This window comes from Flavobacterium sp. J27 (genome assembly GCF_004303025.1).
In the GTDB taxonomy this organism is placed as follows: Bacteria; Bacteroidota; Bacteroidia; order Flavobacteriales; family Flavobacteriaceae; genus Flavobacterium.
Genome location: NZ_PJQW01000014.1, coordinates 68,560 through 125,771, shown reverse-complemented (window position 1 = coordinate 125,771; position 57,212 = coordinate 68,560). Strand labels below are relative to the sequence as shown.

General features: G+C 32.1%; 51 protein-coding genes and 1 tRNA gene (1 of these 52 running past the window's edge). 26 read left to right on the top strand and 26 right to left on the bottom strand.

Translation table 11 applies throughout. The features are described from left to right. Positions 1-116 precede the first annotated feature (116 nt). Positions 117-191 (bottom strand) — tRNA-Pro (locus CX675_RS17155). A 230-nt stretch (positions 192-421) separates the two neighbouring features. Here CX675_RS17155 and udk point away from each other — a divergent pair. From udk to CX675_RS17120, 7 genes are all read left to right on the top strand, one after another. Continuing rightward, positions 422-1,030, top strand: coding sequence for a uridine kinase (gene udk, locus CX675_RS17150; protein ID WP_130736473.1), 609 nt, complete (start codon positions 422-424; stop codon positions 1,028-1,030). After that, a complete protein-coding gene (locus tag CX675_RS17145; protein WP_240723680.1) occupies positions 1,031-1,372 on the top strand; it encodes a septum formation initiator family protein in 342 nt (113 codons plus the stop codon). It abuts the gene before it with no gap. A 129-nt stretch (positions 1,373-1,501) separates the two neighbouring features. Continuing rightward, positions 1,502-2,875, top strand: a complete 1,374-nt coding sequence (locus CX675_RS17140; RefSeq protein ID WP_130736472.1) for a methylmalonyl-CoA mutase subunit beta — start codon at positions 1,502-1,504, stop codon at positions 2,873-2,875. 29 nt (positions 2,876-2,904) lie between these two features. Continuing rightward, positions 2,905-3,138 (top strand): hypothetical protein, encoded by a 234-nt coding sequence (locus tag CX675_RS17135; RefSeq protein ID WP_130736471.1) that lies wholly within the window; start codon positions 2,905-2,907, stop codon positions 3,136-3,138. Beyond that, positions 3,128-3,421, top strand: coding sequence for a type II toxin-antitoxin system RelE/ParE family toxin (locus CX675_RS17130; protein ID WP_130736470.1), 294 nt, complete (start codon positions 3,128-3,130; stop codon positions 3,419-3,421). Before CX675_RS17135 ends, CX675_RS17130 begins: the two co-directional genes overlap by 11 nt. Before the next feature lie 11 nt (positions 3,422-3,432). Then, positions 3,433-5,565 carry a methylmalonyl-CoA mutase gene (scpA, locus tag CX675_RS17125; protein WP_130736469.1) on the top strand — a complete coding sequence of 711 codons (2,133 nt, stop codon included), beginning with the start codon at positions 3,433-3,435 and terminating at the stop codon, positions 5,563-5,565. 223 nt (positions 5,566-5,788) lie between these two features. Continuing rightward, positions 5,789-8,194, top strand: coding sequence for a T9SS type B sorting domain-containing protein (locus tag CX675_RS17120; RefSeq protein WP_165396075.1), 2,406 nt, complete (start codon positions 5,789-5,791; stop codon positions 8,192-8,194). A gap of 63 nt (positions 8,195-8,257) precedes the next feature. Here CX675_RS17120 and CX675_RS17115 read toward each other — a convergent pair whose 3' ends face one another. The 4 genes from CX675_RS17115 to CX675_RS17100 all read right to left on the bottom strand — a co-directional run bounded on the left by CX675_RS17115 (position 8,258) and on the right by CX675_RS17100 (position 14,814). Further along, positions 8,258-10,441, bottom strand: coding sequence for an alkaline phosphatase D family protein (locus CX675_RS17115; RefSeq protein ID WP_240723679.1), 2,184 nt, complete (start codon positions 10,439-10,441; stop codon positions 8,258-8,260). A gap of 129 nt (positions 10,442-10,570) precedes the next feature. Then, positions 10,571-10,915 (bottom strand): hypothetical protein, encoded by a 345-nt coding sequence (locus tag CX675_RS17110; RefSeq protein ID WP_130736466.1) that lies wholly within the window; start codon positions 10,913-10,915, stop codon positions 10,571-10,573. Positions 10,916-10,934: 19 nt separating this feature from the next. Next, positions 10,935-11,477 carry a glycerophosphodiester phosphodiesterase family protein gene (locus CX675_RS17105; protein ID WP_165396074.1) on the bottom strand — a complete coding sequence of 181 codons (543 nt, stop codon included), beginning with the start codon at positions 11,475-11,477 and terminating at the stop codon, positions 10,935-10,937. A 106-nt stretch (positions 11,478-11,583) separates the two neighbouring features. Beyond that, positions 11,584-14,814 carry a VIT domain-containing protein gene (locus CX675_RS17100; RefSeq protein WP_130736464.1) on the bottom strand — a complete coding sequence of 1,077 codons (3,231 nt, stop codon included), beginning with the start codon at positions 14,812-14,814 and terminating at the stop codon, positions 11,584-11,586. A 157-nt stretch (positions 14,815-14,971) separates the two neighbouring features. Here CX675_RS17100 and CX675_RS17095 point away from each other — a divergent pair, with 157 nt between their 5' ends. Then, positions 14,972-16,099, top strand: a complete 1,128-nt coding sequence (locus CX675_RS17095) for a methionine aminotransferase (protein WP_130736479.1) — start codon at positions 14,972-14,974, stop codon at positions 16,097-16,099. Positions 16,100-16,153: 54 nt separating this feature from the next. On the opposite strand, the gene CX675_RS17090 is transcribed toward CX675_RS17095, so the two are convergent. Together CX675_RS17090 and CX675_RS17085 are read right to left on the bottom strand one after the other, a co-directional pair. After that, complete coding sequence (locus CX675_RS17090; RefSeq protein WP_130736463.1) at positions 16,154-16,444, bottom strand: hypothetical protein; 291 nt, start codon at positions 16,442-16,444, stop codon at positions 16,154-16,156. A gap of 50 nt (positions 16,445-16,494) precedes the next feature. Next, positions 16,495-18,123 carry an amidohydrolase gene (locus CX675_RS17085; protein ID WP_130736462.1) on the bottom strand — a complete coding sequence of 543 codons (1,629 nt, stop codon included), beginning with the start codon at positions 18,121-18,123 and terminating at the stop codon, positions 16,495-16,497. 420 nt (positions 18,124-18,543) lie between these two features. Between CX675_RS17085 and CX675_RS17080 the strand changes: the two genes are divergently transcribed. The 6 genes from CX675_RS17080 (at position 18,544) to CX675_RS17055 (ending at position 24,015) form a co-directional block, all read left to right on the top strand. Further along, a complete protein-coding gene (locus tag CX675_RS17080; protein ID WP_130736461.1) occupies positions 18,544-19,308 on the top strand; it encodes a ParA family protein in 765 nt (254 codons plus the stop codon). A 7-nt stretch (positions 19,309-19,315) separates the two neighbouring features. Then, positions 19,316-20,212, top strand: a complete 897-nt coding sequence (locus tag CX675_RS17075; RefSeq protein ID WP_130736460.1) for a ParB/RepB/Spo0J family partition protein — start codon at positions 19,316-19,318, stop codon at positions 20,210-20,212. Positions 20,213-20,244: 32 nt separating this feature from the next. Continuing rightward, positions 20,245-20,781: a DUF5683 domain-containing protein gene (locus tag CX675_RS17070; protein ID WP_240723678.1), complete on the top strand. Its 537-nt coding sequence runs from the start codon at positions 20,245-20,247 to the stop codon at positions 20,779-20,781. A 44-nt stretch (positions 20,782-20,825) separates the two neighbouring features. Then, a complete protein-coding gene (gene dapB / locus CX675_RS17065; RefSeq protein ID WP_130736459.1) occupies positions 20,826-21,527 on the top strand; it encodes a 4-hydroxy-tetrahydrodipicolinate reductase in 702 nt (233 codons plus the stop codon). 85 nt (positions 21,528-21,612) lie between these two features. Continuing rightward, positions 21,613-23,325, top strand: coding sequence for a signal peptidase I (lepB, locus tag CX675_RS17060; protein ID WP_130736458.1), 1,713 nt, complete (start codon positions 21,613-21,615; stop codon positions 23,323-23,325). A 78-nt stretch (positions 23,326-23,403) separates the two neighbouring features. Continuing rightward, a complete protein-coding gene (locus tag CX675_RS17055; RefSeq protein WP_130736457.1) occupies positions 23,404-24,015 on the top strand; it encodes a WbqC family protein in 612 nt (203 codons plus the stop codon). A gap of 1 nt (position 24,016) precedes the next feature. Here the strand turns inward: CX675_RS17055 and CX675_RS17050 are convergent, their stop codons facing one another. The 7 genes from CX675_RS17050 to CX675_RS17020 all read right to left on the bottom strand — a co-directional run bounded on the left by CX675_RS17050 (position 24,017) and on the right by CX675_RS17020 (position 30,255). Beyond that, positions 24,017-25,066: an endonuclease/exonuclease/phosphatase family protein gene (locus CX675_RS17050; protein ID WP_130736456.1), complete on the bottom strand. Its 1,050-nt coding sequence runs from the start codon at positions 25,064-25,066 to the stop codon at positions 24,017-24,019. Next, entirely contained in the window at positions 25,067-25,930 is an 864-nt protein-coding gene (locus tag CX675_RS17045; protein ID WP_130736455.1) for a rhomboid family intramembrane serine protease, read from the bottom strand. It abuts the gene before it with no gap. An 11-nt stretch (positions 25,931-25,941) separates the two neighbouring features. Then, positions 25,942-26,697 (bottom strand): rhomboid family intramembrane serine protease, encoded by a 756-nt coding sequence (locus CX675_RS17040; RefSeq protein ID WP_130736454.1) that lies wholly within the window; start codon positions 26,695-26,697, stop codon positions 25,942-25,944. Continuing rightward, entirely contained in the window at positions 26,694-28,571 is a 1,878-nt protein-coding gene (gene mutL / locus CX675_RS17035) for a DNA mismatch repair endonuclease MutL (protein ID WP_130736453.1), read from the bottom strand. The genes CX675_RS17040 and mutL overlap by 4 nt, the downstream gene beginning before the upstream one ends. Beyond that, on the bottom strand, positions 28,572-28,871 hold the full coding sequence (locus tag CX675_RS17030; protein ID WP_130736452.1) for a hypothetical protein: 300 nt from the start codon (positions 28,869-28,871) through the stop codon (positions 28,572-28,574). Between the two features lie 108 nt (positions 28,872-28,979). Further along, positions 28,980-29,468 (bottom strand): 6,7-dimethyl-8-ribityllumazine synthase, encoded by a 489-nt coding sequence (ribH, locus tag CX675_RS17025; RefSeq protein WP_130736451.1) that lies wholly within the window; start codon positions 29,466-29,468, stop codon positions 28,980-28,982. 4 nt (positions 29,469-29,472) lie between these two features. After that, positions 29,473-30,255, bottom strand: coding sequence for a hypothetical protein (locus CX675_RS17020; protein WP_130736450.1), 783 nt, complete (start codon positions 30,253-30,255; stop codon positions 29,473-29,475). Positions 30,256-30,525: 270 nt separating this feature from the next. Here CX675_RS17020 and CX675_RS17015 point away from each other — a divergent pair, with 270 nt between their 5' ends. The 9 genes from CX675_RS17015 (at position 30,526) to CX675_RS16975 (ending at position 40,304) form a co-directional block, all read left to right on the top strand. Next, entirely contained in the window at positions 30,526-31,605 is a 1,080-nt protein-coding gene (locus tag CX675_RS17015; protein ID WP_130736449.1) for a DNA replication/repair protein RecF, read from the top strand. 51 nt (positions 31,606-31,656) lie between these two features. Next, entirely contained in the window at positions 31,657-32,664 is a 1,008-nt protein-coding gene (gene murB / locus CX675_RS17010) for a UDP-N-acetylmuramate dehydrogenase (protein ID WP_130736448.1), read from the top strand. Between the two features lie 77 nt (positions 32,665-32,741). Next, positions 32,742-32,945: a membrane or secreted protein gene (locus CX675_RS17005; protein ID WP_130736447.1), complete on the top strand. Its 204-nt coding sequence runs from the start codon at positions 32,742-32,744 to the stop codon at positions 32,943-32,945. A gap of 16 nt (positions 32,946-32,961) precedes the next feature. Continuing rightward, positions 32,962-34,071, top strand: coding sequence for a glycosyltransferase (locus CX675_RS17000; RefSeq protein WP_130736446.1), 1,110 nt, complete (start codon positions 32,962-32,964; stop codon positions 34,069-34,071). Beyond that, positions 34,062-34,643, top strand: a complete 582-nt coding sequence (locus CX675_RS16995; RefSeq protein ID WP_165396073.1) for an RNA polymerase sigma factor — start codon at positions 34,062-34,064, stop codon at positions 34,641-34,643. The genes CX675_RS17000 and CX675_RS16995 overlap by 10 nt, the downstream gene beginning before the upstream one ends. Positions 34,644-34,680: 37 nt before the next feature. After that, on the top strand, positions 34,681-35,925 hold the full coding sequence (locus CX675_RS16990) for an MFS transporter (RefSeq protein WP_130736445.1): 1,245 nt from the start codon (positions 34,681-34,683) through the stop codon (positions 35,923-35,925). Between the two features lie 119 nt (positions 35,926-36,044). Further along, entirely contained in the window at positions 36,045-36,920 is an 876-nt protein-coding gene (gene lipA / locus CX675_RS16985; protein WP_130736444.1) for a lipoyl synthase, read from the top strand. Between the two features lie 75 nt (positions 36,921-36,995). Further along, positions 36,996-37,994, top strand: a complete 999-nt coding sequence (gene gap, locus CX675_RS16980; protein WP_130736443.1) for a type I glyceraldehyde-3-phosphate dehydrogenase — start codon at positions 36,996-36,998, stop codon at positions 37,992-37,994. 102 nt (positions 37,995-38,096) lie between these two features. After that, positions 38,097-40,304 carry an ATP-binding protein gene (locus CX675_RS16975; protein ID WP_130736442.1) on the top strand — a complete coding sequence of 736 codons (2,208 nt, stop codon included), beginning with the start codon at positions 38,097-38,099 and terminating at the stop codon, positions 40,302-40,304. Here the strand turns inward: CX675_RS16975 and CX675_RS16970 are convergent. Together CX675_RS16970 and lpxK are read right to left on the bottom strand one after the other, a co-directional pair. After that, a complete protein-coding gene (locus CX675_RS16970) occupies positions 40,288-41,100 on the bottom strand; it encodes a purine-nucleoside phosphorylase (RefSeq protein ID WP_130736441.1) in 813 nt (270 codons plus the stop codon). The genes CX675_RS16975 and CX675_RS16970 overlap by 17 nt on opposite strands. Further along, the gene (lpxK, locus tag CX675_RS16965) at positions 41,072-42,082 is read right to left on the bottom strand and encodes a tetraacyldisaccharide 4'-kinase (protein WP_130736440.1); all 1,011 of its coding nucleotides are present in this window, start codon (positions 42,080-42,082) and stop codon (positions 41,072-41,074) included. The genes CX675_RS16970 and lpxK overlap by 29 nt, the downstream gene beginning before the upstream one ends. 45 nt (positions 42,083-42,127) lie before the next feature. Between lpxK and CX675_RS16960 the strand changes: the two genes are divergently transcribed. From CX675_RS16960 to rluF, 3 genes are all read left to right on the top strand, one after another. Beyond that, a complete protein-coding gene (locus CX675_RS16960) occupies positions 42,128-43,222 on the top strand; it encodes a Nif3-like dinuclear metal center hexameric protein (protein WP_130736439.1) in 1,095 nt (364 codons plus the stop codon). Between the two features lies 1 nt (position 43,223). Then, the gene (locus tag CX675_RS16955) at positions 43,224-44,003 is read left to right on the top strand and encodes a zinc ribbon domain-containing protein (protein WP_130736438.1); all 780 of its coding nucleotides are present in this window, start codon (positions 43,224-43,226) and stop codon (positions 44,001-44,003) included. Between the two features lie 287 nt (positions 44,004-44,290). Beyond that, complete coding sequence (gene rluF / locus CX675_RS16950; protein ID WP_130736437.1) at positions 44,291-45,082, top strand: 23S rRNA pseudouridine(2604) synthase RluF; 792 nt, start codon at positions 44,291-44,293, stop codon at positions 45,080-45,082. Between the two features lie 3 nt (positions 45,083-45,085). Here the strand turns inward: rluF and CX675_RS16945 are convergent, their stop codons facing one another. The 10 genes from CX675_RS16945 to secE all read right to left on the bottom strand — a co-directional run. Beyond that, positions 45,086-45,580, bottom strand: a complete 495-nt coding sequence (locus tag CX675_RS16945) for a GNAT family N-acetyltransferase (RefSeq protein WP_130736436.1) — start codon at positions 45,578-45,580, stop codon at positions 45,086-45,088. An 89-nt stretch (positions 45,581-45,669) separates the two neighbouring features. After that, positions 45,670-45,981, bottom strand: coding sequence for a DUF3467 domain-containing protein (locus CX675_RS16940; RefSeq protein WP_130736435.1), 312 nt, complete (start codon positions 45,979-45,981; stop codon positions 45,670-45,672). A 79-nt stretch (positions 45,982-46,060) separates the two neighbouring features. Next, complete coding sequence (gene rpoC, locus CX675_RS16935; protein WP_130736434.1) at positions 46,061-50,359, bottom strand: DNA-directed RNA polymerase subunit beta'; 4,299 nt, start codon at positions 50,357-50,359, stop codon at positions 46,061-46,063. A 133-nt stretch (positions 50,360-50,492) separates the two neighbouring features. After that, the gene (gene rpoB / locus CX675_RS16930) at positions 50,493-54,305 is read right to left on the bottom strand and encodes a DNA-directed RNA polymerase subunit beta (protein ID WP_130736433.1); all 3,813 of its coding nucleotides are present in this window, start codon (positions 54,303-54,305) and stop codon (positions 50,493-50,495) included. A gap of 122 nt (positions 54,306-54,427) precedes the next feature. Further along, complete coding sequence (gene rplL, locus CX675_RS16925; protein ID WP_130736432.1) at positions 54,428-54,799, bottom strand: 50S ribosomal protein L7/L12; 372 nt, start codon at positions 54,797-54,799, stop codon at positions 54,428-54,430. A gap of 57 nt (positions 54,800-54,856) precedes the next feature. Then, a complete protein-coding gene (rplJ, locus tag CX675_RS16920; RefSeq protein ID WP_130736431.1) occupies positions 54,857-55,354 on the bottom strand; it encodes a 50S ribosomal protein L10 in 498 nt (165 codons plus the stop codon). Between the two features lie 23 nt (positions 55,355-55,377). Continuing rightward, positions 55,378-56,067 carry a 50S ribosomal protein L1 gene (gene rplA, locus CX675_RS16915; RefSeq protein WP_130736430.1) on the bottom strand — a complete coding sequence of 230 codons (690 nt, stop codon included), beginning with the start codon at positions 56,065-56,067 and terminating at the stop codon, positions 55,378-55,380. Between the two features lie 19 nt (positions 56,068-56,086). After that, the gene (rplK, locus tag CX675_RS16910; RefSeq protein ID WP_130736429.1) at positions 56,087-56,524 is read right to left on the bottom strand and encodes a 50S ribosomal protein L11; all 438 of its coding nucleotides are present in this window, start codon (positions 56,522-56,524) and stop codon (positions 56,087-56,089) included. A 64-nt stretch (positions 56,525-56,588) separates the two neighbouring features. After that, positions 56,589-57,140 (bottom strand): transcription termination/antitermination protein NusG, encoded by a 552-nt coding sequence (gene nusG / locus CX675_RS16905; RefSeq protein ID WP_130736428.1) that lies wholly within the window; start codon positions 57,138-57,140, stop codon positions 56,589-56,591. A 4-nt stretch (positions 57,141-57,144) separates the two neighbouring features. Then, on the bottom strand, positions 57,145-57,212 hold the end of the coding sequence (gene secE / locus CX675_RS16900) for a preprotein translocase subunit SecE (protein ID WP_130736427.1). Its footprint extends 127 nt past the window's final position; the window shows 68 of its 195 coding nt (coding positions 128-195); its start codon lies off the right edge, out of view — the gene reads right to left on this strand; its stop codon occupies positions 57,145-57,147.

Below are 57,212 nucleotides of genomic sequence, written 5' to 3'. Positions count from 1 at the left end.
GTGCGCTTTTCTTCTTTGTTTGCTAGTCTATTCATAATAAGTCGATTTTGTGTCAACTTATTTCAGGACGGGACAGTTTAAATAAAAAAGCCTTTCTGAATCAGAAAGGCTTTTTGTCGGGGTGGCAGGATTCGAACCTGCGACCTCCTGCTCCCAAAGCAGGCGCGATAACCGGGCTACGCTACACCCCGTGAACGAGGATGCAAATATAAAACTAAATTTAAGACCTGCAAATAAAAAATATATTTTTTTTCTATTTAAAATTTCCTTAAAAAAATGGTCTTATTTTCAATTTTTACACTAAAAACAGTATATTTTGAAGCATTTTATAGTTCTCATAGTTTTTCTAATGTATAATTAAAGGGAAAGACATAAAATTAAAATCAAATACTTAAATTTGCCCAATAAAATAAATCAAAAAATGTTAATAATAGGAATAGCTGGTGGAACGGGAAGCGGTAAAACAACTGTAGTTCACCAAATTATGAATGAATTACCTGCTACCGAAGTAGGCATCATATCACAAGATTCATACTATAAAGAAACGCATCATCTAAGTTATGACGAACGTACAAAAATAAATTTTGACCACCCAAGAGCCATCGATTTTGATTTATTAGTTGCTCACTTAAAAGATTTAAAAGCTGGAAAAACGATAGAACAACCCGTATATTCTTTTGTAACACACGATAGAACAGACGATTCCATCATTACACATCCAAGAAAAGTAATGATTGTAGAAGGAATTTTAATCTTAACCAATCCAGAATTAAGAGAAATGTTTGACATTAAAGTCTTTGTTCATGCTGATTCAGATGAAAGATTAATCCGACGATTAAAACGTGACATCGCAGAAAGAGGTAGAGATATGGAAGAGGTTTTAAACCGTTATCAAAACACCTTAAAACCTATGCACCAACAGTTTATTGAACCTACAAAAGCCTATGCAGATATTATTATTCCAAATGATAAATACAATACTGTAGCTATTGATGTTGTAAGAGCAGTAATCAAACAACGTATTCACTAATTGAATAAAATAAAAGACATATTATCTCGATTCAAATTCCTAAAAATAATAGGAAACAGATATGTAATAGTATCTGTCGTCTTTGTCGTTTGGATGCTTTTTCTAGACAATTATTCGTATCTTGAACATCGTCTTTTAAACAAAGAAATTAATGAATTGGAAGATAATATCAACTATTATAAAACCGAAATTAAAAAAGACAGTATTCGCATCAAAAAATTAAAAAACTCGGACCAAATTGAAAAATATGCCCGTGAAAAATATTATATGAAACGCGAAAACGAAGATATTTATATTATTGAATTTGAAGGAGAAGAAGAAAAAGAACAAAGTGACTTTTAATCTATTTTAGAAGTCCTTCTTTCTCGCCTTTTTTAATCCATTTTCCTGCTGTACGCACTACAAGGTAGTTTGCTTCCATCAGGACTAAAACAAACGACAGGAACATAAAAACCATTAAAAAAACAACTAATGGAAAGTCAAAAATTATTTCAAGAATTTGAATCTATTTCCTCTAAAGAATGGAAACAAAAAATACAATTTGAGCTCAAAGGTGCCGATTATAACGACACTTTAATTTGGGAAAGTTTAGAAGGAATAAAAGTAAAGCCTTTTTACCATAATGATGATTCTGAAACTCCACTAAAAATAGACACCCAAGTATCTCAATTTAAAATTGTACAAAATATTTTTGTTCACGACGTTGCTAAATCGAATAAGAAAGCATTAGAAAAGCTAAAACGTGGTACGGAAAGTATTCGTTTTACTATTGAAAACGAAACCGTTTCTATAGCTGATTTAATGCAAAATCTTCCGTTAGAAGAGGTACACTATTTTTTTTATTTGCCATTTTTATCAATCGATTTCGTAAATCAAATTAACACTTTTGCAACGAACCGCAAAGCCACTTTTTCTATTCAAATTGATCCAATTGGTCACTTACTAAAAGAAGGAAATTGGTTTACGAGTTTAGAAAATGATTTTGAAATTTTAAACCAAATTGCAAGTAAAACAACACTTCCGTTTTTAAACTTACAAACGAGTATTTATCAAAATGCAGGCGCTAATATGGTACAGCAATTAGCCTATACTTTATCACATGCCAATGAATACTTTAACAGAATAAATTGGGCTACATCTTCAGATAAAATTAATATCATTATAGAAGTAGCTGTTGGCACAAATTACTTTTTTGAAATTGCTAAACTAAGAGCATTACGCCTTTTATTCCAAACGCTAGCTAAAGAATACCATCCAAACATAGCGTGTCATATATTGGCTACGCCTTCCAAGAGAAATAAAACATTGTACGATTATAATGTAAATATGCTTCGCACCACAACAGAATGCATGAGTGCTATTTTAGGTGGTGCAGATTCGGTTAGTAATTTAGCTTACGATGCACTATACCATAAAGATAATGAATTTGGGGATCGCATTTCTCGTAACCAATTATTAGTCTTAAAAAATGAAAGCTATTTCGACAAAGTCAACAATCCTGTAGATGGGGCATATTATATTGAAACTTTAACAGAACAATTAGCCGAAAAAGCACTGCACCTTTTTAAAGACATTGAAGCAAATGGCGGATTAATTACCCAATTAATCGAAGGAACCATTCAACGAAAAATAAGAGAAAGTGCATCCAAAGAGCAAGATCTTTTCGACGCTGGAAAAGAAATTTTATTAGGTACTAATAAATATCCTAATAAAAATGACCGAATGAAAGACGATTTGGAATTATTTCCTTTTGTAAAAACGTATTCAAGAAAAACACTGATTACACCTATTATCGAAAAAAGATTAGCTGAAAAATTAGAACAAGAACGCTTAGCTCAAGAATAATTTTTTGTAACTTTCAAAAAAAGAAGAAGATGGAAGCCATAAGACAGTTTGTAAAAGTAAAAAACCAACAGTTAAATATTATTTTACCTGATGATTTTCTTGCTGAAGAAGTAGAAGTAATTATTCTTGCTAAAACAGAATCTGATTTAAATCTTTCACAAGAACAAATGCAATTTTTAGATGATCGAGTAAACGAACCTGAATCAGAATATATAACATCTAACGAATCATTAGAAAAATTAAAAAAGAAATATGGATATTAAAATTCTTGTTTCTAAAAAAGCTCAAAGTGAAATTGAAAACGCAATGGAATACTATGCAGAAATTAATCCCAACCTTTCCTTTCGTTTTTATTCAGAAATAACTGAAGCTTATAAAAAACTTGAAATCAATCCTAACTATCAAATTAAATACAAGAACTATAGAGCAATTCCTCTACAAATCTTTCCATTTATATTGTTCTACGTGTATGAAGAAAAAGAGAACTTAATTAAGGTTTTATCTTGTTTTCATACTTCAAAAAATACAACTAAATACCCAAAATAGTTTTAATAACTATGAGAAAAGACATACAAAATTTAAAATTAGAAGTCCGAAATCAGAAATCAGAATCTGTCAGTTCGAGTGGAAAGGAGAATTTCACTACCGCAGAAGGAATCGAAGTAAAATCAACCTATACAGAAGAAGATATTCAAGACTTGGAACACATTGGTTTTGCAGCAGGGTTTACACCCAATCTTCGAGGACCGTATAGTACCATGTATGTTAGAAGACCTTGGACGATTCGTCAGTATGCTGGGTTTTCTACAGCAGAAGAAAGTAATGCTTTTTATCGCAGAAATTTAGCAGCGGGTCAAAAAGGACTTTCGGTAGCTTTTGATTTAGCTACGCACAGAGGGTATGATTCCGATCATGAACGCGTGGTAGGCGATGTAGGAAAAGCTGGTGTTGCCATCGATTCGGTGGAAGACATGAAAATCTTGTTTGACCAAATTCCCTTAGGAGAAATGTCGGTTTCCATGACCATGAATGGTGCGGTTTTACCTATCATGGCTTTCTATATTGTTGCAGCAGAAGAACAAGGTGTCGCTCCAGCATTACTTTCAGGAACTATTCAAAATGATATTCTGAAAGAGTTTATGGTAAGAAACACTTACATCTATCCTCCTACTCCTTCCATGAAAATCATTGCTGATATTTTTGAATATACCAGTAAAAATATGCCTAAATTCAATTCGATTTCTATCTCTGGTTATCATATGCAAGAAGCTGGTGCTACTGCAGATATCGAATTAGCCTACACTTTGGCAGACGGACTAGAATACATTCGTACCGGTTTAGCAGCTGGAATGGACATTGATACTTTCGCTCCTCGCCTTTCGTTTTTCTGGGCGATTGGAATGAATCATTTTATGGAAATTGCCAAAATGCGTGCAGGTAGAATGTTATGGTCTAAATTATTAAAGCAATTTCATCCTAAAGATGAAAAATCATTAGCCTTACGAACACACTGTCAAACTTCGGGATGGAGTTTAACAGAACAAGATCCATTTAATAATGTGGCTCGTACTGCTATCGAAGCTGCTGCTGCTGCTTTTGGTGGCACACAGTCTTTACATACCAATGCTTTGGATGAAGCCATTGCTTTACCAACCGATTTCTCTGCTCGAATTGCTAGAAATACACAAATTTTCCTTCAAGAAGAAACTAAAATTTGTAAAACGGTAGATCCTTGGGCTGGAAGTTATTATGTAGAAAGCTTAACCGCTGAAATTGCTAAAAAAGCTTGGGCTTTGATTGAAGAAGTAGAAGCTTTAGGTGGTATGACCAAAGCAATTGAAGCAGGAATTCCGAAATTACGTATTGAAGAAGCTGCAGCTAGAAAACAAGCTCGTATTGATAGTGGACAAGATATAATTGTAGGAGTTAACAAATACCGTTTGGAAAAAGAAGATCCGTTACATATTTTAGATGTTGATAATCAAATGGTGCGTAACCAACAATTAGAATTATTAGCTAAAATAAAAGCTACTCGAGATGCACAAAAAGTAGCAGCATCTTTGGCAAAATTAACGGAATGTGCTAAAACAGGTAATGGAAATTTATTATCTTTAGCAGTAGAAGCAGCTCGTAATAGAGCCACTCTAGGAGAAATTAGCGATGCACTGGAAAGTGTATTTGGAAGATATAAAGCACAAATTAGAAGTTTTAGTGGCGTGTATAGTAAAGAAATAAAAAATGACGAAAGCTTTGAAAAAGCGAAACAATTAGCCGATGCTTTTGCAAAAAAAGACGGGCGTCGTCCTCGTATTATGATTGCCAAAATGGGTCAGGATGGTCATGATCGTGGTGCTAAAGTAGTGGCAACAGGTTATGCAGATGTTGGTTTTGACGTAGATATTGGTCCGTTGTTCCAAACACCACAAGAAGCAGCCAAACAAGCCGTTGAAAATGATGTGCATATTTTAGGCGTTTCTTCTTTAGCAGCAGGTCATAAAACTCTAGTACCGCAAGTAATTGCCGAATTACAAAAATATGGTCGCGAAGATATTATGGTGATTGTGGGCGGTGTCATTCCTGCTCAAGATTACCAATTCTTATTTGATGCTGGTGCGGTGGCTGTTTTTGGTCCTGGAACCAAAATTAGCGATGCTGCCATTCAAATTTTAGAAGTTTTATTGGAGGAGTAACAACCTCAACAACACCTCAACAATGTACAATAGCTTAGCTGTAAAAGGCTAAGCTATTTGCTTTTATCTCTATTTACCACGCTAATCTTATCTTAAACTACAAAATCAAGAATCACAAAAAATGAAATCTGTATAGTTTTTATAACTTACATTTTACAGCATTCTAAATAGGAAGACACTATATTTAATAATTATGAAAAATAGTATTCCAATTTTGGCAATAATGAAAAAAAACTACCTTTTATTTTTATTTCTTTTAAACTACACCATTACTTTTGGGCAATTAGGTTTTTGCAACGGAAGTAGTGGCGCTCCTATTTTTTTTGAAAATTTTGGTAGTGGTACCAACTATGGTCCGCAATTAACAGCAGGAGTTACCAATTACACCTATGTAGCCAGTGGTTTTCCTAATGATGGTCAATATACTCTGTTTTACAGAACCAATATTATACCGAATTCACAAAACTGGCTGTACTCCTTAGACCACACACCCGATTCTCAACCCGATGGATTAAACGGCAAATGTCTCATCGTAAATGCCAGTAATACACCCGGTCAATTTTATAGAAGAGTGGTTACGGGTTTATGTAGTAATACGACTTTCGAATTCACCGCTTGGTTGCTCAATATTTACAATTCGGCTTCAGGAGGTTGTACTGGAACTGGAATTCCTATTAACGTGACTTTTGAAATTTGGAACGCTACTGAAACAGTATTGCTACAATCGGGAAGTACTGGAAATATTGCAGGAACATCAACTCCTAACTGGACACAATATGGACTCGTATTTACCATGCCTACAGGTCAATCAGCTGTTGTTCTAAAAATGAAAAACAATGGTGCTGGAGGTTGCGGTAATGATTTGGCAATTGATGATATCATGTTTCGTTCTTGTGGGGATTATTCTTCTATTACGAATACAACTGCTTCGGGAAATTCGATTACTATTTGTCCGAATGAAACACTTACCAATACAAATTTACACGTTACTACCTCAGGTGCTTCAACTTATTTTTATCAATGGCAACAAAGCACAGACAATATTAATTTCTCAGATATTTTGGGAGAAACAAATACTACTTTTGCTTTGCCTACACCATTAGTAACCACTTATTACAGAGTAAAAGTTGCACAAGATATTTCGCACATTAACAATAATTTTTGTTCTACTTTATCAGACATTTATACAGTTTTTGTAAGTACATTACCCGATGCTCCAATTAGCAATGGAAATGTAACTGCTTGCAACAATTCAACTACAGCTCTATCGGTTAATGTGAGCGCTAATGAAACGGTAAATTGGTACGATGCTGCTACTGGTGGTTCACTTTTATTGGCAAATAGCACCTCTTTTACACCAACCAACATTGGCACCTATTATGCCGAAGCCATTAATTCAAATGGTTGTTCTAGTACTACAAGAACTGCTGTCACTTTAGAACACATGCCTACAGTAACCAGCAACGGAGCGACAACTATTTGTTCAGGTGAAACAACCGCTATTACATTAAATAGCTCAAATACAAATGTTACTTTTAGCTGGACAGTCGTGCAAAATAATTGTACGGGAGCTTCTGATGGAACTGGAAATACTATTTTACAAACGCTTACCACTTCTGGAAATACAACAGGAACTGCCATTTACACCATCACACCATCTATTAATGGTTGTGAAGGAATATCGGAAAGTATTACTATAAATGTAAACCCTACACAAATCATAGCATTAAGTTTCCCTAATATTCCTTTATTATACTGTGAAAATGCAACCGCACCTGTTTTACCTTCTACTTCAACTAACAGCACACCTATTACTGGAACTTGGAATCCGTCAGTAATAAACACCGCTGTTTTAGGAACTACAACCTATACTTTTACACCAGACATACCCGCTTCTTGTACACAAATTGATCCCTATGAAGTAACGATTACAGTAGCCAACGATTTTATGCCTAATTTTGAAGACACTATTCGTTTTTGTTCAGGAGCAATACCACCTTTTTTATCAACTACAGCACCAAATGGAATTACAGGAACGTGGAACCCATCGATAATAGATAATAGTATTTCTAACTCGTATACTTTTACACCTGATGCAGGACAGTGTGCGCAACCACAAACCATACAAGTATCAGTAATCGAAGCTACTTTAACCGATTTAGAATATACAACTACAGCTGCTTTTTCAGAAAACCAAATTATCACAGTGATTGCAAATGAAGCAGGTAATTATTTGTACCAACTAGACGATGGCCCTTTACAAGAAAGTAATGTTTTTGAAGAGGTATCTATGGGAAGTCATAGTATTAGAGTTATAGATACAGCAGGTTGTTCGGAAGAGTTAACCAAAGAGGTTTTCATCGTTAATTATCCTTATTTCTTCACACCGAATGGAGATGGAATTAATGATACTTGGTCCATTCGTTTTGAAAATGCGTTTCCTAATGCTATTATTTCAATTTTTGATCGTTATGGAAAATTAATCAAACAAATTACTAACAATTCCAATGGATGGGATGGTACTTTCAACAATCAAGACTTACCAGCAAACGATTATTGGTTTACCATAGAATTTACAGAAAATAATACGACACGCATGTATAAATCTCATTTTAGTTTGATTCGTTAGTTATTAAAATAAAAAAGGAGATTTAAAAATCTCCTTTTTACTAAAAACACAACACGCTATTTATTATTGACCAACAATAATTTTTCTTGAAATTACTTCTTCATTAGCTCTGAGTTGTAACACATAAATTCCTATTGGTAACCCAGACAAATCATATTCTAAATTATACAACCCTTTAGTTACATTTTCATTAATTAATTCGCTTACTACTAGTCCTTTTTCATTGTATAAAGAAGCAATTACATTACTTGGCTCGGCAACTGCAAAATGTAGATTCGTTAACCCTTTGCTTGGATTTGGATAATTTCCAATAACGATTAATGCATTTTCATCAGTAGTAGTTGTCATTTTATTTGTAGTTGTCATAGGTGCAGGTGCAGGAACATTTGTTGTACTTAAAACAGAAGCAGCACCGCTACTTTTTAAGAATTTTTCTCCATCTTTAACATAGTAGCTATGAGAATAAAACTGACCTGGATTTACGGTTTGAATAGTGTTCACATAATTCCAATCGGCTTGTACACGGTCATTTCTCACATCTAAAATAAAATACCCGTGATTGCTTAAATCGGCTTTTTTAATATGTGGATTAAAAGCAGCCACCAACCAGTTTAAGAACGAACTTGTAAACCCTGCAAACTCATCTAAATTAGAAGAGGTAATACTTGGTGCTACAAATTCAACTCCCATTGAACCTGTTTTGAATAAGGTATTATAGGTTAACAAACTTTTTGGTAAATCGGCCACAAAAGTCATGTGAATATCACCTGTAATTACAACAATATTATTGATTTTTTTATCTTTAATATAATTATACAAACGCTCTCTTTCTTCTTGATAACCGTTCCACGTATCTTTTAATTCTAAAGGAATAACAGGCATCATTAAAACTTGATTTCCGACTACTTTCCATTTCGCTTTTGAGTTGGATAATTGTTGGGTAAACCAATTGAATTGCGTTTCTCCTAACAACGTCTTATTTTCTTTATTTTCTTGTAAATTAACTCTTTGCAATTTAGCATATACTTCCGCTCTTAATTCGTTCCATTCTTTTTGAGAAACATTTTTTTCTAATTTTTGAGCATCCCAATCAGAAGCTTCCATGTACACTACTAATTTAGCATATATAACATCAAATTCTTCTTGTGAAATAGCTCCTTTACCCTCTTTCATTTTAAAAGAACCTTCTAAAAAGGACTTTAAAAGGAATTTATTTGCTTCTTCTTGTGAAAATTTGGATAAATCAGTATTTTGTATTTTAAAAAGAAACGAGTCGTCTTGTTTCTCTCTACCTTCAATACGCGTATCTAACAGAATTAAATCCATTAAATTACCGTATTGTATTCTTCTGTAAATTTGGTTTGGGTTTTGAACATTATCACGTATTGGCATCCATTCAAAATAAGCTTTCCAAGCGTTATTTTTTCTAGTATTCCAATCTCCCTCTGTATTTGGTTGATGATTTTCTGCTCCATCAACATACGCATCATTTGCAAATTCATGATCATCCCAAATTAAAATAAATGGATGTTGTTGATGTGCTTTACGTAAAGCTGGATCTAATTTATAAAACGAATGACGCACTCGGTAATCATCTAATGTTATAATTTCGTTAGTAGGTTCATGTCCACGACCTACAGCTGTAGAATAACCAAAACCACCTTCTTCATATTCGTAGATATAATCTCCTAAATGAATCACAGCATCAATATCGTTTCTTTCTGCCAAACGATCATATACATTAAAAAATCCGTTTTGGTAATTAGAGCAAGAAGCTACTGCAAAACGAAGTTGCGATACTGAAGTAGTAGGTACTGTTCTTGTTCTTCCAGTAATAGATTGTTTTCCAAGAGCCGTAAAACTGTAATAATATGTTGTTCCAGGATTGAGTTCTGTTACATCTACTTTTACGGTATAATCTCTAAAATCTCCCGTTTGAAAATTTCCTTGTTGTACTACATGTTGAAGTTGTGGATCAGTAGCCATTTTCCAACTTACCGTTACATCACCATCGTTGTAAGGAGTAACCCGTGTCCAGATGATGACACTATTACTTGTTGGGTCACCAGAAGCTACTCCGTGATAAAAAGGAAAAAGAGAAGCATCCATACTGTCTGTTACAGCAGTCGTCTTCTCTTGTTCTCCATAAGAATGCGAAATTTTTGTTAATCTAGCATTCACTTGTTTTTGAGCTGTTACCAAAAAGGTGCAGCATAGCATTGAAAATAAAAAATAAATTTTTTTCATGATTAGAATGTTTGTTGTTTGCAAAGCAAAACTAATCATGAAAAAAAAGATGTAAGTCTCGGTTACATTAAGAAAAATTAAACAGTTTGTAACCAAAAATTACAACATGTTAAAAAAACATCAAGCCTATTATTCCTCTTTTATTTTCAGGTTATTTTCTTTAATATAAAGCGCCATTTGTTGGGCTACAGCAGAAGGTCTATCGGAAGAAATAATCATAACACCAGCTTTTACAATGTCTAAATAAATGGCATCTCCATTTACGATAGCACTTTTATCGATATTCCCCATGGTTCCAGAAATACAGGCAATCCCTTTTGATTTCATGTATTGCATGGTTTCTGTTTTTGGAAAAGTAGTTCCTACAAAAGCAACCATATTTTCGGTTTTAACCCCTAAATTTTCCATACGCTCTACATCCTCTTTACCTCTAGCTGAAACCGAAAGCATCATATCTGGAGCTAAAGCAGCCACTTCTGCCGCCTGAGTAGCATTATACGTAATAATGTATAGAATAATTTTCTGCTTCGTTACGTTTTATTGCATCTACTATCATTTTAAAAGGAACTCCTCTTTTTACATCTAAAGTATACACTACCTTGTTTTTTCCCCATTGCAAAACCTCATCTAAAGTTTCAATTTTATATGGAGTAACATTTCCTTCTGTATCTTTTAAAGATAATTTTTGCAATTCTTTGTACGTATAGGCATTGATATTGCCTGTTCCTGTAGTAGTTCTATCTAAGGTATTATCGTGCATCATGACTAAAACAGAATCTTTGGTTAATGCAATATCTGTTTCAATTACGGCTGGATTATACGAAATTGTATGCGCAAATGTAGCCGTACAATTTTCTGGAAACCCAACTGTTGGTCCACCACGATGTGCACTTACTACAGGATAAAAATTACTCGAAGCTCTAAAAAATGATTTAAAATCGGTATTGTTTTTAAAAGCTAAAGTGTGTTCTTTTTGTTGCGCAGTTCCTAAATAGAAACTACAACATACAACTACGTATAAAACGATATTTTTCAAAACGATATTTTTTAAAATTTGAAGCACAAAAGTACATATTCTATAAAATGATAGACCTATAGAAATGTTAATTAATTGCTCTTTTTTATTCCATAAGTGAACCTATTTACTCTATTTCAATCTCTGCTAATTCTTCATTTTCTTTGACTTTTCCTAATTGAATTGTTTTTAAAGAACGCTCAATTTTACCATTTTTCCCCTGAATATAAATTTCAACTAAAACAGTTGCTGGTCCATTTTGAGTTAATTTAGTTTCTCCGTAATAATTTGTTTTTATACGATATTTCCCTTTTACAGCATTTCTTAACAAGTACTGTTCAGGTCCATAACCTTGTGTAAAGTCCTTAGAAAATTTGGCTCCAATATCTGTACTAGTATGCGAATAATAACATTCTTCACCCGTAGGTTCAATGACATGCAAATCGATATCGGTATCCATTTGGTTCCAATTTAAAATTACACGTACAGCAACAGGCATCGATTTGCTATATTTTTTATCTAGTTTTTCGGTTTTGATTGCTTTATGTTGTGATATCATTCTATTAATATCCATTAAAATAATATCTTCAATACCTTCATAAACGCCATCCATTTCACCATAATAATTGGTTTCCAAAGCGGTTAACAAAGTATCAAAAGCTTCCTGATATAAATGATTATCTTCTAAAGTTAAAGCCAAGTCACGATACGATTGTGGTTCGTGAGCACGCCAAACGGCTATTTTTTTAGCAACATGTAAAGCCATTTTATTTTCGTTCCATTCTCTTAATAGGTACAAAAGTGATTTATACAATTGATGGTTTTCTAAATCCAATTCGGCTATATTACTTAAAACTTGCAATGCATTTGCTTTATCACCAGTTTCATAAAAATGTGTTGCTACATCAAAATAAAAACTAGGATTGCTCACATTTACTGCTCTTAATTCTAAATATAAAGCATATTTTTTTTCTTTCGTTACTTTGTTTAAAGCTTTTAAATACATTCGATCTGGATTCCAACTGCTTTTTTTCACACTATTTCTATTCGATAAAGCACTTTCATTAGTATAAGAAATAGAATCTGTTGTAATTGCAACTCCTGCAACTTGCCCAGCTAAAGCTTGCTCAACACTTGATTTGGAATCATTTTCAGATATTTCCATATTATTATTAACTACCATAATTTCTTCAGGAGCTGGTGGTGCACTAACGGTTCTTTCGGCTCTTCTTCTCTCTCTTCTATTACCTCTATTTTCAACTGCGTAAGCAGCAACTACAACTTCTTCTAATTCCGAACCGTTACTTTCAAGAGTAATGGAGTAATTGGATGGAGATTCAATTCTAATTTCTTGCACCCTTAAACCTACAAAACTAACAACCAACACATCACCAGTCTTAGCGCTTAAACTCCCATTACCATCAAAATTTGTACTAGTACCAATAGTAGTATTTTTAACTTGAACAGTAGCTCCTGCTAATGGACCTAACACATCATTAACAGTAACTGAAATCTGTCTAGACTCTCCAGTAGGGTTGGGTTGTAAATTGGTACTCGCTGTAGCATTAGTTCCTTTATTCTTTTTGAATTTTTCAAATTTTGGCTTTACATACTTAATATCTTTTTTCCACCAAGAAGTCAAATCATTAAAATAACTCTCAATACTGTTCCAATTGTTCTTCAGTACAGCTTCTCTCTCTGCAATTTGATCCTTTTTAATTTTATCAAACTCAGCTCTTAATTCGGCAGGAGGAATAATATCATACAAAATATAATCGTTGAGGTCTTCCAAAACAATTAAAGAGGTATTCGGTGTAATTATGCCATATTTTTTGCCTAGCGTTTCTATTTCTTCAGCATTTTTCTCATATTGAATTTCTAGATTCGCAATCTTTTTTTGTGCCCACAGTTTTTCTACACTTATTTCCGTTATGGCGTTACTTTTTACATCTAATTGTATTTTCTTTTCCATTATAGAATGACTATCATAGCCAAACAATAATGTAATCTCATTAGAGGGTACTAATGAAATTCCTGAAATACTAAAATGATCTGTTACAGCAGTGCCTTTCATTGGAAAAACCTCAACAACAGTTCCTTCGTTTTTAACACCATAAAATACAAGATTTTTATACAACAATCGATCTAAAGCGGCTTTTGTAGTAAGTTGATTTAAATTCACAAAAGCACCACTAGTTTTCATGGCGTTATAATTTAAAAAAGCATAGTCTGCTGTTACAGATGATGTAATGGTATAAATAGGTTGTTTGGTTTCGGGCAACACGGCTTCACTCAAAGTAGACAACCCATCTGTAAAAAATAATATCTCATCTTTTTTAGGAAACACTATTTCTGAAAAACGGGTTCCACCATCATAAGTTACTTGCTCTAAAGCAGTTCTTAAAGCAGACCAATTTCCATTGGTAATCGTAAAATCTGCTATTTTTTCGAAAGTAAAACCCGTTGCATATAACGTTACTTCCACATTTCTCAATTCTTTAAAATAAGCATCTAAAAGTTCCAATTCTTTTTTCAAATCTCTCTTTGTACTACTTAAAGAAGCATCCCAAAACAGTCCAATGGATTGCGGCATTTTCTTAGCTTTTTTTTCAGTATCCAAATGCAAATTCGTATAGAAATAATATTGATTATCATTCGCTTGTGCTAAAACTGTAGGTATATCTGTAGTAATTGGAATTTTCACTACTAATTTGTCATTAGGTAAATAATTTTTCTCCTGAATTTTGGCTTGATAAAGCGTATTGAATTTCTCAATTGTAATTTCTTTTCCATCTTTAGTAACAATTGGTTTTTCATTCGCTCCAACAACCATAACTTCAAGTTCAAATACAGCTATATTTTTGCTATAATTACTCACCATTTGATAGCTTAAATGGTGTGCATCGTAACTACTCAATTCTTGTTCGTACCCGATTATCACAATACGTTCCTTATTTGGTAAAATAGGATAGATACGTGTTTTAAAATTATTTCCTTCTACTTTTTCTAACAAACCAGGATCTACTCTTCGATGCTCAATTGCTTCAAAAACCTGTTTTCCTTTGTTTTTATTAACAGGAACCGCTTCTCTCATTTTTCCATTAATATCAATAGCATAACGAGAAATCGAAACTCCTTCTGGTAAGGGAAACAACAATTCCGCTTCCATATCTCGAGAAGAAGTACTAAAAAAATGCATTTCAGTAGTAGTGTAAGCGATAGTTCCAACCACTTTTACATTCACTTTAAGTTGGCTTAATGTTACCAAAGAAGAATCTTTGTCTTTTACAGTAAGTTGCGGATTTTGTCCTAAAACACATTGGCTTAAAAACAAAAGAAAAAATAGGCTTTTTTTCATGTTACTCTCTTTTTAATCTAAGTTTATAAAGATATAGAGTATTAATTAAGAAAAAAGGTTGGAAGGATACATAAATTTTATCATTTATAATCTTAACAAAACCAAATGTATGTCAAAAGAATACCCTGCGATTCACATTTTTTATTATTTTCGTGCCATGTCAAAACTACCTCACATTCCAACAAGTATTTTCTCTGTGATGTCGCAATTAGCGAATGAATATGGAGCTATTAATTTATCCCAAGGTTTTCCTAATTTTCCAGTTGACCAAAGGCTTTTAGATATAACGAAGCAACTTACACACGAAAACACCCACCAATATACACCCATGGCTGGTTTGCCATCTTTATTAGAAAAAATTAGTCAGCTTACTTACGAAAAGTATGCACGAAAAACAGACATTGCTACTGAAATTTTAGTTACAGCTGGAGCCACACAAGGGATTTACACTACAATCAACGCCTTAATTGAACATGGCGATGAAGTGATTATTTTAGACCCATGTTATGACAGTTATGAACCTTCTGTTTTAGTTGCAGGTGGGAAACCCGTTCGTATTGCTTTAAACGAAGATTATGCTCCAAATTTTAACCGTATTGAAGCCGGTATAACTTCCAAAACCAAAATGATTATTATTAATAATCCACACAATCCTACGGGAAGAATTTGGAAAGAAAGTGAATTTGAAGCCTTAGAAACCCTTTTAGAAAAACACCCTCAAATAGTACTTTTAAGTGATGAGGTGTACGAATACATTTCCTTTACGCAACCGCATATTTCAATACATTCTCGCTCTAAATTAAGAGAACGTGCTATAATTGCTTCCTCATTTGGAAAGTCGTTACATGTAACTGGATGGAAAATAGGTTATTTGATTGCACCGGAAAAACTAATGCAAGAAATAAAAAAAGTGCATCAGTTTTTAGTTTTTAGCGTGAGTAGTCTTTCCCAACACGTGATTGCTTCTTATTTAGACATCGTTGATTTTGATGCTGTAGCTAAAATGTATCTACAAAAAAGAGATTTATTTCGATCTCTTTTAGAAGGCAGTCGTTTTACCCTATTACCCTGTGAGGGCACGTATTTCCAAGTGGTTAATTATGAAAAAATTAGTTCAAAAAACGATACTGATTTTGCTAAAGAATTAATTACCCATCATGGTGTTGCCGCCATTCCAATTTCTGTATTTTATGAAGATGGAACAGACAAACTGATGTTGCGCTTTTGTTTTGCGAAAACCGATGAAACTTTAATAGCTGCTGCAGAGAAGTTGAGAAGGATTTAAATTATAAAAGTTGTAAGTTATAAGTTGTAAGTTTTGAAGATATTTTTTATCTATTTAAATCTGATTTAAAATTGCTTTGACAGAAAAACAGTCAAAACATACAAAATTATGTATCACCATACAATCTGCTAAATCAAATGCATCATCTATTGAATCAATTTGTGCATAAAAAGTCATTTTCTTATTACATTCTTCACATTCTGGATAATCACACTCTTCAAGACCTTTTAGTTTTCCTCCTAAAAAATGTCTTTTCCCTACAAAATAATTCCATTTGTAACCAATAGCTTTTTTAGCTTCATCCGTTTCAGGAACAGTTAATAATTGAATTTTTGGTATTTCCATATTATGAAAATTTGGTACAAATTATATATTATTTGGATAAATACTGACTATCACTTCACTTCCTTCCCTTTTACAAAAACTTGCGTTGGTTTGACATAAGGTACTTTTTCGATAGGCATCGTCATGATATCATTTGAGAAAATTGTAAAATCGGCCCATTTCCCTATTTCTAAACTTCCTTTTTCTTTTTCTTCAAAATTAGAATAAGCCGCCCAAATGGTCATCCCTTTTAAGGTTTCTTCTCTGGTTAAGGCATTTTCCATTTGGAAACCATTTTCTGGATAATTTTTCAAGTCTTTTCTAGCAACAGCCGCATAAAAAGTCAGCATAGGATTGACTTCTTCTATAGGAAAATCAGTTCCTAGAGCGATTAAACCTGCTTTATTTAAAATCGTTTTATAAGCATAGGAATTTTTAATACGTTCCGCACCTACTCGATCTTCCGCCCAATACATATCGGAAGTAGCATGTGTAGGTTGTACCGAAGGAATGATCCCTAATTTGAAATAATCAAAATCTTGTTCCTGCATTATTTGAGCATGTTCGATTTTCCATCTTCTGTTAGGTTTATTTTTTAAAACTTCAGCGTAGATTTTTAATAAAACGGTATTGGTAGAATCGCCAATAGCATGGGCATTCATTTGATAATCAGAATTGGCTATTTGCGTAGCAATTCTTTTAATTTCATCTATTGGTGACAATAAAGCACCGAACTGTTTGGGTTTATCAGTATAAGGCAAATGCAAACAAGCACCTCTTGAACCCAAAGCACCATCACCCATAAATTTAAACGAACGTACATTTAATTGTGACGTTTTATAAATTCCTTTTTTTGTGTAATAATCTAAATTTTCTTTGGTAGCCATGGCCATGGCATAGACATTCAAATCCAATACTTTCGCTTTTTGAAGGCTATCGATTAATTCGATAATTTCTCGATCCAAACCTGCTTCATTAATGGTCGTTATTCCATAAGTGAACACTGTATCTTGCGCTTCTTTAAGCGCTTGTATTTTTGTTTTCAAGCTAGGTTCAGGTGTGATGGCTTTGATTAATTCCATGGCATTGTCTACCAAAATTCCAGTTGTTTGACCATTTATAACTTCTACTTGTCCTCCTTCAACTTTTGTTTTTTCTGTAATTCCTGCCAAAACAAGAGCTTTTCCATTTACCAACATGGCATGACCGTCTATACGCGTTAAAACCACAGGTGTTTCTGGAAATAACGAATCTAATTTTGCACGTGTAGGAAACTCTTTATTTTCCCAATCGTTTTGATCCCATCCTCTTCCTTCAATAAAAGCGACCTTTTTTCTTTGTTGAAATTCGACTACTTTAGCCACTACCTCTTCATAACTTTTAGTATCTCTTAAATTTACCGTTTGTAAGGTCAATCCATATTTGTAAAGATGCGCGTGTGCATCATAAAAACCAGGGTAAACATATTGATTTTTTGCATCAATCATTTCATTCGTATCAAAACGTTCTTTGGCTTCTTTAGTAGTACCTATAAAAATAATTTTCCCTTCCTTTATAGCCATAGATTCCACTGTTTCAAAAGTTTTATTAACCGTATAAATTTTAGCATTGGTAATTAGTATATCTGCCTTTTCCTTTTTGAAAGTACAAGAAAACACACTAAAAAAAAGGATAATTAAAGAAATTGAAAAACGTTTCATGGTAGTTTTTTTATAAAAACAAAAGTAGTAGAATCTAATGACTTATACTAAATGGCGTTTGTAAAAAAACTTTTGTAACTATACTCCTATCTTTTAAAGACATCAAATTTTTAATCACAAAGAAAGGTTAATTCGTGTTTTTAATTAAAAAAAGTTTGTCTATTTTAGCCCCGGTAGAAACGACATCCTTTTTTACTATTGCAGTTTAGGTTTACAATAGTTTAGCATAGTAAAAAAGATATAGTGGATAACGGGACAGATGGTGTTAAAAGTAAAAAAGTAGTGCTCCAAATCATAAAATACTACGATTTATTCTTTAAAATAAAGGACTTCACATACTTTAATCTATTGTTAACAAATTTGGCTTGAAAAAACCATAAATAATTGTATTTTTACGACTCAAAAATTTTTAGAAATCAAATGGGTAAAATCATAGCAATTGCCAATCAAAAAGGTGGTGTAGGAAAAACAACGACCTCAATAAATCTTGCTGCTGCACTAGGTGTTTTAGAAAAGAAAGTACTCTTAATTGATGCTGATCCACAGGCCAATGCCAGTTCGGGTTTAGGTATTGATGTGGAAAGTGTTGCCATCGGTAGTTATCAAGTTTTAGAGCATAGTAATACTCCAGACGAAGCAACCATGGCTACCAATGCTCCGAACGTTTCGGTTATACCTGCACATATAGACTTAGTAGCTATTGAAATTGAGCTTGTAGATAAAGAAAATCGTGAATATATGTTGAAAAAAGCACTAGATAGTGTAAAAGACAAATACGATTACATCCTTATTGATTGTGCTCCTTCATTAGGATTGTTAACTTTAAACGCTTTAACTGTTGCAGATAGTGTTATTATTCCTATTCAGTGTGAATATTTTGCTTTAGAAGGTTTAGGGAAATTATTGAATACTATTAAAAGTGTTCAAAAAATACACAATCCAGAATTAGATATTGAAGGATTATTATTAACCATGTATGATTCTCGTTTGCGTTTATCGAACCAAGTGGTTGAAGAAGTACAAAAACACTTCAACGATATGGTTTTTGAAACCGTAATTCAAAGAAATATTAAATTAAGCGAAGCACCTAGTTATGGAGAAAGCATTATCAATTATGATGCGACCAGCAAAGGGGCTACCAATTATATTAATTTAGCGGAAGAAATTATCAAGAAAAATAAGTAATAGAAAGATGGCGAAAGCAGAAAAAAAACAAGCATTAGGAAGAGGATTATCAGCTTTATTAAAAGACCCTACAAACGATATTAAATCGGTAGAAGACAAAGGGGCGGATAAAGTTGTTGGTAATATTATTGAGCTTGAATTAGATGCAATTGAGATAAACCCGTTTCAACCGAGAAGTAATTTTAACGAAGAAACTTTAAAAGAATTAGCCATTTCCATTAAGGAATTAGGTGTTATTCAACCGATTACGGTTCGTAAATTAGATTTTAACAAATTTCAGTTAATTTCTGGAGAAAGAAGGCTTCGTGCTTCTAAACTAGCTGGTTTAGAAACTATTCCGGCTTATATTCGTTTAGCTAATGACAATGAATCATTAGTAATGGCTTTGGTGGAAAACATTCAACGTCATGACTTAGACCCAATTGAGGTCGCTTTATCATACCAAAGATTAATAGATGAAATTAATTTAACACAAGAAGAATTAAGTGATCGAGTTGGCAAAAAGCGTTCAACTATTACTAATTATCTGCGTTTATTAAAATTAGATCCAATTATTCAAACAGGCATGCGAGATGGATTTATTTCTATGGGTCATGGTCGTGCTTTAATTTCAATTGAAGATGATGAAGTTCAGTCTGATATTTATCATAAAGTAGTCAGTCAAAACTTATCAGTAAGAGAAACAGAAGCTTTGGTTAAAAAATATCAAGACAGTTTAAAACCTCAAGCTGTTAAAGCTACCACAAAAAGTTTTGAAGTTGCAGATACTGATCAAAAAGCATTTACGGGTTTTTTTGGTGCAAAAGTAGATGTAAAAGTAGCTTCTAATGGAAAAGGGAAAATAACTATTCCTTTTCAATCTGAAGAAGACTTTAATCGTATTTTGAAATTGATTAACAATTAGTGAGAAAGCTATTCTTCATATCTTTTTTTTGTTTGCTCTTTAGTAATGTGTGTCTTGCTCAAGAAGAAGTTTCTCTTGTTATAAAAGATACTGTTCCGTCAAAAGGGACAAAAATAAACCCTTTATCTCCAGCAAAAGCCGCTTTTTATTCGGCTGTACTTCCTGGACTTGGGCAAGCCTATAACAAAAAATACTGGAAAATACCTCTTGTATATGGAGGTTTAGGTGCTGGGCTATATTTTTATGGGTGGAACAATAAAAAGTATCATGAATTTAGAGACGAATATAAAGCTCGTTTAGACGGAACTTCTAAGCAAGGCCAACATCCTATTTATGGAAGCCTTTCAAATGATGGTTTAATTAGAGGACAAAAATACCACCAACGAAACAGAGATTTATCGGCTTTAATTACAGCGGGTATTTATATTCTAAATATTATAGACGCTAATGTAGATGCACACCTACTTCAGTTTAATGTAAATGAAAATTTATCTGTTAGACCTGAGCTATACCAAAATGAGATAGATTATCAATTTAAAACAGGGATTAAACTCACTTATAATTTTTAACATTTTATTAGCTAACACAATATAAAAAACACGTCTTATACTTCATGAAAATTGCACTTTTAGGATACGGAAAAATGGGAAAAGTTATTGAAAAAATAGCTTTAGAAAGAGGTCATGAAATTGTATTAAAAAAAGGCCGAGAAGAAGATTATAATGGACTAGAAGAAGCAGATGTAGCTATTGATTTTAGTATTCCAACAAGTGCTGTTGCTAATATTTCTGCTTGTTTTGAAAAAAACGTACCAGTAATTTCGGGAACTACAGGTTGGCTTGAAGCATATGACACTATTGTATCGTTATGTGAGGCTAAAAATGGAAGTTTTATTTATGGTTCTAATTTTAGTTTAGGAGTTAATATTTTTTTTGAGTTAAATGATTATTTGGCAAAAATGATGGCCAATTTAAAGCAATACCAAGTATCTATGGAAGAGATTCATCATACACAAAAATTGGATGCTCCAAGTGGTACTGCCATTTCATTAGCTAATGGAATTATCAAAAACGCCAATTACACAAATTGGACATTAGATAAAGCATCTGCATCCGAAATACATATTGAAGCAAAACGTATTGAAAATATCCCTGGTACTCACAGTATTTTCTACGATAGCAGTGTAGACCAGATTGAAATAAAACATACTGCGCATACTAGAGAAGGTTTTGCCCTAGGTGCAGTAGTGGCTTCAGAATGGATTATAGGTAAAAAAGGCATCTTTACAATGAAAGATGTTTTAGGATTAAGTTAGAAGTTAGAAAGATAAAAACATAATAATTGCTTTGAAGTTTAAACTCTTAAACTTTAAACAAATTAAACAATTAAATAAAATAAAAATGTCAGTACAAGGTTGGTTATTATTTATCTTAATAGTACAAGTCATACATGGTTTAGGTACTTGGAAATTATATACAAAAGCAGGTAGAAAGTCATGGGAAGCTTTTGCTCCAATTTACAATGCTATAGTATTAATGAAAATCATCAATAGACCTACATGGTGGACCCTGTTGCTTTTCATTCCTATTATTAATTTATTTATGTTTCCCATCATTTGGATAGAAACATTGCGAACATTTGGTAAAAAAACAACCCTAGACATGGTACTAGGTATTGCTACTCTTGGCTTATATATTCTTTATGTAAATTACAGTCAAGAAGTTACATATCACGCCAATCGTGATTTAAAAGCTCCTACAAGAGCAATGGACACCTTAGGTTCATTAGCTTTTGCTATTATTGTAGCTACATTTGTGCATACTTATTTTATACAACCTTATGTAATTCCTACTTCTTCTTTAGAAAAATCGTTACTAATAGGTGATTTTCTTTTTGTAAGTAAATTTAATTATGGTGCTAGAACTCCTATGACACCAATAGCTGCACCCATGGTTCACGATTCTATTCCTTTAACTGGTTCATTATCGTATCTAAAAAAACCACAATTACCTTATTTTAGATTTCCTAAATTAGAAAAAATTAAAAATAATGACATTGTCGTCTTCAACTGGCCAAGAGACACCTTAGACAACATGTATCATCCTTCAAATAGAAGAATAGACAAACCTATTGATAAAAAAACCAATTACGTTAAAAGATGTGTAGGTATTGCCGGAGATTCTTTAGAAATTAAAGATGGAATTGTGTTTATAAACGGTAAAGAACTTATTTTACCAGAAAGAGCCAAACCTCAATATTTTCACGTTATAAAAACCAAAGACCCAATAAGTCAAGGCCTATTAAACGATTATGATATTACAGAAACAGGTTACGTTTTTGAAATTGATAATGCAGTTTGGGATAAGCCCGAAGTAAAAAAATTATTGATAGACAATTACGGAATGGAAGAAGTGGATAGAGACTTAAAGACATCTGTAATTACAGGAAGTATTTCTCAAGAAATATTCGATAAATTAAATTTAAAAGTAGCCACTAATTATATCCTTGGTAACTTAACCTTTGAAAAAGTAGAAAAAATGAAATCTGATTCTAGAATCAGGTCTACAACAAGACAAATTAGAAAAGGTGCTGAAGATGGTGTTTTCCCAGATTTTAAAGACGGCAAACCATCCAAAACAAGGGACTGGAACGGAGACAATTTTGGTCCAATTTATATTCCTGAAGCTGGAAAAACGGTAGCATTAACTAAAGAAACACTTCCGCTTTATAAAATTATAATTACAGAATATGAAGGAAATACACTTGAAGCTAACGGAGATCAAATTAAAATTAACGGACAAGTAACCAATCAATACACTTTTAAACAAGATTATTATTGGATGATGGGAGATAATCGTCATAATTCATTAGATGCTCGTTATTTTGGATATACTCCAGAAAATCATATCGTAGGAAAGCCAGTATTTATTTGGATGAGTTATAATTCTAATGGACAAGGATTGAATAAAATTCGTTGGGAACGATTATTTACAACGGTATCTGGTGAAGGTCAACCTAAATCTTATTTTAAATACTTTTTAATTTTACTAGCTTTATATTTTGTAGGTGAATATTTCTACAAAAAAAGAAAAAAAGAGAAAGCTATTAAATAAAAATAATATCAAATAACTCAAGAGTTTATATTGTAAAAATATAAACTCTTGCTTTTTAAATAAAACACCATCAACAGAATGAATATTTTATTACATCCTACCTATTTTCCTTCAATAAGTCATTATACCGCTTTACTACAAGCAGAAACAATTACTTTTGAAATAGAAGATAATTTTCAAAAGCAAACCAATCGTAATAGAATGTATGTCTACAGTCCGAATGGTATTCAGATGTTAAATATTCCTTTAAAACACAGTAAAGAAGAACATCAAAAATTTAAAGACACTAAAATTGAAGATGCTTTTGATTGGCAAAAAAACCATTTTAAATCATTAGAAGCAGCTTATAGAACATCTCCTTTTTTTGAGTTTTTTGAAGATGATATTCGACCAATTTTCGAAAAAAAACATAATTTCATGATGGATTTAAATTTTGAAATATTTGAAATTATCAATGCTTGTTTAGGCATTACATTGCCTTACAACACTACGAAAGAGTATTTTCATGATGTAGAACACTTTACCGATTTCAGGCCTTTAGTTAACGGTAAAAAAGACACTTTTATTAATGAGGCTTACACACAAGTATTTAATGAAAAGAAGGGCTTTATACCAAATTTAAGTATCTTAGATCTTTTATTTAATGAAGGAAGGCATTCAAAGACCTATTTACTAGAACAAAAACTATAAATTACTTTTCATTTTTTTCTAGTTCAACTTTTTTAAGTCGCGTTATAACAGGAAAATGATCGCTAAGTTTAACTTGGTTGTTAGTTATAAATTCTTTTACGACAAAAGAATCTTCAACAAATACATAATCTATTCTGGCTGGATAATATTTAAAATTATAAGAGGTTCCAAAACCAAAACCCGCTTCTTCAAAAGCATCTTTCATTTTCCCTTTTATATTCCTGTAAACATATGAAAAAGCACTGTTGTTCATATCTCCACAAATGATTTTCGCATAAGAACAACTGTCATAATGGTTTTTAATTAATTCCGATTGTAATTGTTGTTGTTTAAAAGCTTCACTAATGCGTTTAAAAATAAACTTAGACTTACTTTCGTCTAATTTTTCGTGAATATCAGTGCTAATTTTAACCGATTGTAAATGCATGCTATAAACCCTTATAGTATCATTTTTCTTGAGTATATCGGCAAAAATAACATTATTAGTAGAATTAGGAAAAACGATTTTACCCGTGTTTACAATTTCATATTTTGAATAAATAGCTTGTCCATATTTATTTTTATCTCCTTTTAGATAAATTTTCTTGTATGGAAAATTTCTTAACCTTACATCTTCATTAGGTGTAAACTCTTGTAAACATAAAATATCAGGATTATAATCTTGAATTACATCTGAAATATCATTTGGTACCTTCTTATTTGGTAACCATTCATACTTATTAAACAATCTCACATTGTAACTCATAACCACAAAATCATCTGGTTCTGTGTCCAAAGCAACAGCATTAAAACGATAAAGTTTTCCTAAGAAAGTAATCCCTATTAAAAGTACGATGCCAGAAAGCACCATTTTTCTTTTCAATTGAAGTACCCAAATAATAAAAAAAGCAACATTTAAAATTAAAAATAACGGCAAAAGCAACGTTAAAACACTTAAAAAAGGAAATAAATTTGGCGCAAGAAAAGGTAAAATATATGCGAGAAATGTTAGTAAAGCCAAAACCTTATTACAAAAAAAAGCAACTCTACTTATTAACGATTCTCTTTTCAACTATTTTCCAGCTTTAAATAAAAACTCTTTTTCTTCCTTGCTCAAGCTATCATACCCTGATTTGCTTATTTTATCTAAAATATCGTCTATTTTCTTTTGATGAACATCTTTTTCTTTGGTCTCATTAGAAAAACGAGGTCTTTGATTATTATTTTTATGCACCTTAAATGGTGTTTTCTTTTTTGGTGTTATTATTGTTTCAAAAACATCTTGCAATTTAGAGATTCCTTTAGATAAATCGGTTCCATTTTGTAGTAATTTAACATATAGAAAACCAAAAAATGCTCCTCCGAAATGCGCTAAATGACCTCCAAAATTCCCAAAAGGCATTTGAATAAAATCTAAAAACAAAATAAAAAAACTGATATGCCAAAGTTTGATAAAATCTAATGAAAAAAAACCTACTTGAGTATACGGTGCATATATTGTAACAGCCATTAATACAGCAAAAATGGCTCCACTTGCTCCTATTAAATAAGAATACTCGCCAATAATTTGATAATATACTAAAAAAACAACTCCAGCAAAAATACCACCAACAAAATAAACTGTTGAGAATTGCTTCTGAGTAAAATAATATAAAAAATAGCGAGAAGCAAACCAAAGTACTATACAGTTAAACAATAAATGAAGAAAATCGAAATGAATAAACATATAAGTAAAAAGAGTCCAAAACCTAGTAATAAATTTACCAAAGAGAGATGGTAAAGCAATATATTCAGAAAAATCAAAACTAACTTGTGACACTTTTATTAGCATGTTCATTAATGAAACAAGAATAAAAATCCCTGCATTCCAAAAGATAATTTTTTGAACTAAACCTCCTAACCTATATTCGTTCTTAAAATCCTGAAAAACATTCATAACTATATATATTATCTATCCCAACGATTTTTATTAAACTGATTCTTTTTCCAATACCACATCATAAGAAATCCTGTTATTGCTCCTCCTAAGTGAGCAAAATGTCCAATAAAAGTGTTTTCTCCTTTTCCAAACAAAGAACTTCCTTGCAATCCCATAAATAAATCCATTACAAAATAACCACTAATCAAATATTTAGCTTTTATAGGAATTGGGAAAGGGAATAAAGTCATTTCTCTATTTGGATCTAAAAATACAAATGCAACCATTAGCCCAGAAATAGCACCAGAAGCTCCTACCGAAGTTGAGACAAAAGTTGAGACCAACCCATTAAAATTACTTTTCGATAAATATTCATTCCAAATTGTGCTATACTTGGTTGCATTTAAGGTTTGATATATTTCATTTTTACTAATTCCATTATCAATTAAAATATTTAAACTATGATGAAATTCAAAATAATTTATAACTACCTGTAATATAAATGCTCCTATTCCACATGAAAAATACAGAAATAAAAACTTTTTATCTCCTAAAAAATATTCTACAACCGAACCAAATAAAACCAAAACTAACATATTGAAGAAGATATGCCCAAAACCTGAATGCATAAACAGATGGGTTATAGGTTGCCACAAACGAAATTGATTGTTTTCAAAATAATGCAACGCTAATAAATCATAAGAAATAGGAACCAAATACGTTCCAATATAAAATATAATATTAATGATTAACAAATGTTTAACCATTTCAGTCATTCTTATCATAATGCAAATTTTTTATCTAAATCTTCAACACTTATCGTAATAAAAGTGGGTCTATTAAAAGGAGACACATTAGGGTCTTTACATGCAAATAAACTATTTACTAAGTTTTCTTGTTCCAATTCGGTTAAGTAAGTTCCTGTTTTTACAGCCACACTTTTAGCCATCGTTTTAGCAATACCATCATTCAGGCAAAAGCTACTTTCTGGGACATTAGTTTGTAAACCATTGATTAATTCTTCTAACAATATACTTACTTCGCTTTCTTGAATCGAAACTGGTATCCCAATAATTTGAATACGCTCCTTACCAATTTCATCAAAAATAAAACCAGTATTTTCTAATGAAGGTAGTAATTCTTTAATAAACAGCAACTCTTCCTTGGTAAAATGTAATTCCAAAGGAAATAGTAACTGTTGACTAGATGCTTTCTTCACCGTAATATTAGCTAAATATTGCTCGTATAAAATGCGTTGATGCGCTTTATTTTGGTCAATAACAAGCATTCCAGACTTTATAGAGCTTACAATGTATTTTTTATGTATTTGATACGTTCTAGATGGCGTTATATTAATGTCCATACTTTCGAAGAAAGAACCGGTTACCTCTTCACTTTCAATCGCTATACTTTCTACCTCTTTGGTATCCTGACGCAAATCTACATACAAACTTTCCCATGAAGTAGCTGTTTCTTTTTTAGCATAATTTCCTTTGGAACTATACGAACTTGAAAAACTTGGACTAGAAGATTTAGCAACTGGTGTTTCATCTGCAAAAGGATTAAAATTAGCATCCACCTGGATTAATGGCGCGTGCGAACTTTTATCTTTATATTCATAAGGCGTATCTAAATTTGGGTCTCTTTCAAAATCTAAAACAGGTGCCACATTAAATTGTCCTAAGCTATGCTTTACTGAAGAACGTAAAATAGCATATAAGGCTTGCTCATCGTCAAACTTAATTTCAGTTTTAGTAGGATGTATATTAATATCAATAGTATGCGGAGGAACTTTTAAATATAAAAAGTAACTTGGTTGATTGCCTTCTTTCAACAAACCATCATAGGCGCTCATTATGGCGTGATGTAAATAACCACTTTTTATAAATCGGTTATTTACAAAAAAGAATTGTTCGCTTCTACTCTTTTTAGCATATTCAGGTTTACTAATGAAACCACTAATCGTAACTATTTCTGTATCTTCAGAAACAGGAACCAATTTTTCATTTGTTTTCCCTCCTAAAATATTTACAATGCGTTGTCTATAATTTGAACTAGGTAAATTATAATTCTCTGAACCATTGTGTATTAAAGTAAAATAAATAGAAGGATGAGCCAATGCTACACGTTGAAACTCATCCATAATATGTTTCATTTCAACAGTTTCAGATTTAAGAAAATTACGTCTAGCAGGAATATTAAAAAATAAGTTTTTAACCAAAAAAGATGTCCCTTTAGGTAAAACTGCCACTTCTTGCGACATGAATTTACTCCCTTCAATAATAATATGATGTCCTAATTCTTCTTGATCTTGCTTGGTTTTTAATTCTACATGCGCAATAGCTGCAATTGAAGCTAATGCTTCACCTCTAAAACCTTTGGTATGTAAATCAAATAAATCTTCAGCATGGCGAATTTTAGAAGTGGCATGACGTTCAAAACACAAACGTGCGTCGGTAACACTCATTCCAATACCATTATCTATAACTTGAATTAGTGTTTTTCCCGCGTCTTTAATAATAAGTTTAATATCTGTTGCTTTGGCATCAATAGCGTTTTCAAGTAATTCTTTTACAACTGAAGCAGGCCTTTGAACCACCTCTCCTGCAGCAATTTGATTCGCAACATGATCGGGTAATAATTGAATAATACTAGACATTTATTGTTTTTTAAAAATAGATAAATCAAAATCTATTATATACATAAAAAGCAACAACAAAACCAAAATTATAATTAAAATTCTTAGATTAAATTGTCTATTTCCTCTATTTCTGCTATTTGTTCTTGCATCACTCCAATGTGCTCTAAGATCGTTATAACTTACCGCATCTCTATCTTTCTTTATAACAGAATCAAAATCATAAATATTATCGATTTTTTTTCCATCATAATGACGAGGGGTATAGTTAAATCTTTTATTTTTAGGCAACTTGAATTGTCCTCTTCCAAATTTAATCATACGAAAGTATTTTTTTCAAATTTAAGGATTTTTGCGCTTTTTTATCTCAATTTTTTGTTAACAAAAAATCCCGATAAATCGGGATTTAAAATATGGAAACAAAAAAAATTACTTCTTCTTGTTTAAATCAACCATTTTTATAGCTGCTATAGCTGCTTCTGTACCTTTATTTCCGTGTTTTCCACCACTTCTATCAATTGATTGTTGCATTGTATTATCCGTTAGCAAACAAAAAATAGTAGGCACATCATATTGTACATTTAAATCTTTTATTCCTTGGGTTACGCCATCACATACAAATTCAAAATGCATAGTTTCCCCTTTAACGACACAACCAATAGCAATTACACAATCTACCTTTTGTGTTTGAATCATTTTTTTAGAACCAAAAACTAATTCAAAACTACCAGGCACATCCCATTTTATAATATTTTCTGGCAAAGTCCCACAATCCAATAAAGCAGCTTTTGCTCCTTCAAAAAGGCCGTTGGTTATCGTATCATTCCATTCAGAAACAACAATCCCAAATCGAAAATCTTTCGCATTTGGGATTGTGTTTTTATCGTATTGAGATAAATTTTTATTTTCAGTAGCCATAAGCTTATTCGGTCATTGCTATTAAAGCATCAATATTCATTGCTTCTCTTGAAGTTTCGTATTTTTCTTTGATAGTAGTGAACATGGCGTGTGCTTCGGCTTTTTTATTATTCAAATAAGCTAACTGCGCTGCTTTCATTAAAAATTTTGGTGTTGTAAAATCATTTTCATCTACCTCAGCCGCTTTTTTATATGAACTAATCGCTTCGTCTACTTTATTTAATTCTGAATAAGCATCTCCCAAAGCCCCTAAAGACAATGCTTTAGTCATCACATCGTCTGCTTTATATTCTAAAAGATATTTTTCAGCATTTTTAAAATCTTTTGTATGTAAATAAGCCATTCCTGCATAGTAATTTGCTATATTTCCAGCTTTTGAACCAGAATATTGTTCCGCTAAATTAACTAACCCTAATTTACCTTCTCCACCTTTTAACGCTAAATTAAACAATGAATCAGGATTTTGAGTATTTGTTAACGCTTCATTAAAATATACTTGCGCTTGATAAATATCGTTTAATGCTTGTTCTTGTTTTGGTTCTGCCACAAATTTATTAAACAATATGTATCCAATAGCTGCCAATGCTATAACACCTACAACTCCTAAAATTACTTTCTGGTTTTTTGCTACCCATTCTTCCGTTCTAGAAGCTGTTGCATCAAGAGCATTAAATACTTCTTCTGTAGTACTTTCGCCCGATTCTAACACTTCATCAAATTCATTTTCGTTTTCTAAAACTTCTTTTGGTTTTGGTGTTTTATAACCTCTTTTGTTATATGTTGCCATTTATAATACATTTATTAGAGGTGCAAAAATATAATTTTTCTTCAAACACACACAAAAAATATTTTAAAATAATCATTATTTACAGAATAACGACTGTATTTCAAGAATTCTATTACTAATATTTTACAACATATCTAAAATAAGCTATCTATTTTATAGTCTTTTTTCAATCCAAAATTAAATGCTATTTTTTACATTTTTCAAAAAAAACAAACTTATTCTTTAATTTACTCTTACTTTTGTGTCTGTTATTTTTAAAAGTTTTTATTTGTGTTTTTAAACCATCTTACGCTATTAAATTACAAAAACATTGCTTCAAAATCGTTTGATTTCACTAGCAAAATCAATTGCTTTGTGGGACAAAACGGAGTTGGAAAAACAAATATTCTAGATGCTATTTATCACCTTGCCTATGGAAAAAGTTATTTCAATCCATTAGCCACTCAAAACATAAAACATGAAGAAGATTTCTTTTTATTAGATGCTGTTTTCAATAAAAAAGAAAAAGAGGAAAAAATCTCTTGTAGTATTAAAAGAGGTCAAAAAAAAATTATTAAGAGAAATAATAAAATTTACGACAAACTTTCTGAACATATCGGTTTTATTCCATTAGTTATTATTTCACCTTCAGATACAGACTTAATAATTGAAGGAAGCGAAACCAGACGTAAATTTATAGATAGTGTTTTATCAACTTTAGATCACCATTATTTAAATGAATTAATTCAGTATCAAAAACTAATTGCACAACGTAATGCTTTGCTAAAATATTTTGCACTCAACCTAACTTTTGACAAAGATAATTTAGCAATTTATGACGAACAATTAGCTCCTTTAGGGAATAATATTTTTAAAAAAAGGCAACATTTTCTAGAAGAATTTACGCCTATTTTTCAAAAATACCACAACCATATTACCAATCAGAATGAAAAGGTACAATTGGTTTACCAAAGTCAGTTACACGATACAAACATGCCTGTTCTATTTTCTCAAAACCTAACAAAAGACAGGGCATTGCAATACACTAGCTGTGGCATTCACAAAGATGATTTATCATTTGAGATTGAAAGTTACCCTATTAAAAAGTTTGGCTCGCAAGGTCAACAAAAATCCTTTTTAATTGCTTTAAAACTAGCACAATTTGAATTCATGAAACAACAAAGCGGAGAATTACCTATTTTATTGTTTGATGATATTTTTGACAAACTAGACGAGTCACGTGTTGCAAAAATTGTTTCCTTAGTTAACGAATCGGTTTTTGGTCAAATTTTTATTTCTGATACTCATGAAGAAAGAACAGAAAATATTTTAAAAACTACAAACCAACCTTACCGCATTTTTAAACTATAAAAACATAGTAATTAATTGTTATTTTTACATTCTTAAAACATCTTTAATATTATGATTTTCGAATCCGATTTCTCTCTAAAAAACTACAATACTTTTGGAATTAATGCTAAAGCGAATCAATTTGTAGCGGTTCATTCAAAAGAAGAATTAGCTTCCGTTTTACAAAATCATAACGACATTTTTATTTTAGGAGGAGGCAGCAATATGTTACTTACTCGAAACATCGAAAAACTAGTTATTCATGTTGCTTTAAAAGGAATTGAAATTGTAGACACTAATGAAGATTTTGTATGGGTAAAAGCAAATGCTGGAGAAAACTGGCATGAATTTGTTTTATATTGTATCGAAAAAAATTATGGTGGCATTGAAAATCTTTCTCTAATTCCGGGTAATGTAGGCACCACACCGATACAAAACATAGGCGCTTATGGTGTAGAAATAAAAGACACTTTTTTTTGTTGTGAAGCCATGGAAATAGCTACTCAAAAATTAGTTACTTTTGACAAAGAAAGTTGTGTTTTTGGCTACAGAGAGAGTATCTTTAAAAACGAATTAAAAAACAAATACATTATTACTTCTGTTACTTTTAAGTTAACCAAAAAAAACCATTATTTAAACACTTCATACGGTGCTATTGAGACAGAACTAAACACTCAAAATATTACTTCCCCCACATTAAAAGACATTAGCAATGCTGTAATTGCCATTAGAAAAAGTAAATTACCCGATCCAAAAGAACTAGGAAATAGCGGTAGTTTTTTTAAAAACCCAATCGTTTCTAAAAGTAGTTACGAAAAAGCTAAGGCAAATTACCCAGAAATACCTCATTACCCTATTTCCGACACTGAAGTAAAAGTTCCTGCAGGTTGGCTTATTGAACAAGCTGGTTTTAAAGGAAAGCGTTTTGGAGATGCTGGAATTCATAAAAACCAAGCTTTAGTCTTAGTCAATTATGGAACAGCTACAGGAGCAGAAATTTTAGCAGTTGCTAAAGAAATCCAACAAGCAATTTTTGAGAAGTTTGGCATTGCAATAGAAGCTGAAGTGAATATCATTTAAAAAAATTACAAAAACTAAATTCTGATTATAAAAATTGTTTTTTGTATCTTTGTACTCTCTAATTTTTTACAAAAAAGATGAAATTAATATTACTTACAATCGGGCTTCTTGCTATTGCCATTTTAGGTATCACTATTAAAATTTGGGGAAAAAAAGATGGTAAGTTTGCTGGTACTTGTGCTAGTCAAAGTCCGTTTTTAAATCCTGATGGAGAAAATTGTAGTTTTTGTGGTAAAACTCCAGAAGAAATGAAAGACTGCAAAGAAAATTCGCATTCTTAATTTTTAGTTTCCTACCATGATTTTAACAATCTTACTGATTGCTTTTGCAGTTATTGTGGGCATCCAATTTATTTATTATATATTTATTTTTGGAAACTTTTCTTTTGCAAAAAAACAACAACTTACATCAAAAAAACTTCCTGTTTCAGTAATTATTTGTGCTAAAAACGAAGCAGAAAATATTAAAAAATATTTTCCCATTTTAATTGCGCAGAATTACCCAGACTATGAATTAGTATTAATTGATGACGCTTCTACCGATGAAACTTTAGAATTATTTGAAGAATACCAAAGTAAGTATCCCAACATAAAAATAGTAAAAGTAGAAAACAATGAAACTTTTTGGGCAAACAAAAAATATGCTTTAACCTTAGGAATTAAAGCTGCTAAAAACAATAATCTTCTATTTACAGATGCAGATTGTTTTCCAAATTCTGAAGACTGGATTAGTCAAATGACAAGTCAATTTTCAGAAAAGAAAAGTGTTGTATTGGGTTATGGTGGTTATGAAAAGATCAAAAATTCGTTTTTAAACAAAATCATTCGTTTTGAAACACTTTTAACAGCTGTACAGTATTTTGGTTGGGCAAAATCAGGAAAACCTTACATGGGTGTAGGTAGAAATTTAGCCTATCAAAAAGACTTATTTTTTAGTGTAGGTGGTTTTGTAAACCACATGAAAGTTCGTTCAGGTGATGATGATTTATTCATTAACGAAGTAAATACTAAACAAAACACCGCTATCTGTTACACTCCTGAGAGTTTTACGTATTCAGAGCCAAAAAAGACGTTTAGTAGTTGGTTCAACCAAAAAAGAAGACATGTATCGACTGCAAAACTATATTCTGGTTTTGATCGTTTACAATTAGGTTTGTTTTACTTTACGCAACTTTTTTTTATTTTACTTTCGGTTATACTCTTAGTCTTTCAACACCAATGGCTTATTGTTTTGGCAATTGTTATTTTTAGATACTGCTTCACTTGGATTAGTTTAGGCTATGCTGCTGGTAAATTAAATGAGAAAGACACCTTACTTTGGTTTCCAATTATAGAAATAATACTTATCTTCACACAACTGAATGTATTTTTTACTAATCTTTTTTCAAAACCTGTACATTGGAAATAAATCCTGAAATTATTCAAAAAAACATTGAGCTTGCTAAAAATGGAGATCAAGTTGCATTTACTTTTCTATTGGACTTCTTTTGGAATGAAGTATACGGTTTTATGTTAAAAAGAACTGAGAATGAAACCGATACAGACGACATCACCATAGAAACATTTGCCAAAGCTTTTGACAAAATAACCACATACAATCCTGAATTTGGCTTTAACACATGGTTAATTACTATTGCTAAAAATGTTCATATTGATATGCTTCGCAAGAAAAAATCATCTTTATTTATTGATATTTCTGATGACGATGATGATCGTGCTTTTAATGTAGTAGATGAAAGCCCTTCGATTGAAGACGAAATTATTACAGAACAAAATCTTTCTCAGCTATTAAGTTATATCAAAAAACTAAAACCTGCCTATCAAGAAGTTATTCAACTACGCTATTTTCAGGAAATGAGCTATCAAGATATGGCAGAAACTTTGGATGAACCACTAAATAATATCAAAATAAAATTGCTTCGTGCCAAAAAATTACTAGCCGAAATTATTACTAAAAAAGAGAAGAAAAAAACAAAATAACTTTTCTATATTTGGGAATCAACCAACATAGAATGTAATGTCGCAATTTACCACTTCTCAGAAGCTAAAACACCTATTTTCCTTACCTGTTATTGTAGCTGCTTTAGGCTATTTTGTAGATATTTACGACCTATTATTATTTGGAATTGTAAGAGTTCCTAGCTTAGAAGCGTTAGGTTTAGATGCCAATGTAGCAGGTTCAACCATTTTAAATTACCAAATGGTTGGCTTATTAATAGGAGGTATTATTTGGGGAATTTTCGGTGATAAAAAAGGAAGATTATCGGTACTTTTTGGTTCCATATTAGTGTATTCACTAGCGAATATTGCCTGCGGTTTTTTACCTTATTTCCCTAAAGATAACTTAGTAACAATATATGCTTTATTACGCTTTATAGCCGGAATAGGCTTAGCAGGAGAACTAGGAGCCGGAATTACTTTAGTTTCTGAATCACTACCAAAAGAATTAAGAGCTATTGGAACCTCTATTGTAGCGGGTTTTGGACTATTAGGAGCGGTTGTAGCTCAATTAACTGTAGAACTTGCTGACGATTGGACCATTGCCTATTTTGTAGGTGGTGGTTTAGGTTTAGTTCTTCTATTTCTTCGTGTAGGAGTGGTTGAATCTGGCATATATAAAGACATTAAAAAATCAGACAGCATTCAAAAAGGTAATATTTTATTATTTGTTACCAACAAGAATCGTTTTATAAAATACTTAAAATGTATCGCCATCGGACTACCAACATGGTTTTGTGTTGGGATTTTAGCCGTAATGGGAAATCAATTCGCTCCTGCTTTTGGAATTGAAAACATCAACCCTGGAAGAGCTATTATGTGGACCTACATCGGTATTTCTGTTGGTGATTTTGCCAGTGGTTTTATTTCACATTGGTTACATTCTCGAAAAAAAGCTATTCTCTACATGATGCTTTTTACTACAATAGGTGTATATCTAATGCTCTTTGGCGGAACCAAAACTGAAAACATGTATTATTTTTACTGTGCATGGTTAGGGTTAGGAACCGGTTATTGGGCTATGTTTGTTACAGTTGGAGCAGAACAATTTGGCACCAATATAAGAAGTACAGCAGCTACAACGATTCCTAATATGGTAAGAGGTTTACTTCCTGTTATGTTGATTAGCTTTAATTATTTAAAAGTATTTAATGGCGTAGTTTGGGCTGCTGCTGTAGTTGGTTTTGTTGTTTTCACAATAGCAATTTATGCCACATTAACCATACCCGAAACCCATAATACCGATTTAGATTTTGTGGAATAGGAAAAGGTTAGATACTAATCAAAAAAAAATCCTAACAATTTCATAAAGTTTGTATTTTTTCTAATTTCTAACTTCTAACTTCTAACTTCTTTTTATCTTTGTAGTTCAAATTGATTATAATGGAAACGGTACTAAATAATGTTTTTCCTCCTAAGGAACCAAAACCAAAATGGTTACGTGTAAAATTACCTACTGGAAAAAAATATACAGAATTAAGAGGCTTAGTCGACAAATATAAATTAAACACGATTTGTACATCGGGTAGTTGTCCTAATATGGGTGAATGTTGGGGAGAAGGAACCGCTACATTTATGATATTAGGTAATATTTGTACGCGTTCTTGTGGTTTTTGTGGTGTAAAAACAGGAAGACCAGAAACGGTTGATTGGGATGAACCAGAAAAAGTAGCACGCTCTATCAAATTAATGAAAATTAAGCATGCGGTTATTACGAGTGTAGATAGAGATGACATTAAAGACATGGGATCAATAATTTGGGCAGAAACAGTGAAAGCCATTCGTAGAATGAACCCAAATACAACTTTAGAAACTTTAATTCCTGATTTTCAAGGCAACGAAAGAAATTTAGATCGAATTGTAGCAGTTGCACCTGAAGTAGTTTCTCACAATATGGAAACGGTAAAAAGATTGACTCGTGAAGTGCGTATTCAAGCTAAATACGAAAGAAGCTTAGAAGTACTTCGTTATCTTAAACAACAAGGTATTAAAAGAACCAAATCAGGAATTATGCTAGGTTTGGGAGAAACCGAAGAAGAAGTTATTCAAACCTTACACGATTTAAGAGAGGCAAATGTAGACATTGTAACCATAGGTCAATATTTACAACCAAGTAAAAAACATTTACCAGTAAAAGAATTTATCAAGCCAGAACAATTCGAAAAATATGAAAAAATTGGTAAAGAATTAGGTTTTAGACATGTAGAAAGTGGTGCCTTAGTACGATCTTCTTACCATGCTGAAAAACACATTCATTAATTTCGAAGTTTATTTTTTATAACAACTGTTTCATAGTTAGCTATCTATTAACCTTATAATCTCATCCCAAATATCTTGAAAACTCGCGTAGCAATTAACGGTTTCGGAAGAATTGGTAGAAATGTTTTCCGATTATTATTAAACCATCCTAATATAGAAGTTGTAGCTATTAACGACATAGCCGACAATAAAACCATGAGTCATTTAGTTAAATATGATAGCATCCATGGTGTTTTACAGGAAAACGTGAGCTATGATGAAAACGCCATTTTTATCAATGAAAAAGAATATTTATTTTTCCATGAAAGAGAAATTAAAAAGTTAGATTGGCAATCATTAGCTATTGATTTTGTAATTGAATCTACGGGTAAATTTAAGACTTGGGAAGCCATTTATCAACATATTCTAGCTGGAGCAAAAAAGGTAATTTTATCTGTACCACCAGAAGATGACACTATAAAAACAGTTGTTTTAGGTGTAAATGAAACTATTTTAGATGGATCTGAAATAATTATTTCCAATGCGAGTTGTACAACTAATAATGCAGCACCTATGATAAAAGTGCTTCAAGAACTTTGTGAAATTGAACAAGCTTATATTACCACAGTACATTCCTACACTACAGATCAGAGTTTACACGATCAACCCCATAAAGATTTAAGAAGAGCTCGAGGTGCTTCTCAATCTATTGTTCCTACTACAACTGGTGCTGCCAAAGCACTGACTAAGATTTTTCCTGAATTAGATGGTAAAATTGGAGGTTGCGGTATTCGCGTTCCTGTTCCTGATGGGTCATTAACAGATATTACCGTTAACGTAAAAAAAGAAGTTAGTATTGACGAAATTAATACTGCTTTTAAAAAAGCATCTGAAACCTATTTAAAAGGCATTTTAGATTATACCGAAGACCCTATCGTTTCGGTAGACATTATTGGCAACAGGCATTCTTGTTTATTTGACGCACAATTAACATCTGTAATTGATAAAATGATAAAAATTGTAGGTTGGTATGACAATGAAATTGGATATTCTTCAAGATTAATTCATCTTATTGAATATATCTCTAAAAAATAATATGATCTTCATAAATATATCGTAGTAAAAATAGCTTTCAAAAGAAAAAAAACATATTTTTGTTTAGAACTGTTTGACCGAAAAATTTAAAATTTAATTTTAATGAAAAGCTACTTATTTGCTTTTTTTTTCATTTGTACTTTTAGTTATTCTCAAGCCATTCTAAAAGAAAACACACAACTGAATGATAGTGTAGATTATTATTTAGAAATTGCTACATTTAATAAAGAAGACAAACATTCATACAACAGAGCTATTGTTTATACCGAAAAAGCAATAGAATTTGCTAAAAATAAAAAGTTAGCACATAAGTTACCCGATTGCTATCTGATACTTGGAAATATTTATTGTGATTTAGAAAAAACAGACACCGCAATAGAAAACTTTATACGAAGCATTAATTTATATAAAGAGAAAGAACCTACATCAAATTTAGCACTAACTTATTATAGCTTAGGAAAATGTTATCTAGAAAAGAATCAAGTAGAACTTTCCGAAGTCTATTTTAAAAAAGCGAGTGAAATTTATGAATCTTTAAATTTTAATGATGCTATCCAATTGATTAATATTCAAAAAGGAATCATTCAAAAAAACAAAAAAAACTACAATAAAGCTATTGCCATTTTTTCTTCAATTATTAATTCTATTAATAATGATACTTTCACAGAAACTAAAGTAGAAGCCTATTATCAAATTGGAGAAATCGAAATAATTAATAAAAAATATGAAGTTGCTATTGAAAATTTCAATCAAGCTTTAGCATTAAATAAAGAAAACTTAAAAAATGTTCAGCTAAAGAAAAAAATTTTAAAACAATTAAGCCATACGTATAAATTAAATAAAGACTATGCAAAATCTCAAGAGTTCTTAGAACAATATGTTGCTATTGCTGATTCATTAGGAAATTATTACAATCATTCTTTAACAGAAGATACTTTTGACAAAATTCAATTTGAAAAACAATTAAAAACAATTGAACAACTAGATAAAGATAAAAAAATACAGCAACGTTCACTTCGCTTTAATAAATTGATTAGTATTTTGAGTATTGCTCTCATTTCAATTTTGTCTTTATTAAGCTTATCCCTTTTTAAGAATAACAAAATTAGAATTAGTACAAACAAACTTCTAAAAGAGAAAAATAAAGAGTTAACCATTGAAAAAAACAAAGCGGAAAGAGCAAGCAAAGCGAGGGCAGAATTTTTAGCAACAGTTAGTCATGAATTACGCACACCGTTAAATGCTATTAATGGTATTACTTATTTATTACTAAACGAAAAACCAAAAGCAACACAATTAAACTATTTAAAATCGTTAGAGTTTTCAGGTAAATATCTTCTTGCTTTTATTAATGATATCTTAGAAATTAACCGTTTAGAATCGGATAAAGTTTTAGTCGAAAAAATAAACTTTAACTTAATTGAATTAATTGAAAACATCAGAATTTCATTTAATGAATTTATTGAAGAAAACAACATCACCTTTCATTTAGAAATAGACAAAACAATTAGCCCAACTATTATTGGTGATCCTACAAAAATCTCACAAATCATTATCAATTTAGTGAACAATGCGATTAAGTTTAGTAAAAATGGAGATGTTTGGCTTATTATTAAAAAGAAAACAGAATCAGATACCGATATCGAATTATCTTTTGAAGTAAGAGATAATGGCATTGGTATACCCAAAGACAAACAAGCTACTATTTTTGAAAGTTTTAGTCAAGGTTCAGTAGAAGTAAACCGCACTTATGGAGGCACAGGTTTAGGTCTATCTATAGTAAAAAAGATTGTTGAAATTTTAGGCAGTGAAATTTATTTAGATAGTGACACAAATAAAGGAACGAGTTTACAATTTGATTTAGCGTTCAAAAAGGGAACAGAAGATACTGAAACTGTACCACAAATCACTATTAAAGAAACTTCGCCCACAGCAAAGCAAAAAAGAATACTCTTGGTTGAAGACAATAAAATCAACCAAATGATTACTCAAAAAATGTTAGAACAAAAAGGAATTCCATCATTTACAATCGACAATGGTGAAGAAGCAATTGAACATCTTAAAACAAATGACTATGATTTAGTATTAATGGATGTGCATTTACCAGGCATTAATGGAACTGAAGCTACACAAGAAATCAGAAAATTTAATCCAACCATTCCAATCATTGCATTAACTGCCATTTCATTAAACGAAAACAGAGAAATGTTACTTTCTTATGGCATGAATGAAGTAATTATGAAACCTTTTGTTCCAGAAGAATTTTACGAAATATTATTTCGCTTTTTAAACACTAATACTGAAGAATAAAATTTTTAATCAGATTTCTAACGTGTGGTTCTGCTTTTTTTGCCGCTTCTAACACTTCTTCGTGGTTTACTTCTTCAATATTTTCTTCATTTCCCATATCGGTAATTACAGAAATACCTAAGCAATCCATATTCATATGTTTAGCCACAATAACTTCAGGAACTGTTGACATACCGACACAATCTGCTCCCATATTTTTAACCATGCGATATTCAGCCAAAGTTTCAAATGTAGGTCCTTGTAAAGCAAGATAAACCCCTTCCTGAACAGTAATATTCATTTCATTCGCAATTTCTTTTATTTTTACTAACATTGCTTTAGAATAAGGCTCACTCATATTTACAAAACGAGGTCCGAAGCGCTCATCATTATGACCTCTTAATGGATGTTCTGGCATCATGTTAATGTGATCCTTTATCAACATAATATCACCCACTTTAAAAGTAGGGTTTACTCCTCCTGAAGCATTGGAAACAATTAGTTTTTGAACACCTAATTGCTGCATCACACGAATAGGAAAAGTTACTTGTTTCATATCGTATCCTTCATAATAATGAAATCGTCCTTGCATAGCAACCACTTTTTTATCTCCTATTACTCCAAACAATAAAGCTCCTTTATGACCTTGTACAGTAGAAATCGGAAAATTCGGTATTTCTGTATACGAAATAGTATGCAAAATTTGAATATCATCTGCAAAACCACCTAAACCCGAACCTAAAACAATTCCATATTCTGGTTTAAAATTAGTTTTCTCAATGAGGTAATTAACTGTTTCTTGTATTTTTTCCCACATAATTTAAAATTTTAGAATTAAACCCAAATTCGTCGTTTATTACTCTACTCTGAATTGGTAAATAATACAATTGATTTGCTGGTAATTTTCCTTTCAAACGGACAAAATCCTTTTCGGTAGTAATTATCTTTCTTGCTTGTGCTACTTTCAAAATCTTCTGAACATCATCTGCTGTAAAGTTATGATGATCAGGAAAGGTTAAAACAGTATCGCTTTCTTTTTTTAAATAATCAAAAAATAATTCTGGTTTTGCAATACCTGCCAAAAGCAATACACTTTCATTACGCTCTTTAACGGCTAATTTAGCAGATTCCGAATATAAATAGTTATCATATTGAATGGTACTAAAATAAACAGGTATATCCTTTGCCATCAATTGTTGTTTTATTTTTATTTGTGCAATTTCCGATAAATCTTCAGGACATTTAGTGACAATTATCAGGTTTGCTCTTTTTTTTCCCATTTCTGGTTCTCTTAAGTTTCCAAATGGCAAAATATAATCGTCACTAAACAAATCGTTATAAGCTGTTAATAGGACATAAAAGCCTGCTCTTACTTTTCGGTGTTGAAAAGCATCATCTAACAAAATAACATCGGGTTTATGCACTAATAATTGCGTAATCCCATTTCTTCTATCTGCATCAACTGCCACTAAAACATTAGGAAATTTTGAAAAAAACAGAAAAGGTTCGTCTCCCAATTCTTTTGCTGAAACCGATTCGTCTGCTAAAATAAAGCCTTTAGATAACCTCTTATAGCCTCTGCTTAGCGTAGCTATTTTATACCCATCAAGTAATCGGATTAAATATTCAATTTGAGGCGTTTTACCTGTTCCTCCAACACTTAAATTACCTACAGCAATCACAGGAAGTGCATAAGATTGACTTTTAAAAACGCCTAAATCGTAAAAAATATTTCGTATAAATGTGATAATCCAATATACTATCGCAAGTGGAAATAATACTTTTCTTAAAAAAATCATAGTACGAAAGTAGCATTTTTTTATCTTTGAAATAAATATTTGTAGATGAAACTTTTTGAAATAATTGCAACTCTCGAGGAACTCGCACCTTTAGCTTATGCAGAAGATTTTGACAACGTAGGCTTACTAGTAGGAAATCAAAATGAAACGATAAATGGTATCTTAGTTTGTCATGATGCTTTAGAGAGTGTTATTGATGAAGCTATCTCAAAAAAATGCAACTTAGTGGTTTGCTTTCACCCTATTTTATTTTCTGGTTTAAAAAAAATTACGGGCAAAAATTATGTTGAAAGAGCAATTATCAAAGCGATAAAAAACGACATTGCTATTTATGCGATACATACTGCCTTAGACAATCACCAACAAGGCGTAAATAAAATTTTCAGCAATGCTATAGGTTTAGAAAATACCAAAATTTTAGTTCCGAAAGAAAATTTCATCAAAAAATTAGTAACCTATACGGTTTCAGAAAATGTGGTTGCATTACGAAACGCATTATTTGAAGCTGGAGCTGGTAAAATAGGTAATTATGAAGATTGTAGCTTTAGTAGTTCTGGAACAGGGACTTATTTAGGTAATGAAAATAGTAATCCAAAAATTGGAGCACGATTTGAATTTGTTGAAAATACCGAAATAAAAATCGAAGTAACTTTTGAAAAACATTTAGAATCTAAAATTCTGGCTGCTTTATTTAAAAATCATGTGTATGAAGAAGTTGCTTACGAACTTTATCATTTAACCAATAAACATCAAAATATTGGTTTAGGCATGATTGGAGAATTTACCGAAGCAAAATCGGAAGTAGATTTTTTACAACACATTAAAGAAAAAATGCAATGTGGAGGCATTAGACATAGTGCTTTTATACATAAAAAAATAAAAAAAGTAGCCGTTCTAGGAGGTTCTGGTAGTTTTGCAATAAAAGCTGCCTTACACGCTGGAGCTGATGCTTTTATCACTGCCGATTTAAAATACCATCAGTTTTATGAAGCCGAAGGAAAGCTCCTTTTGGCAGATATTGGTCATTTTGAGAGTGAAAGATACACAAAAAATTATATTGTTGATTATCTTAAAGAAAAAATCACTAATTTTGCAGTCGTTTTATCAGAAGAAAATACAAATCCTGTTCAATACTTTTAATATGGCAAACAAAAAAGAACTTAGCGTAGAAGACAAATTAAGAGCACTTTATGCTTTACAGCTAGTTGACTCAAAGATTGATGAAATACGTAATGTAAGAGGTGAACTTCCTCTTGAAGTGGAAGATTTAGAAGACGAAGTTGCCGGTCTAACTACTCGTTTAGATAAATTAAAATCAGATTTAGAAACTATTGATGTGCAAATTAAAGAAAAGAAAAATGCCATCGATGATCATAAAGCTAATATCAAAAAATACTTAGAGCAACAAAAAAATGTTCGTAATAACAGAGAATTCAACTCTTTAACAAAAGAAGTTGAGTACCAAGAGTTAGAAATCCAATTGGCTGAAAAGCACATTAGAGAGATGAAAGCTTCTATCGAACATAAAAAAGAAGTATTAACGCAGTCTAAAGAAAAATTAGACGGTAAACAACAACATTTAAAACATAAAAAAGCGGAGTTAAACGATATTATGTCTGAAACTGAAAAAGAAGAAAACTTCTTACAAGAAAAATCAGAAGAATATCAAACACAAATCGAAGACCGTTTATTACAAGCTTACCAAAGAATTAGAGGAAGTGTTAGAAATGGTTTAGCTGTTGTTTCTATTGAAAGAGGTGCTTCTGCTGGTTCTTTCTTTACTATTCCACCACAAACGCAAATGGAAATTGCGGGTCGTAAAAAAATTATTACTGATGAGCACAGTGGTAGAATTTTAATTGATAATGTTTTAGCTGAAGAGGTAAAAGAAGAAATGGAAAAATTATTTGCTAAGTTATAATTCTTTCATTCCTAATAAATTTATAAAATCCCGAAAAATTCTTTCGGGATTTTTTTATGGCTTGCATCTAAAAAGTAAGGTTCTTTTCTAGCCCCGATAGTAGCGGCATCCTTTTTTATTTTAGGTCCCTTTTTAGTGTTTTACCAAAGTATATGTGAAAAATAAAAAAGATATAGCGTATAGCGGGACAGTTTGATTTAAAAGTAGCTACGTTGTGCTTCAAAAAAAACAGTATTACTATTTAATAGGAAACGGTCAGTAATCTATAAAAAAACTATCTTTGCAGCATGGAAGAAGGAAATTTAATTCGGGTTAATAAGTTTTTATCAGAATCAGGATTTTGCTCTCGTAGAGAAGCCGATCGTTTAATTGAGCAAGGTCGTGTAACTATTAACGGACAAGTGCCTGAAATGGGGACCAAAGTGGGACCAGACGATGAAGTGCATGTGAATGGTAAATTAATCCAGGTAAAAAAAGAAGCTAAAATTTATTTGGCTTTCAACAAACCACCAGGTATTGAATGCACTACCAATTTAGAAGTAAAAGACAATATTATTGATTTTATCAATTATCCAGAGCGTATTTTCCCTATTGGTCGTTTAGACAAAGCTAGTGAAGGTTTGATTTTCCTTACAAATGATGGAGATATTGTAAATAAAATTCTACGTGCTAGAAACAATCACGAAAAAGAATATATTGTAACTGTAAATAAACCAATAACCGATCGTTTTATTCAGCGAATGAGTAATGGTATTCCTATTTTAGATACCATTACCCGAAAATGTAAAGTAGAACAAGTGAGCAAAACGGTTTTTCGAATTGTTTTAACGCAAGGATTAAACCGTCAAATACGCAGAATGTGTGAATATCTAGATTATGAGGTTGTGGCTTTAAAGCGTACACGAATTATTAATATTGCTTTGGATGTTCCTTTGGGCAAATATCGATTATTAACTAAAAAAGAAATTACCGATTTAAATCAATTAATTGCGCCTTCTAGTAAAACTGAAGAAGCTAGTTTACCAAGTAATAAAAGTAAATTTACTGGTAAAAGAAATTATAGAGATCGAAATAGGTAGTATTTATAAAATAACTTCCATTACATAATCGTCCATCACATAATTGTGACCGATATCGATAACTTCCTCTTCTACAATTGTAAAGCCTAATTTTTCATAGAAAAACTTTGCTTGATTGTATTTGTTTACATTTAAAAAAAGAGCTTTTTGGTTGTTCTCTACTGCTCTTTCTTTCACAAAATGTACCAATTGTTTCCCCAAGCCTGTTCCCTGTGTCTCGGGCAAAACATATATCTTATGGATTTTTGTTTTTTCTGGTTGGCAATTTAATTCGTAAGAAACAAAACCTACGGGCTTGTCATCTTCATTGATAACCATATAAAAAACATGTTTTTTATCAATTAATTGCGCTTCTAAGGCTTGAATATCATAAAATTCGGCAAGCATATACTCTAATTGTTCTTGAGATAAGATTTCTTTATATGCCACCGGCCAAATAGCATAGGCCAGTTCTTTAACGATTGCTAATTGTTCTTTTTCTATTTTAACAATGTTCATCAGAATAGGATTGAGATAGTTTTTTTTATTTATCGTAAAGAATAAAAAACCATTTAGAAAACTAAATGGTTTGTCTTTATTAACTCTTATTAAGCTTGTCCTGTTGGCCCAAAGTTTAAAGGAACCTGTGGCTGTTCTCCTTCTTCAATTTTACCATGAGCTGCTTCAAAGCGTTGGATATTTTCTGCCATAGCTTTCAATAATCTTTTAGCGTGCTGCGGAGTTAAAACAATACGTGATTTTACTTTTGCTTTAGGCACACCTGGCATAATTGCAATAAAATCGACCACAAACTCGCTGTTAGAATGATTAATAATAGCTAAATTAGAATAAATCCCTTCTGCCGTCTTTTCATCTAACTCAATATTAATTTGACCTTGTTGGTTATTATTATTTTCCATAAATACTAATTTTAAAAAAACCTAACAGAAAAAATCTGTTAGGTTTTGGTTATACTTTGCGGTAACGAGCTACTAATTATTAATAATTAAATTCTTCTTTAGCAGCCATTAACTCATTATACTCTTCTTTTGATCCTACGATGGTATTATCATATTCTCTCATACCAGTACCTGCAGGAATTCTGTGACCTACAATTACATTTTCTTTCAAGCCTTCTAAAGTATCTATTTTTCCAGCTACAGCTGCTTCATTTAATACTTTAGTTGTTTCTTGGAAAGAAGCTGCAGAAATGAATGATTTTGTTTGTAACGAAGCTCTAGTAATACCTTGAAGAACCGGTGTTGCAGTTGCTGTGATAATATCTCTGGCTACAACTAGGTTTTTATCTTCACGTTTTAGTAATGAGTTTTCATCACGTAATTGACGTGGCGTGATAATTTGACCTGCTTTAAGATTTTGAGAATCTCCTGCATCTTCAATTACTTTCATTCCGTATAATTTATCATTTTCAACGATAAAGTCACTTGTGTGAGCCAATTGATCTTCTAAGAATAAAGTATCTCCTGGATCTTGAATTTGAACTTTACGCATCATTTGACGAATTACTACCTCAAAGTGCTTGTCATTAATTTTTACCCCTTGCAAACGGTATACTTCTTGAATTTCATTTACTAAATACTGTTGTACAGCAGAAGGTCCTTTAATTCTTAAAATATCTTCTGGAGTAATTGCTCCATCAGAAAGTGGCATACCAGCTTTTACATAGTCATTTTCTTGAACTAAAATTTGGTTAGAAAGTTTTACTAAATATTTCTTCACTTCACCAAATTTAGATTCGATAGCAATCTCTCTATTTCCTCTCTTAATTTTACCAAAAGTAACCACTCCATCAATTTCAGAAACCACAGCAGGATTTGAAGGATTACGTGCTTCTAAAAGCTCTGTAATTCTTGGTAAACCTCCTGTAATATCCCCTGCTTTAGAAGAACGACGAGGAATTTTTACTAAAATTTTACCCGCTTTAATTTTCTCTCCATCATCAACCATTAAGTGTGCTCCTACTGGTAAGTTGTATGAACGAATTAGTTCACCATCTTTACCGTAAATATGTAATGTAGGAATTAATTTTTTATTACGAGATTCAGAAATTACTTTTTCTTGGAAACCAGTTTGCTCATCAATTTCAACTACAAACGAATCCCCTTGTTTGATATCTTCATATTCTACTTTACCCGTAAATTCAGAAATAATAACTCCATTATATGGATCCCATTTACAGATGGTAGTTCCTTTTTCAACCGTTTCACCGTCTTTTACGAAAATACTAGAACCATAAGGAATATTATGTGTATTTAAAACGATACCTGTAGTTACATCTACTAATTTTAACTCAGTAGAACGTGAAATTACAATATCCACTGAATTTCCTTCTGCATCTTCTCCGATAACTGTTTTTAAATCTTCGATTTCTAAACGACCTGCAAATTTAGTAACAATGCTTGACTCTTCAGATAATCCTCCAGCAACCCCTCCAACGTGGAACGTACGAAGTGTTAACTGTGTACCAGGCTCACCAATTGACTGTGCAGCAATAACTCCAACAGCTTCTCCTTTTTGAGTCATTTTACCAGTTGCTAAGTTTCTTCCGTAACATTTAGCACAAATTCCTTTTTCAGCTTCACAAGTTAATGGAGAACGCACTTCAATTCTTTCTAAAGGAGAGTTCTCAATTTTTCTAACTAAAGCTTCTGTAATTTGTTCTCCAGCTGGAACTAATACTTCAGAAGTTAAAGGATTGATTACATCATGTAAAGCCACACGACCTAAAATTCTCTCTCCTAAAGACTCAACAATTTCTTCATTTTTCTTTAATGCTGTAACCTCAATTCCTCTTAAAGTACCACAATCTACTGAGTTTACAATAACATCTTGTGATACGTCATGTAACCTTCTTGTTAAGTATCCTGCATCGGCAGTTTTAAGAGCAGTATCCGCAAGACCCTTACGAGCACCGTGAGTTGAGATAAAGTATTCTAAGATTGATAATCCTTCTTTAAAGTTAGAAAGAATCGGGTTTTCAATAATTTCACCACCACCAGCAGTCGATTTTTTAGGCTTAGCCATCAAACCACGCATACCAGTTAACTGACGAATTTGCTCTTTAGAACCCCTCGCACCAGAATCAAGCATCATATATACCGAGTTGAATCCTTGTTGGTCTTCTCTAATGTTTTTCATTGCTAATTCTGTTAACAATGCATTAGTAGATGTCCAAACGTCAATTACCTGATTATAACGCTCATTATTTGTAATAAGCCCCATGTTATAGTTCATTGTAATCGCTTCAACTTGTTCATTTGCATCTGCAATTAAATCTTGTTTCTTCTCTGGGATAATAATATCCCCTAAACTGAATGATAAACCACCTTGGAAAGCGAATTTATAACCCATGTTTTTCATATCATCTAAGAAAGCAGCAGTTGTAGGTACATCTGTTACTCCTAAGATTTTACCAATAATATCACGTAATGATTTTTTAGTTAAGACTTCGTTGATATAACCCGCTTGTTCAGGAACCACTTCATTAAATAATACTCTACCAGCAGTAGTTTGAATTACTTTATAAACTAATTCACCATTTTCGTTAAAATCTTTTGCTCTAACTTTAATACGAGCATTTAAGTCTAATTTACCTTCGTTAATTGCAATATTTACTTCTTCAGCTGAGTAAAAAGTTAAACCTTCTCCTTTAATTTTTAATTCAGGAGTTGATAAACGCTCTTTAGTCATATAATATAAACCAAGAACCATGTCCTGAGAAGGTACAGTAATAGGTGCACCATTTGCAGGGTTCAAGATATTATGAGAAGCTAGCATTAATAATTGTGCTTCTAAAATTGCTTCAGGTCCTAAAGGTAAGTGAACAGCCATCTGGTCACCATCGAAATCGGCGTTAAATGCAGTACACGTTAATGGGTGTAACTGAATTGCTTTTCCTTCGATTAATTTTGGTTGGAAAGCCTGAATACCTAAACGGTGAAGTGTAGGAGCACGATTCAATAATACTGGATGACCTTTAATTACATTTTCTAAGATATCCCATACTACTGGTTCTTTTTTATCAATAATTTTCTTAGCTGATTTTACCGTTTTAACAATACCTCTTTCAATTAATTTACGAATTACAAAAGGTTTGTATAATTCAGCAGCCATATCTTTTGGTAAACCACACTCATACATCTTCAATTCAGGTCCCACAACAATTACAGAACGAGCTGAATAATCCACACGTTTACCTAATAAGTTTTGACGGAAACGACCTTGTTTACCTTTTAAGGAATCCGATAACGATTTTAAAGGTCTGTTTGATTCTGTCTTAACAGCAGATGCTTTTCTAGTATTATCAAATAACGAATCTACTGCTTCTTGAAGCATACGTTTTTCGTTACGTAAGATAACTTCTGGAGCTTTAATCTCAACTAATCTTTTTAAACGATTGTTACGAATAATTACCCTTCTATACAAATCATTTAAATCTGAAGTTGCGAAACGACCTCCATCAAGTGGCACTAACGGACGTAATTCTGGTGGAATAACTGGAATTACTTTTAAAATCATCCATTCTGGTAGATTTTCTCTGTTTAAGTTAGCTTCACGGAACGATTCAACGATATTTAAACGTTTTAAAGCTTCTGTTTTACGTTGTTTAGATGTTTCTGTGTTTGCAGCATGACGCAATTCAAACGACAAAGAATCTAAATCTATTCTAGATAATAAATCCATGATACATTCAGCACCCATTTTAGCGATGAATTTATTTGGATCGGTATCATCTAAATATTGATTTTCCATTGGAAGTGTATCTAAAATATTTAAATACTCTTCTTCCGTTAAGAAATCTAATTTATTTAATGTTTCTCCTTCTGGACCTTTAGCAATACCTGGTTGAATTACTACGTATCTTTCGTAGTAAATAATCATATCTAATTTCTTAGAAGGTAATCCTAAAATATAACCAATTTTATTTGGTAACGAACGGAAATACCAGATGTGAGCGATAGGTACCACTAAATTAATGTGACCTACTCTATCTCTACGAACTTTCTTTTCTGTTACTTCAACACCACAACGGTCACAAACAATCCCTTTATAACGGATTCTTTTATATTTTCCGCAGGCACATTCATAATCCTTTACTGGTCCGAAAATTCTTTCACAGAAAAGACCATCTCTTTCAGGTTTGTGCGTACGATAGTTAATAGTTTCTGGTTTTAAAACCTCACCTCTTGACTCTGCCAAAATAGATTCTGGTGAAGCCAATCCTATCGTAATTCTGTTAAATCTTTTAACGGTGTTTTTATCTTTTAATCTTGTCATGATCTGATTACTATCGATTTTTTGTAAAAAACTTTTTGTTCAGTTATACAGTCCTAAAATATGTATATTTAGGAAACAGCCTCAGTATTCAGTCGCAAAACTGATTACTGCGACTGAGACTGTTACTGCTTATTTATTCTTCTAATCTGATGTCTAAACCAAGACCTTTCAATTCATGCATTAATACATTGAATGATTCTGGTAATCCTGGTTCTGGCATTGTTTCTCCTTTTACGATTGATTCGTAAGTTTTAGCTCTACCGATTACATCATCAGATTTAACCGTCAATATTTCTCTTAAAGTACTAGATGCACCGTATGCTTCAAGTGCCCAAACCTCCATTTCTCCAAAACGCTGACCTCCGAATTGCGCTTTACCTCCTAATGGCTGTTGCGTAATTAATGAGTATGGACCAATAGAACGAGCGTGCATTTTATCATCTACCATGTGTCCTAATTTTAACATGTAAATTACACCCACAGTTGCTGGCTGGTGGAAACGTTCTCCAGTACCTCCATCATACAAGTAAGTATGACCAAATCTTGGAATTCCTGCTTCATCAGTTAAGGCATTGATTTGATCTAAAGATGCACCATCAAAAATAGGTGTTGCGAACTTTCTTCCTAAGTTCATTCCAGCCCATCCTAATACGGTTTCATAAATCTGACCAATGTTCATACGAGAAGGCACCCCAAGTGGGTTTAACACGATATCAACCGGTGTTCCATCTTCTAAGAAAGGCATATCTTCATGTCTTACTATTCTTGCCACAATACCTTTGTTACCGTGACGACCTGCCATTTTATCACCAACTTTTAACTTACGTTTTTTAGCGATGTAAACTTTAGCTAACTTTAAGATACCTGCTGGTAATTCATCTCCAACAGTAATAGTAAATTTCTCTCTTCTTAACCATCCTTGTAAGTCATTCAACTTAATTTTGAAGTTATGAACTAAATCATTTACCATTTTATTTGTAATCTCATCAGTTGTCCATTGTCCTTTTGTTAAATGAGCAAAATCATCTACTGATTGTAACATTTTCTTCGTGAATTTTTTACCTTTTGGTAATACTTCTTCACCTAAATCATTCATTACACCTTGTGATGTTTTACCATCAATAATAACAAATAATTTTTCGATTAACTTGTCTTTTAACTCATTGAATTTTACTTCAAATTCTATATCAAGTTTGTCTATATCTTCTTTATCTTTAGAACGCTTACGCTTATCTTTAACAGCTTTAGCAAATAATTTTTTATCTAAAACTACTCCGTGTAACGATGGAGATGCTTTTAAAGATGCGTCTTTAACATCACCAGCTTTGTCTCCAAAAATAGCGCGTAATAATTTTTCTTCAGGTGTTGGATCTGACTCTCCCTTTGGAGTAATTTTTCCAATAAGAATATCGCCAGGTTTTACTTCCGCACCAATTCTAATCATTCCATTTTCATCTAAATCTTTAGTAGCTTCTTCAGAAACATTTGGAATATCATTTGTTAATTCTTCATTACCTAATTTCGTATCACGAACTTCTAACGAATAATCATCAATATGGATTGAAGTAAAAATATCATCACGAACTACTTTTTCAGAAATTACAATCGCATCCTCGAAGTTATACCCTTTCCAAGGCATGAAGGCTACTTTCAAGTTTCTACCTAAAGCTAGTTCTCCGTTTTGTGTTGCATATCCTTCACAAAGTACCTGTCCTTTTGCAACTTTATCTCCTTTTCTAACGATTGGTTTTAAGTTGATTGAAGTACTTTGGTTCGTTTTTCTAAATTTAATTAATTGGTATGTTTTTTCATCCTCTTCAAAACTTACCATTCTTTCTTCTTCCGTTCTATCGTATTTGATGGTAATTTTATTTGCATCAACATAAGTAACGATACCATCTCCTTCAGCATTAATAAGTACACGAGAATCAGACGCTACTTGTCTTTCTAAACCAGTTCCTACAATTGGAGATTCTGGTCTTAATAAAGGAACAGCCTGACGCATCATGTTTGATCCCATCAAGGCACGGTTCGCATCATCATGCTCTAAGAAAGGAATTAAAGAAGCAGAAATAGAAGCAATTTGATTTGGTGCAACGTCAGTGTAATGAACAACATTTGGTTCCACAACTGGAAAATCACCTTCTTCACGAGCAATAACTCTTTCAGCTGTAATTTTACCTCCATCATTCATTTCAATGTTTGCTTGTGCAATCATTTTTCCTTCTTCTTCTTCTGCACTCAAGTAAATTGGTTCTGATTCTAAATCTACAACACCATCAGTTACTTTACGATAAGGGGTTTCGATGAATCCCATTCCGTTAACTTTAGCATAAACTCCTAAAGAAGAAATCAAACCAATGTTTGGTCCTTCAGGTGTTTCAATAGGACATAAACGTCCATAATGCGTATAGTGAACGTCACGCACCTCGAAACCAGCTCTTTCTCTAGATAAACCTCCAGGTCCAAGTGCAGATAAACGACGTTTGTGAGTAATCTCGGCTAATGGATTTGTTTGATCCATAAATTGAGATAACTGATTGGTTCCAAAGAAAGAGTTGATTACCGATGATAATGTTTTTGCATTAATCAAATCGATAGGTGTAAATACCTCGTTATCTCTAACGTTCATTCTTTCTCTAATTGTTCTTGCCATACGAGCAAGTCCAACTCCGAATTGTGAAGACAATTGCTCTCCAACTGTTCTTACACGTCTATTAGATAAGTGATCAATATCATCAATTTCTGCTTTAGAATTGATTAATTCAATCAAATATTTAACGATAGTTATGATATCCTCTTTGGTTAAGACTTGCTTTTCCATTGGAATATCTAACTGTAATTTTTTGTTCATTCTATAACGACCAACTTCACCTAAGTTATAACGTTGATCAGAAAAGAATAATTTATCTATAATACCGCGAGCCGTTTCCTCATCAGGTGGTTCAGCGTTACGTAATTGTCTATAAATATGTTCAACAGCCTCTTTTTCAGAGTTTGTTGGGTCTTTCTGTAAAGTATTGTGAATAATAGTATAATCAGCTGCATTATTATCTTCTTTATGTAAAAGAATAGCTTTAACATCTGCATCAATAATTTCTTCAACATTATCTTTATCTAAGATTGTATCACGATCTAAAATAATTTCATTACGTTCTATCGATACAACTTCACCAGTATCTTCATCTACGAAATCTTCATGCCAAGTATTTAAAACACGAGCAGCAAGTTTTCTTCCAATATATTTTTTTATTCCTGTTTTAGAAACTTTAATTTCTTCAGCTAAATCAAATATCTCTAGAATATCTTTATCTCTTTCGAAACCAATAGCTCTAAACAAAGTTGTAACAGGTAATTTTTTCTTTCTATCAATGTATGCATACATTACACTATTGATATCCGTAGCAAATTCAATCCAAGAACCTTTGAAAGGAATAATTCTTGCTGAGTATAATTTCGTTCCATTTGCATGGAATGATTGTCCAAAGAAAACACCCGGAGAACGGTGCAACTGAGATACAACAACACGTTCAGCTCCATTAATTACGAATGTTCCACTAGGAGTCATATAAGGAATAGTTCCTAAATACACATCTTGAACAATTGTCTCAAAATCTTCATGCTCTGGATCTGTACAGTATAATTTTAGCCTAGCTTTTAAAGGCACGCTGTATGTTAATCCTCTGTCAATACATTCTTCAATTGTATACCTTGGTGGGTCTATAAAGTAATCAAGAAATTCTAAAACGAATTGATTTCTCGTATCCGTTATTGGGAAATTTTCCATGAAGGTGTTATAGAGACCTTCGTTGCCTCTTTCGTCAGATTTTGTTTCCAATTGGAAAAAATCCTTAAAAGATTTCACCTGAATATCCAAAAAGTCAGGATAATTAGGAATATTCTTAGTAGAAGCAAAATTTAATCTTTCAGTCTGATTAGTAATCATCAATGGACAAATTTTATTTAGAAAAAAATTAAAAACGTATAAAACGATAATATACGCAAAATGGTTTAGGTCTTTGAGAGCTTATCTCAAGACCTAAACCTGCTTTGTAAACTAAATTTAGCTTATTTAAGCTCAACTACAGCACCAGCTTCTTCTAAAGCTTTCTTAAGACCTTCAGCCTCATCTTTAGAAACTCCTTCTTTAACGTTTGCAGGAGCACCGTCTACCATATCTTTAGCTTCTTTAAGACCTAAACCAGTTAATTCTTTAACTGCTTTTACAACTGCTAATTTAGAAGCACCTGCATCTTTTAATACAACTGTAAACTCAGTTTGTTCAGCAGCAGCACCAGCACCGTCTCCACCTCCAGAAACTACAACTGCAGCAGCAGCTGGCTCGATACCATACTCATCTTTTAATATTGTTGCTAATTCATTAACTTCTTTAACAGTTAAGTTAACTAATTGTTCTGCGAATTGTTTCAAATCTGCCATTTTTCTATCTTTTAAAATGTTTTGTAAAAATTATAATTTATTAATGTGCGTTCATTATTATTCAGCCGCGTCTTCTTTACCTTCTTGATTTTGAAGTGCAGCAATAACTCTTTGAGCTGGTGATTGTAATAATCCAATGATTTCACCAATAACTTCAGCTCTAGATTTGATTGAAGCTAATTTATCTAAGTTTTCATCACCGATATAAACATCCTCAGTAATGTAAGCACCTTTTAAAATTGGCTTACTTCCCTTTTTACGGAATTCTTTGATGATTTTCGCAGGAGCATTAGCAACATCAGAAATCATTACAGAAGTATTTCCTTTTAAAACTGATGGTAAATCACCAAAATCAGTATCAGAAGCTTCCATTGCTTTTTCAAGCAAAGTATTTTTAACTACCTCTAATTTGATTCCTGCTTTAAAACAAGCTCTTCTTAAGTTTGAAGTAGAATCTGCATCTAGTCCCGAAGTATCTGCTAAATAGATAACATTTACTCCCGCTAACTTTGCAGTTAAATCTTCAATAGCGATTGATTTTTCTTCTCTAGTCATATTAAAAATTTTTAACTACCAAATTATACTGCCTTAGGATCTAAAGCAATAGCAGGACTCATTGTACTTGATAAGTGAATAGACTTAATATAAGTACCTTTAGCTGCAGTTGGTTTTAATTTAATTAATGTTTGAATAATTTCGTGTGCATTGTCATAGATTTTATCAGCATCAAAAGATACTTTACCAATACCTGCATGCACAATACCAGTTTTATCAACTTTAAAGTCAATTTTACCAGACTTTACTTCTTGAACAGCTTTAGCAACATCCATAGTTACTGTACCTGTTTTAGGGTTTGGCATTAAACCTCTTGGCCCTAAAATACGTCCTAAAGGTCCTAATTTACCCATAACAGCAGGCATTGTAATAATTACATCAACATCTGTCCAACCATCTTTAATTTTTTGAAGATAGTCATCTAATCCAACATGGTCTGCACCAGCTGCTTTAGCTTCTTCTTCTTTATCTGGAGTAACTAAAGCTAACACACGAACATCTTTACCTGTTCCGTGAGGTAATGTTACTACTCCTCTTACCATTTGGTTCGCTTTTCTTGGGTCTACACCTAAACGAACTGCAATATCTACAGACTCATCAAATTTTGCAGAAGAAACAACTTTAATTAATGCAGCAGCATCTTTTAAAGTATATTGTTTATTCTTTTCAATTTTTGAAGCAGCCTCTTTTTGTTTTTTTGTCAATTTTGCCATGTTAATTCTCTTTTAACGATTAAAAAGGAGCGTCTCCTGAAACTGTTATACCCATAGATCTAGCTGTTCCAGCAACCATACTCATCGCTTTTTCGATTGTAAAAGCATTTAAATCTGGCATCTTGTCTTCAGCAATAGCTTTGATTTGATCCCAAGTAACACTTGCTACTTTTTTACGATTTGGTTCTCCTGAACCTGACTTAACTTTTGCTGCTTCTAAAATTTGAATTGCAGCAGGTGGCGTTTTAACAACAAAGTCAAAAGACTTGTCTTTATACACAGTAATTTGTACTGGTAAAACTTTGCCAGGTTTATCTTGAGTTCTAGCATTAAATTGCTTACAGAACTCCATGATGTTAACCCCAGCAGCCCCCAAAGCAGGTCCAACCGGTGGCGATGGATTCGCAGCACCTCCCTTAACTTGTAGTTTAACTACTTTACTAACTTCTTTTGCCATTTTTAAAAAAATTTAGCACATCTATCAATTGGAAGCGATTGATGTGATTTATATATGTAACTTATTATATTTTCTCAACTTGCATAAAACTTAATTCTAATGGTGTTTTTCTTCCAAAAATCTTCACCATTACTTCAAGCTTACGTTTCTCTTCGTTAACCTTTTCAATAGAACCATTAAAACCATTAAAAGGCCCATCTATCACCTTTACGGTCTCTCCAACAGAAAATGGAATCGCTATATTATCAACTTTAACAGATAATTCGTCAACCTTACCTAACATTCTATTCACTTCTGACATTCTTAAAGGAACTGGCTCCCCTCCTTTAGTCTCCCCTAAAAAACCAATAACACCTGGTATAGATTTAATAATATGAGGAACTTCTCCTGTAAGATTAGCCTCAACCATAATATAGCCAGGAAAATATACTTTTTCCTTAGCTGTTTTTTTTCCATCTCTAATTTGAACCACTTTTTCAGTAGGAACCAAAACCTGAGAAACATAATCAGACATTCCTAATCTTAGTGTTTCAGATTCAATATAAGCTTTAACTTTATTTTCTTGACCACTTACCGCTCTTACAACATACCACTTTTTAACATTATTATCTGCCATGATACTATTTTAGCAAGTTAAAAAAGCCTTCAAGAGCCTTAACAAATAATTCATCTACACCAAAAGTCAAAA

Excerpts from the sequence above, each read along its gene's own strand:
- udk (WP_130736473.1), top strand. The coding sequence starts at position 422 with ATGTTAATAATAGGAATAGCTGGTGGAACGGGAAGCGGTAAAACAACT.
- CX675_RS17140 (WP_130736472.1), top strand. The coding sequence starts at position 1,502 with ATGGAAAGTCAAAAATTATTTCAAGAATTTGAATCTATTTCCTCTAAA.
- CX675_RS17135 (WP_130736471.1), top strand. The coding sequence starts at position 2,905 with ATGGAAGCCATAAGACAGTTTGTAAAAGTAAAAAACCAACAGTTAAAT.
- CX675_RS17130 (WP_130736470.1), top strand. The coding sequence starts at position 3,128 with ATGGATATTAAAATTCTTGTTTCTAAAAAAGCTCAAAGTGAAATTGAA.
- scpA (WP_130736469.1), top strand. The coding sequence starts at position 3,433 with ATGAGAAAAGACATACAAAATTTAAAATTAGAAGTCCGAAATCAGAAA.
- CX675_RS17120 (WP_165396075.1), top strand. The coding sequence starts at position 5,789 with ATGAAAAAAAACTACCTTTTATTTTTATTTCTTTTAAACTACACCATT.
- CX675_RS17115 (WP_240723679.1), bottom strand. The coding sequence starts at position 10,441 with ATGAAAAAAATTTATTTTTTATTTTCAATGCTATGCTGCACCTTTTTG.
- CX675_RS17100 (WP_130736464.1), bottom strand. The coding sequence starts at position 14,814 with ATGAAAAAAAGCCTATTTTTTCTTTTGTTTTTAAGCCAATGTGTTTTA.
- CX675_RS17095 (WP_130736479.1), top strand. The coding sequence starts at position 14,972 with ATGTCAAAACTACCTCACATTCCAACAAGTATTTTCTCTGTGATGTCG.
- CX675_RS17090 (WP_130736463.1), bottom strand. The coding sequence starts at position 16,444 with ATGGAAATACCAAAAATTCAATTATTAACTGTTCCTGAAACGGATGAA.
- CX675_RS17085 (WP_130736462.1), bottom strand. The coding sequence starts at position 18,123 with ATGAAACGTTTTTCAATTTCTTTAATTATCCTTTTTTTTAGTGTGTTT.
- CX675_RS17080 (WP_130736461.1), top strand. The coding sequence starts at position 18,544 with ATGGGTAAAATCATAGCAATTGCCAATCAAAAAGGTGGTGTAGGAAAA.
- CX675_RS17075 (WP_130736460.1), top strand. The coding sequence starts at position 19,316 with ATGGCGAAAGCAGAAAAAAAACAAGCATTAGGAAGAGGATTATCAGCT.
- dapB (WP_130736459.1), top strand. The coding sequence starts at position 20,826 with ATGAAAATTGCACTTTTAGGATACGGAAAAATGGGAAAAGTTATTGAA.
- lepB (WP_130736458.1), top strand. The coding sequence starts at position 21,613 with ATGTCAGTACAAGGTTGGTTATTATTTATCTTAATAGTACAAGTCATA.
- CX675_RS17055 (WP_130736457.1), top strand. The coding sequence starts at position 23,404 with ATGAATATTTTATTACATCCTACCTATTTTCCTTCAATAAGTCATTAT.
- CX675_RS17045 (WP_130736455.1), bottom strand. The coding sequence starts at position 25,930 with ATGAATGTTTTTCAGGATTTTAAGAACGAATATAGGTTAGGAGGTTTA.
- CX675_RS17040 (WP_130736454.1), bottom strand. The coding sequence starts at position 26,697 with ATGATAAGAATGACTGAAATGGTTAAACATTTGTTAATCATTAATATT.
- mutL (WP_130736453.1), bottom strand. The coding sequence starts at position 28,571 with ATGTCTAGTATTATTCAATTATTACCCGATCATGTTGCGAATCAAATT.
- CX675_RS17030 (WP_130736452.1), bottom strand. The coding sequence starts at position 28,871 with ATGATTAAATTTGGAAGAGGACAATTCAAGTTGCCTAAAAATAAAAGA.
- ribH (WP_130736451.1), bottom strand. The coding sequence starts at position 29,468 with ATGGCTACTGAAAATAAAAATTTATCTCAATACGATAAAAACACAATC.
- CX675_RS17020 (WP_130736450.1), bottom strand. The coding sequence starts at position 30,255 with ATGGCAACATATAACAAAAGAGGTTATAAAACACCAAAACCAAAAGAA.
- murB (WP_130736448.1), top strand. The coding sequence starts at position 31,657 with ATGATTTTCGAATCCGATTTCTCTCTAAAAAACTACAATACTTTTGGA.
- CX675_RS17005 (WP_130736447.1), top strand. The coding sequence starts at position 32,742 with ATGAAATTAATATTACTTACAATCGGGCTTCTTGCTATTGCCATTTTA.
- CX675_RS17000 (WP_130736446.1), top strand. The coding sequence starts at position 32,962 with ATGATTTTAACAATCTTACTGATTGCTTTTGCAGTTATTGTGGGCATC.
- CX675_RS16990 (WP_130736445.1), top strand. The coding sequence starts at position 34,681 with ATGTCGCAATTTACCACTTCTCAGAAGCTAAAACACCTATTTTCCTTA.
- lipA (WP_130736444.1), top strand. The coding sequence starts at position 36,045 with ATGGAAACGGTACTAAATAATGTTTTTCCTCCTAAGGAACCAAAACCA.
- CX675_RS16975 (WP_130736442.1), top strand. The coding sequence starts at position 38,097 with ATGAAAAGCTACTTATTTGCTTTTTTTTTCATTTGTACTTTTAGTTAT.
- CX675_RS16970 (WP_130736441.1), bottom strand. The coding sequence starts at position 41,100 with ATGTGGGAAAAAATACAAGAAACAGTTAATTACCTCATTGAGAAAACT.
- lpxK (WP_130736440.1), bottom strand. The coding sequence starts at position 42,082 with ATGATTTTTTTAAGAAAAGTATTATTTCCACTTGCGATAGTATATTGG.
- CX675_RS16960 (WP_130736439.1), top strand. The coding sequence starts at position 42,128 with ATGAAACTTTTTGAAATAATTGCAACTCTCGAGGAACTCGCACCTTTA.
- CX675_RS16955 (WP_130736438.1), top strand. The coding sequence starts at position 43,224 with ATGGCAAACAAAAAAGAACTTAGCGTAGAAGACAAATTAAGAGCACTT.
- rluF (WP_130736437.1), top strand. The coding sequence starts at position 44,291 with ATGGAAGAAGGAAATTTAATTCGGGTTAATAAGTTTTTATCAGAATCA.
- CX675_RS16945 (WP_130736436.1), bottom strand. The coding sequence starts at position 45,580 with ATGAACATTGTTAAAATAGAAAAAGAACAATTAGCAATCGTTAAAGAA.
- CX675_RS16940 (WP_130736435.1), bottom strand. The coding sequence starts at position 45,981 with ATGGAAAATAATAATAACCAACAAGGTCAAATTAATATTGAGTTAGAT.
- rpoC (WP_130736434.1), bottom strand. The coding sequence starts at position 50,359 with ATGACAAGATTAAAAGATAAAAACACCGTTAAAAGATTTAACAGAATT.
- rpoB (WP_130736433.1), bottom strand. The coding sequence starts at position 54,305 with ATGATTACTAATCAGACTGAAAGATTAAATTTTGCTTCTACTAAGAAT.
- rplL (WP_130736432.1), bottom strand. The coding sequence starts at position 54,799 with ATGGCAGATTTGAAACAATTCGCAGAACAATTAGTTAACTTAACTGTT.
- rplJ (WP_130736431.1), bottom strand. The coding sequence starts at position 55,354 with ATGACTAGAGAAGAAAAATCAATCGCTATTGAAGATTTAACTGCAAAG.
- rplA (WP_130736430.1), bottom strand. The coding sequence starts at position 56,067 with ATGGCAAAATTGACAAAAAAACAAAAAGAGGCTGCTTCAAAAATTGAA.
- rplK (WP_130736429.1), bottom strand. The coding sequence starts at position 56,524 with ATGGCAAAAGAAGTTAGTAAAGTAGTTAAACTACAAGTTAAGGGAGGT.
- nusG (WP_130736428.1), bottom strand. The coding sequence starts at position 57,140 with ATGGCAGATAATAATGTTAAAAAGTGGTATGTTGTAAGAGCGGTAAGT.